Annotated in this window: 62 protein-coding genes and 5 tRNA genes (2 of these 67 cut by a window edge); 39 read left to right on the forward strand and 28 right to left on the reverse strand. The window is 32.6% G+C overall.

Features of this window, described 5'->3' with window-relative positions:
* Together ftsH and rsfS are read right to left on the reverse strand one after the other, a co-directional pair.
* A protein-coding gene (ftsH, locus tag Q0828_RS19530) for an ATP-dependent zinc metalloprotease FtsH (protein WP_298425289.1) crosses the window boundary here: on the reverse strand, window positions 1-950 show its start. 988 nt of this gene lie to the left of the window's left edge; the window shows 950 of its 1,938 coding nt (coding positions 1-950); its start codon is at window positions 948-950; the stop codon falls past the left edge of the window.
* 18 nt (window positions 951-968) lie between these two features.
* Window positions 969-1,340, reverse strand: a complete 372-nt coding sequence (rsfS, locus tag Q0828_RS19535; RefSeq protein WP_298425293.1) for a ribosome silencing factor — start codon at window positions 1,338-1,340, stop codon at window positions 969-971.
* 94 nt (window positions 1,341-1,434) lie between these two features.
* Between rsfS and Q0828_RS19540 the strand changes: the two genes are divergently transcribed.
* Window positions 1,435-2,166, forward strand: a complete 732-nt coding sequence (locus Q0828_RS19540; RefSeq protein WP_298425296.1) for a biotin--[acetyl-CoA-carboxylase] ligase — start codon at window positions 1,435-1,437, stop codon at window positions 2,164-2,166.
* Window positions 2,167-2,289: 123 nt separating this feature from the next.
* Here Q0828_RS19540 and Q0828_RS19545 read toward each other — a convergent pair whose 3' ends face one another.
* Complete coding sequence (locus Q0828_RS19545) at window positions 2,290-2,682, reverse strand: SRPBCC family protein (protein WP_298425299.1); 393 nt, start codon at window positions 2,680-2,682, stop codon at window positions 2,290-2,292.
* Between the two features lie 27 nt (window positions 2,683-2,709).
* Window positions 2,710-3,354, reverse strand: coding sequence for an orotate phosphoribosyltransferase (gene pyrE / locus Q0828_RS19550; protein WP_298425302.1), 645 nt, complete (start codon window positions 3,352-3,354; stop codon window positions 2,710-2,712).
* A gap of 7 nt (window positions 3,355-3,361) precedes the next feature.
* Here pyrE and Q0828_RS19555 point away from each other — a divergent pair, with 7 nt between their 5' ends.
* Window positions 3,362-3,943: an NUDIX domain-containing protein gene (locus tag Q0828_RS19555; RefSeq protein ID WP_298425305.1), complete on the forward strand. Its 582-nt coding sequence runs from the start codon at window positions 3,362-3,364 to the stop codon at window positions 3,941-3,943.
* A gap of 32 nt (window positions 3,944-3,975) precedes the next feature.
* Here Q0828_RS19555 and Q0828_RS19560 read toward each other — a convergent pair whose 3' ends face one another.
* Window positions 3,976-5,727, reverse strand: a complete 1,752-nt coding sequence (locus tag Q0828_RS19560) for a M14 family metallopeptidase (protein ID WP_298425307.1) — start codon at window positions 5,725-5,727, stop codon at window positions 3,976-3,978.
* 184 nt (window positions 5,728-5,911) lie between these two features.
* Here Q0828_RS19560 and Q0828_RS19565 point away from each other — a divergent pair, with 184 nt between their 5' ends.
* From Q0828_RS19565 to Q0828_RS19575, 3 genes are all read left to right on the forward strand, one after another.
* Window positions 5,912-7,552, forward strand: coding sequence for a SulP family inorganic anion transporter (locus Q0828_RS19565; RefSeq protein ID WP_298425309.1), 1,641 nt, complete (start codon window positions 5,912-5,914; stop codon window positions 7,550-7,552).
* A gap of 88 nt (window positions 7,553-7,640) precedes the next feature.
* Window positions 7,641-9,854 (forward strand): response regulator, encoded by a 2,214-nt coding sequence (locus Q0828_RS19570; protein WP_298425312.1) that lies wholly within the window; start codon window positions 7,641-7,643, stop codon window positions 9,852-9,854.
* The gene (locus tag Q0828_RS19575) at window positions 9,844-12,024 is read left to right on the forward strand and encodes an ATP-binding protein (RefSeq protein WP_298425315.1); all 2,181 of its coding nucleotides are present in this window, start codon (window positions 9,844-9,846) and stop codon (window positions 12,022-12,024) included. The genes Q0828_RS19570 and Q0828_RS19575 overlap by 11 nt, the downstream gene beginning before the upstream one ends.
* Before the next feature lie 68 nt (window positions 12,025-12,092).
* Here Q0828_RS19575 and coaD read toward each other — a convergent pair whose 3' ends face one another.
* Both coaD and Q0828_RS19585 read right to left on the reverse strand, forming a co-directional pair.
* Window positions 12,093-12,548 (reverse strand): pantetheine-phosphate adenylyltransferase, encoded by a 456-nt coding sequence (gene coaD / locus Q0828_RS19580; RefSeq protein WP_298425317.1) that lies wholly within the window; start codon window positions 12,546-12,548, stop codon window positions 12,093-12,095.
* A 35-nt stretch (window positions 12,549-12,583) separates the two neighbouring features.
* A complete protein-coding gene (locus tag Q0828_RS19585) occupies window positions 12,584-13,564 on the reverse strand; it encodes a D-alanine--D-alanine ligase (protein ID WP_298425320.1) in 981 nt (326 codons plus the stop codon).
* Between the two features lie 123 nt (window positions 13,565-13,687).
* Here Q0828_RS19585 and Q0828_RS19590 point away from each other — a divergent pair, with 123 nt between their 5' ends.
* Complete coding sequence (locus Q0828_RS19590; protein WP_298425323.1) at window positions 13,688-14,272, forward strand: PASTA domain-containing protein; 585 nt, start codon at window positions 13,688-13,690, stop codon at window positions 14,270-14,272.
* Window positions 14,272-15,312 (forward strand): RluA family pseudouridine synthase, encoded by a 1,041-nt coding sequence (locus tag Q0828_RS19595; protein WP_298425325.1) that lies wholly within the window; start codon window positions 14,272-14,274, stop codon window positions 15,310-15,312. Before Q0828_RS19590 ends, Q0828_RS19595 begins: the two co-directional genes overlap by 1 nt.
* A gap of 29 nt (window positions 15,313-15,341) precedes the next feature.
* On the opposite strand, the gene Q0828_RS19600 is transcribed toward Q0828_RS19595, so the two are convergent.
* From Q0828_RS19600 to Q0828_RS19625, 6 genes are all read right to left on the reverse strand, one after another.
* Window positions 15,342-15,905: a helix-turn-helix domain-containing protein gene (locus tag Q0828_RS19600; RefSeq protein WP_298425328.1), complete on the reverse strand. Its 564-nt coding sequence runs from the start codon at window positions 15,903-15,905 to the stop codon at window positions 15,342-15,344.
* A gap of 104 nt (window positions 15,906-16,009) precedes the next feature.
* Window positions 16,010-16,186, reverse strand: coding sequence for a hypothetical protein (locus Q0828_RS19605; protein ID WP_298425331.1), 177 nt, complete (start codon window positions 16,184-16,186; stop codon window positions 16,010-16,012).
* Window positions 16,187-16,305: 119 nt separating this feature from the next.
* On the reverse strand, window positions 16,306-16,749 hold the full coding sequence (locus Q0828_RS19610) for a hypothetical protein (protein WP_298425334.1): 444 nt from the start codon (window positions 16,747-16,749) through the stop codon (window positions 16,306-16,308).
* 35 nt (window positions 16,750-16,784) lie between these two features.
* The gene (locus Q0828_RS19615; RefSeq protein WP_298425337.1) at window positions 16,785-17,336 is read right to left on the reverse strand and encodes a hypothetical protein; all 552 of its coding nucleotides are present in this window, start codon (window positions 17,334-17,336) and stop codon (window positions 16,785-16,787) included.
* Between the two features lie 50 nt (window positions 17,337-17,386).
* The gene (locus tag Q0828_RS19620) at window positions 17,387-17,749 is read right to left on the reverse strand and encodes a helix-turn-helix domain-containing protein (protein WP_366523619.1); all 363 of its coding nucleotides are present in this window, start codon (window positions 17,747-17,749) and stop codon (window positions 17,387-17,389) included.
* Window positions 17,750-17,932: 183 nt separating this feature from the next.
* Entirely contained in the window at window positions 17,933-21,214 is a 3,282-nt protein-coding gene (locus tag Q0828_RS19625) for a T9SS type B sorting domain-containing protein (protein ID WP_298425340.1), read from the reverse strand.
* Between the two features lie 216 nt (window positions 21,215-21,430).
* Here Q0828_RS19625 and Q0828_RS19630 point away from each other — a divergent pair, with 216 nt between their 5' ends.
* The 4 genes from Q0828_RS19630 to Q0828_RS19645 all read left to right on the forward strand — a co-directional run bounded on the left by Q0828_RS19630 (window position 21,431) and on the right by Q0828_RS19645 (window position 24,504).
* Window positions 21,431-22,084: a glyoxalase gene (locus Q0828_RS19630; protein WP_298425345.1), complete on the forward strand. Its 654-nt coding sequence runs from the start codon at window positions 21,431-21,433 to the stop codon at window positions 22,082-22,084.
* Window positions 22,085-22,117: 33 nt separating this feature from the next.
* A complete protein-coding gene (yaaA, locus tag Q0828_RS19635) occupies window positions 22,118-22,876 on the forward strand; it encodes a peroxide stress protein YaaA (RefSeq protein ID WP_298425347.1) in 759 nt (252 codons plus the stop codon).
* 4 nt (window positions 22,877-22,880) lie between these two features.
* Window positions 22,881-23,609: a hypothetical protein gene (locus tag Q0828_RS19640; protein ID WP_298425349.1), complete on the forward strand. Its 729-nt coding sequence runs from the start codon at window positions 22,881-22,883 to the stop codon at window positions 23,607-23,609.
* Between the two features lie 136 nt (window positions 23,610-23,745).
* The gene (locus tag Q0828_RS19645) at window positions 23,746-24,504 is read left to right on the forward strand and encodes a uracil-DNA glycosylase family protein (RefSeq protein ID WP_298425352.1); all 759 of its coding nucleotides are present in this window, start codon (window positions 23,746-23,748) and stop codon (window positions 24,502-24,504) included.
* 59 nt (window positions 24,505-24,563) lie between these two features.
* On the opposite strand, the gene rlmF is transcribed toward Q0828_RS19645, so the two are convergent.
* The 14 genes from rlmF to Q0828_RS19715 all read right to left on the reverse strand — a co-directional run bounded on the left by rlmF (window position 24,564) and on the right by Q0828_RS19715 (window position 36,861).
* On the reverse strand, window positions 24,564-25,487 hold the full coding sequence (gene rlmF / locus Q0828_RS19650) for a 23S rRNA (adenine(1618)-N(6))-methyltransferase RlmF (protein ID WP_298425355.1): 924 nt from the start codon (window positions 25,485-25,487) through the stop codon (window positions 24,564-24,566).
* On the reverse strand, window positions 25,457-27,256 hold the full coding sequence (locus Q0828_RS19655; RefSeq protein ID WP_298425359.1) for a DUF885 family protein: 1,800 nt from the start codon (window positions 27,254-27,256) through the stop codon (window positions 25,457-25,459). Before Q0828_RS19655 ends, rlmF begins: the two co-directional genes overlap by 31 nt.
* A gap of 45 nt (window positions 27,257-27,301) precedes the next feature.
* Complete coding sequence (gene trpA / locus Q0828_RS19660) at window positions 27,302-28,063, reverse strand: tryptophan synthase subunit alpha (RefSeq protein WP_298425362.1); 762 nt, start codon at window positions 28,061-28,063, stop codon at window positions 27,302-27,304.
* An 82-nt stretch (window positions 28,064-28,145) separates the two neighbouring features.
* Window positions 28,146-29,327 carry a tryptophan synthase subunit beta gene (trpB, locus tag Q0828_RS19665; protein WP_298425365.1) on the reverse strand — a complete coding sequence of 394 codons (1,182 nt, stop codon included), beginning with the start codon at window positions 29,325-29,327 and terminating at the stop codon, window positions 28,146-28,148.
* Window positions 29,324-29,875, reverse strand: a complete 552-nt coding sequence (locus Q0828_RS19670) for a hypothetical protein (RefSeq protein ID WP_298425368.1) — start codon at window positions 29,873-29,875, stop codon at window positions 29,324-29,326. The genes trpB and Q0828_RS19670 overlap by 4 nt, the downstream gene beginning before the upstream one ends.
* A complete protein-coding gene (locus tag Q0828_RS19675; RefSeq protein WP_298425370.1) occupies window positions 29,875-30,570 on the reverse strand; it encodes a phosphoribosylanthranilate isomerase in 696 nt (231 codons plus the stop codon). Before Q0828_RS19675 ends, Q0828_RS19670 begins: the two co-directional genes overlap by 1 nt.
* 141 nt (window positions 30,571-30,711) lie before the next feature.
* Window positions 30,712-30,891 (reverse strand): GIY-YIG nuclease family protein, encoded by a 180-nt coding sequence (locus Q0828_RS19680; RefSeq protein ID WP_366523616.1) that lies wholly within the window; start codon window positions 30,889-30,891, stop codon window positions 30,712-30,714.
* Between the two features lie 174 nt (window positions 30,892-31,065).
* Window positions 31,066-31,848 carry an indole-3-glycerol phosphate synthase TrpC gene (gene trpC, locus Q0828_RS19685; protein ID WP_298425373.1) on the reverse strand — a complete coding sequence of 261 codons (783 nt, stop codon included), beginning with the start codon at window positions 31,846-31,848 and terminating at the stop codon, window positions 31,066-31,068.
* A gap of 108 nt (window positions 31,849-31,956) precedes the next feature.
* Complete coding sequence (trpD, locus tag Q0828_RS19690; protein WP_298425376.1) at window positions 31,957-32,949, reverse strand: anthranilate phosphoribosyltransferase; 993 nt, start codon at window positions 32,947-32,949, stop codon at window positions 31,957-31,959.
* A 75-nt stretch (window positions 32,950-33,024) separates the two neighbouring features.
* The gene (locus Q0828_RS19695) at window positions 33,025-33,591 is read right to left on the reverse strand and encodes an aminodeoxychorismate/anthranilate synthase component II (protein WP_298425379.1); all 567 of its coding nucleotides are present in this window, start codon (window positions 33,589-33,591) and stop codon (window positions 33,025-33,027) included.
* Between the two features lie 108 nt (window positions 33,592-33,699).
* Window positions 33,700-35,094 carry an anthranilate synthase component I family protein gene (locus tag Q0828_RS19700; protein WP_298425382.1) on the reverse strand — a complete coding sequence of 465 codons (1,395 nt, stop codon included), beginning with the start codon at window positions 35,092-35,094 and terminating at the stop codon, window positions 33,700-33,702.
* Between the two features lie 194 nt (window positions 35,095-35,288).
* Window positions 35,289-35,855, reverse strand: a complete 567-nt coding sequence (locus tag Q0828_RS19705; RefSeq protein WP_298425384.1) for a YceI family protein — start codon at window positions 35,853-35,855, stop codon at window positions 35,289-35,291.
* 51 nt (window positions 35,856-35,906) lie between these two features.
* Window positions 35,907-36,362 carry a MarR family transcriptional regulator gene (locus Q0828_RS19710; RefSeq protein ID WP_366523617.1) on the reverse strand — a complete coding sequence of 152 codons (456 nt, stop codon included), beginning with the start codon at window positions 36,360-36,362 and terminating at the stop codon, window positions 35,907-35,909.
* 82 nt (window positions 36,363-36,444) lie between these two features.
* Window positions 36,445-36,861, reverse strand: a complete 417-nt coding sequence (locus Q0828_RS19715; protein ID WP_298425387.1) for a hypothetical protein — start codon at window positions 36,859-36,861, stop codon at window positions 36,445-36,447.
* Between the two features lie 98 nt (window positions 36,862-36,959).
* Here Q0828_RS19715 and Q0828_RS19720 point away from each other — a divergent pair, with 98 nt between their 5' ends.
* The 6 genes from Q0828_RS19720 (at window position 36,960) to Q0828_RS19745 (ending at window position 41,783) form a co-directional block, all read left to right on the forward strand.
* Window positions 36,960-38,333, forward strand: coding sequence for a DUF1800 domain-containing protein (locus Q0828_RS19720; protein WP_298425390.1), 1,374 nt, complete (start codon window positions 36,960-36,962; stop codon window positions 38,331-38,333).
* Between the two features lie 50 nt (window positions 38,334-38,383).
* Window positions 38,384-39,574, forward strand: a complete 1,191-nt coding sequence (locus Q0828_RS19725) for a DUF1501 domain-containing protein (RefSeq protein WP_298425393.1) — start codon at window positions 38,384-38,386, stop codon at window positions 39,572-39,574.
* 62 nt (window positions 39,575-39,636) lie between these two features.
* Window positions 39,637-40,191: a redoxin domain-containing protein gene (locus Q0828_RS19730; RefSeq protein ID WP_298425396.1), complete on the forward strand. Its 555-nt coding sequence runs from the start codon at window positions 39,637-39,639 to the stop codon at window positions 40,189-40,191.
* A gap of 9 nt (window positions 40,192-40,200) precedes the next feature.
* Window positions 40,201-40,875, forward strand: coding sequence for a thioredoxin family protein (locus Q0828_RS19735; RefSeq protein WP_298425400.1), 675 nt, complete (start codon window positions 40,201-40,203; stop codon window positions 40,873-40,875).
* 188 nt (window positions 40,876-41,063) lie between these two features.
* Window positions 41,064-41,375, forward strand: a complete 312-nt coding sequence (locus Q0828_RS19740) for a rhodanese-like domain-containing protein (protein ID WP_298425403.1) — start codon at window positions 41,064-41,066, stop codon at window positions 41,373-41,375.
* 9 nt (window positions 41,376-41,384) lie between these two features.
* Window positions 41,385-41,783, forward strand: coding sequence for a rhodanese-like domain-containing protein (locus Q0828_RS19745; RefSeq protein ID WP_298425406.1), 399 nt, complete (start codon window positions 41,385-41,387; stop codon window positions 41,781-41,783).
* 5 nt (window positions 41,784-41,788) lie between these two features.
* On the opposite strand, the gene Q0828_RS19750 is transcribed toward Q0828_RS19745, so the two are convergent.
* Window positions 41,789-42,649, reverse strand: coding sequence for a redoxin domain-containing protein (locus tag Q0828_RS19750; RefSeq protein WP_298425409.1), 861 nt, complete (start codon window positions 42,647-42,649; stop codon window positions 41,789-41,791).
* A gap of 160 nt (window positions 42,650-42,809) precedes the next feature.
* On the opposite strand from Q0828_RS19750, the gene Q0828_RS19755 reads away from it, so the two are divergent.
* From Q0828_RS19755 to rplL, 22 genes are all read left to right on the forward strand, one after another.
* Window positions 42,810-44,090: a DUF2851 family protein gene (locus Q0828_RS19755; protein ID WP_298425413.1), complete on the forward strand. Its 1,281-nt coding sequence runs from the start codon at window positions 42,810-42,812 to the stop codon at window positions 44,088-44,090.
* An 89-nt stretch (window positions 44,091-44,179) separates the two neighbouring features.
* Window positions 44,180-44,407: a PspC domain-containing protein gene (locus Q0828_RS19760; protein ID WP_298425417.1), complete on the forward strand. Its 228-nt coding sequence runs from the start codon at window positions 44,180-44,182 to the stop codon at window positions 44,405-44,407.
* A 2-nt stretch (window positions 44,408-44,409) separates the two neighbouring features.
* Complete coding sequence (locus Q0828_RS19765; protein WP_298425420.1) at window positions 44,410-45,417, forward strand: potassium channel protein; 1,008 nt, start codon at window positions 44,410-44,412, stop codon at window positions 45,415-45,417.
* 115 nt (window positions 45,418-45,532) lie between these two features.
* A complete protein-coding gene (locus Q0828_RS19770) occupies window positions 45,533-47,122 on the forward strand; it encodes an alanine/glycine:cation symporter family protein (RefSeq protein ID WP_298425423.1) in 1,590 nt (529 codons plus the stop codon).
* 73 nt (window positions 47,123-47,195) lie between these two features.
* On the forward strand, window positions 47,196-48,074 hold the full coding sequence (locus tag Q0828_RS19775; RefSeq protein ID WP_298425426.1) for a helix-hairpin-helix domain-containing protein: 879 nt from the start codon (window positions 47,196-47,198) through the stop codon (window positions 48,072-48,074).
* Window positions 48,075-48,096: 22 nt separating this feature from the next.
* Window positions 48,097-49,263 (forward strand): acyl-CoA dehydrogenase family protein, encoded by a 1,167-nt coding sequence (locus Q0828_RS19780; protein WP_298425429.1) that lies wholly within the window; start codon window positions 48,097-48,099, stop codon window positions 49,261-49,263.
* A 388-nt stretch (window positions 49,264-49,651) separates the two neighbouring features.
* Window positions 49,652-51,037 (forward strand): alpha-amylase, encoded by a 1,386-nt coding sequence (locus tag Q0828_RS19785; protein ID WP_298425432.1) that lies wholly within the window; start codon window positions 49,652-49,654, stop codon window positions 51,035-51,037.
* A gap of 303 nt (window positions 51,038-51,340) precedes the next feature.
* Entirely contained in the window at window positions 51,341-51,535 is a 195-nt protein-coding gene (gene rpsU, locus Q0828_RS19790; RefSeq protein ID WP_046758270.1) for a 30S ribosomal protein S21, read from the forward strand.
* A gap of 193 nt (window positions 51,536-51,728) precedes the next feature.
* Window positions 51,729-52,616, forward strand: coding sequence for a tyrosine-type recombinase/integrase (locus Q0828_RS19795; RefSeq protein WP_298425441.1), 888 nt, complete (start codon window positions 51,729-51,731; stop codon window positions 52,614-52,616).
* Window positions 52,617-52,662: 46 nt separating this feature from the next.
* Window positions 52,663-52,962: a ribosome-associated translation inhibitor RaiA gene (gene raiA, locus Q0828_RS19800; protein WP_298425490.1), complete on the forward strand. Its 300-nt coding sequence runs from the start codon at window positions 52,663-52,665 to the stop codon at window positions 52,960-52,962.
* A gap of 94 nt (window positions 52,963-53,056) precedes the next feature.
* Window positions 53,057-53,130 (forward strand) — tRNA-Thr (locus Q0828_RS19805).
* Between the two features lie 79 nt (window positions 53,131-53,209).
* Window positions 53,210-53,291, forward strand: a tRNA-Tyr gene (locus Q0828_RS19810).
* Between the two features lie 11 nt (window positions 53,292-53,302).
* Window positions 53,303-53,375: transfer RNA gene (locus tag Q0828_RS19815), tRNA-Gly, on the forward strand.
* 13 nt (window positions 53,376-53,388) lie between these two features.
* Window positions 53,389-53,460 (forward strand) — tRNA-Thr (locus Q0828_RS19820).
* A 59-nt stretch (window positions 53,461-53,519) separates the two neighbouring features.
* Window positions 53,520-54,704: an elongation factor Tu gene (gene tuf / locus Q0828_RS19825; protein WP_298425444.1), complete on the forward strand. Its 1,185-nt coding sequence runs from the start codon at window positions 53,520-53,522 to the stop codon at window positions 54,702-54,704.
* Window positions 54,705-54,774: 70 nt separating this feature from the next.
* Window positions 54,775-54,847, forward strand: a tRNA-Trp gene (locus Q0828_RS19830).
* 16 nt (window positions 54,848-54,863) lie between these two features.
* A complete protein-coding gene (secE, locus tag Q0828_RS19835; RefSeq protein WP_298425446.1) occupies window positions 54,864-55,064 on the forward strand; it encodes a preprotein translocase subunit SecE in 201 nt (66 codons plus the stop codon).
* 28 nt (window positions 55,065-55,092) lie between these two features.
* Window positions 55,093-55,644 carry a transcription termination/antitermination protein NusG gene (gene nusG / locus Q0828_RS19840; protein ID WP_298425449.1) on the forward strand — a complete coding sequence of 184 codons (552 nt, stop codon included), beginning with the start codon at window positions 55,093-55,095 and terminating at the stop codon, window positions 55,642-55,644.
* A 73-nt stretch (window positions 55,645-55,717) separates the two neighbouring features.
* Window positions 55,718-56,155 carry a 50S ribosomal protein L11 gene (rplK, locus tag Q0828_RS19845; protein WP_298425452.1) on the forward strand — a complete coding sequence of 146 codons (438 nt, stop codon included), beginning with the start codon at window positions 55,718-55,720 and terminating at the stop codon, window positions 56,153-56,155.
* A 13-nt stretch (window positions 56,156-56,168) separates the two neighbouring features.
* Entirely contained in the window at window positions 56,169-56,858 is a 690-nt protein-coding gene (rplA, locus tag Q0828_RS19850) for a 50S ribosomal protein L1 (RefSeq protein WP_298425455.1), read from the forward strand.
* A gap of 25 nt (window positions 56,859-56,883) precedes the next feature.
* A complete protein-coding gene (gene rplJ / locus Q0828_RS19855; protein ID WP_298425458.1) occupies window positions 56,884-57,405 on the forward strand; it encodes a 50S ribosomal protein L10 in 522 nt (173 codons plus the stop codon).
* Between the two features lie 64 nt (window positions 57,406-57,469).
* Window positions 57,470-57,671: the 5' portion of a 50S ribosomal protein L7/L12 gene (gene rplL, locus Q0828_RS19860; protein ID WP_298425461.1), read on the forward strand. 173 nt of this gene lie beyond the right edge of the window; 202 of the gene's 375 nt are visible here — the first part of the coding sequence; its start codon is at window positions 57,470-57,472; its stop codon lies off the right edge, out of view.

Consider the following 57,671-nt stretch of genomic DNA (forward strand, 5'->3'; position numbering starts at 1 on the left):
TTTTCACGTTCATCGTTAGAACCTGTGAAATTATTTTTTCCACGTGCACGTCCAATCGCGTCAATTTCATCAATAAATATAATTGCAGGTGATTTCTCTTTTGCTTGTTTGAACAAGTCACGAACTCTAGAAGCTCCAACACCTACAAACATTTCTACGAAGTCTGAACCTGATAGTGAGAAGAAAGGCACTTTTGCTTCTCCAGCGACTGCTTTTGCTAATAAAGTTTTACCTGTTCCTGGAGGTCCTACTAATAAGGCTCCTTTTGGAATTTTTCCTCCTAAAGAGGTATATTTCTCTGGATTTTTAAGGAAATCTACAATTTCTTGTACTTCTTCTTTTGCACCTTCTAATCCTGCAACATCTTTAAACGATGTTTTCATATCTGTTTTTTCGTCAAATAGCTTCGCTTTCGATTTCCCGATGTTGAAAATCTGTCCACCGCCGCCAGCGCCACCGCCGCCAGACATTCTTCGCATGATAAAAATCCAAACTCCAATGATGAGTATAAATGGTAAAATGCTAACTAATATGCTTGTAAAGCTGCTGCTTTCTTGATCGGAAGCAATTTCAAAATCAAGACTTTTCGCTACTTTGACTTCATTAAGATAATCTTCAAAATTTTCTAAGTTTAGATATTTTATCGTAAAATCAGGTGATTCACCCATAAAGGATAAACCTGTTTTTTTCTTTACAAAATCTTTGAAAATGTCTTTTTCTGCAGCGCCTTCTTTTAAATAAATTCTAGCAACTTTAGTATTTGTAACTACCTCAATTTTTTCAATATCATTGTATTGAACTAATTCTTTAAACTTTGTAAAAGTTACTTTGTCGTCAGAACCAGAATCATTTGAAAATATTAAGAAAATAAGGAAGAGCCCAACCATTCCATAAATCCAATATGGACTGAATTTGGGTTTTTTATCAATGTTCTTGTTGTTGTTTGCCATTAAATGAAAATGTAATTTTTAATAATTTGCTTGAATAGTAGTAATCTTGGCATCTCCCCAAAGTCCTTCTATATCATAAAATTCACGGATGTGTTTTTGAAATACATGAACGACTACATTCACATAATCCATTAATACCCATTCTGCGTTATCAGCACCTTCAATGTGCCATGGTTTGTCTTTCAATTCCTTACTCACCATTTTTTGAACAGAACCTACAATGGCATTTACTTGTGTATTAGATGTACCATTACATATTATAAAGTAGTCACAAACTGTATTTTCTATTTCGCGTAAGTCTAAGATAGTAATATCATTTCCTTTAACTTCTTCTATCCCTTTTACGATGCCCGTGATCAATTGATCCGTGCTAACCTCAGTTTTCGTCATTCAATTATTTATATTTTGTACAAAAGTATTACTTTTAAATGTTATTTATAACACCATTAACATAAAGAATACTTAAAGAATTTTTAAATATACAATGAAAATAATCAAACTTGATGCCATTGATTCCACAAATACTTATTTACGTCAGTTAAGCAACACTGAATTATTGGAAGATTTCACCATTGTAGTAGCTGCTTCACAGACAGCAGGTAAGGGACAAATGGGAACAACTTGGAGCTCTGAAAAAGGCAAAAACCTTACGTTTAGTGTATTTAAAAAGATTTCGTGTTTAGATACTGATGAAGGTTTTTACATAAGTATGGCTACTTCTTTGGCTATTTATAATGCGTTAACATATTTTCAGATTCCTAAATTAGCGATTAAATGGCCTAACGACATTTTGTCAGAGAGTCAGAAGATTTGTGGAATTTTAATTGAAAGTGTCATACAAAATAGCAAAATGACAGCAGCAATTATCGGAATTGGAATAAATGTGAACCAAACAAAGTTTGAAAATGGCTTAAATGCTTCTTCGTTAAAAAAGATTACAGGAATTCATTTTGATTTAGATGAAGTGATGTTTCAACTGACAAATCAATTAAAAAAGTACTCTCGCTTGATTACAGATCGATCTTTTGACCTATTGAAAACAGAATATGAATCGTTGTTATTTCGAAAAGACAAACCTTCTACTTTCAGAAAGTTAAATGGTGATTTATTAATGGGATTTATTCAAGGAGTTGGCGAAGATGGAAAACTAAATGTGTTATTAGAGGATGAAATAGTAACAGCATTTGACTTGAAAGAAATTAAGCTTTTGTATTAATTTTGACCTTTCTTTGATGCTTAATTAGTAGATCATTATCATTAGACATAGCCAGAATGAAAATAAAAAAGTTGAACAAAGATATCTTCATTCAACTTTATAAAAATTATATATTTTAAAGGTTTACAATTTCCCCATATTTTCAGCAAGCGTATTGATAAATTTCCCGATAGGTCCTTTTATCATCATTGCCATCATTGGATTAAAATCACCTTCAAAAGCTAATTGTGCTTCACTTTTCCCAGCTTCTAATTCCTCAATATTTCCTGTAAGCGTAAAAGGTAATTTATCAGATGCAGCTCCTAATACAACTGTATTTGGAGGTGTGCTTTCTTTTAATTTTAATACGATTTCAGGCATTCCTTTTAGCGCAAAAAGGAATTTTCCTTCGGCTAATACTTCAAATTTGCTAATACTTTCTGGCATTAATTTTTCAAAGTTCTCTACATTCGTCAAAAAATCGTAAAGCTCTTGCGGCGATTTCGCTACGGTAACTTTTGGGCTTTCTAAATTCATCTATTATTTTTTATTTGGGTATTCTAATCAATTTGCGTTCCATTTTGAAGGGTCTTTTCGCCAATTTTCTAACGTTTCCAATTCTGAAGACGTAATATAATTTGTGTCTAAGGCTTGCTCAAGTAAGTTTTCATAGTTACTCAATGTGTTCAATTGTACATTGGCATTTTCAAAATTTTCCTTAGCAATATCAAAATTATACGAAAAAATAGCCACCATTCCTTTTACATTAACTTCTGCTTCTTTTAATGCTTTTACGGCATTTAAGCTACTCTTTCCTGTACTGATCAAATCTTCTACAACCACTACATTTTGACCTTTTTGAATAAAACCTTCAATTTGGTTTTGTCTTCCGTGCTTTTTTGCTTCCGGTCTAACATATACAAACGGAAGACCTAAATATTCAGCCACTAGAATTCCAATTCCAATAGCGCCAGTAGCTACACCAGCAATTACATCAGGTTTTCCATACTCTTTTTCAATATGTTTTGCGAATTGTTCTCTTAGGTAGTTTCTAATAGGAGGAAACGATAGTGTTATCCTGTTATCACAATATATTGGAGATTTCCAACCAGAAGCCCAAGTAAAAGGTTCTTGTGGTTGTAATTTAATTGCGTTAATTTGCAATAATAATTCGGCAGTCTTTTTAGCTGTATTTTTATCAAAAATCATAATGCAAATGTATAAAGTTTTTATCAATGAAAAGCTTATTATTCTATCAAATGAAATAAATAAGCATGAAATTTCCGACACTTTTTTATTGAAAGACGTTGATTTTGAGTGGATTATTGGGAAAATTGCTGCCGGAAAATTAGATAAAGCGATCCTTTATCACGATAACGGTGATGAGTTATTACCACTTTTATATACAAAATTGCCTTTGGTTGAAGCCGCAGGCGGATTGGTGAAAAATACAAATGATGATGTACTTTTTATTTTTAGAAATGGAAAATGGGACTTACCTAAAGGAAAAACTGAAAAAGGCGAAGACATTAAAGAAACTGCTATTCGTGAAGTAGAAGAAGAGACAGGCGTAAAAGGTTTGGTAATTACAGATTTTATCACAAAAACGTATCATGTTTTTAAACGTAATGGTGAATATCGTTTAAAATTAACACATTGGTATTATATGCGAACTGCGTATGAAGGTGAATTATTTCCACAATTAGAAGAAGATATTCTTGAAGTTGTATGGAAAAATGAAGCAGAAACTACAGCGGCACTTCAAAATTCTTATGAAAATATAAAGTTGTTATTTTGACTTCAATTTCGCTCAATTTTCAAACTAATACATTATCGCAAAATTCTGAAAATAGGATAACGCAGGTGTGCTTCTTCATAATGATTGGATTGTTTGTAAAGCCAACGTAATTGTTTAGATGCACTATTTGCAAAAGTAGTATCAGTTGCTTGCTTTTCGGCAAGTTCTTCACGTAAACGTTGATTAACGTTTAATATTTTTTGTATTTCATCTTCAAAAACATAGGCTGAAAACCCTTCTTTTTGCTGTAAAATAGTATCGAAAAAATTCCAATTGAAAAACGAATCAACAGCTTCAGGCTCTAAAGTTTCTAGGAGATAACGAAATGCTATCTGATTTGTATACACAATAAAATCACCTTGGGTAAAACCAATTTTTTGTTGAGTTTTCTTCACTTCAGTATTATAATGTGTATAATGTCCTTCAAACGGATTTTTATAGGTTTTATAATTTTTAATATGATATGTTTCCACTCGGATAATCGTATCTTTTTTGAGTTGTGACATTTCAACCTTATTCAATTTTAAAAGCTCAATAACAGGATGCCAACCTTTTGGAATTACATATGCTTTTGGAATTACAACTTCTTTTTTAGGTTTGAAATAATTTGAATAGTTTACTTCTTTTGTAAATGGTTTTGTGTCATCATACTTTAAGCGTTGCTGTCCTGTAACGTCACTTTTAATAAAATTCCCCTCAAAACCTTTAAATTTTAAAACAGTTTTTTTGCTTTTATTTAATTCCCATTGTACAGGATAAGTTTTTGCATTTACAAAAGAGGTATGTGTCTTTGCACGAATAGACTTAATATTTGCATGATGTTTCGTTTCAATATTTTGAATTAGTGCATCCATTAAAGCATATGTTCCTTCTACACGTTGTTTATATGGTTTTAGCATATGTGTTTCCACCATTAAACCAAGTGTATTAAACAATGTTGTGTATCCTGTAGAATAACGTGGAGAATCCATAAATTGAGAAAAACCGGCTTCTGGTGTTCTGCCAAAAACATTTACATACGGTGTAATATCCCAATTGTTTTCTTGTAATGTTTCTTCTAAATCGGGCATCATGGTTTCGTGTAAAAACGTACCTGCTTCATGTCCTAACTTATTATGTTGTGTAAATAAATGTGTCAAAGTATATTGATAATCTGCACCATTACTTACATGATTGTCTACAAAAACATCAGGTTGTACTTTATGAAAAATTTCAGCAAATGCTTTTGCGTTTCGCGTGTCAGATTTAATAAAATCACGATTTAAATCATAGTTCTGGGCATTTCCCCGAAAGCCATAAGCTTCAGGACCATTTTGATTGGCTCTCGTATCAGAATTTCGATTTAAACTTCCTCCAACATTATACACAGGAATTGTAGCAATCACTACATTTTTTGGAGCTTTTTTTGTTCCGTTTGCCAAATCTCTAAATAGCATCATAGTGGCGTCAATTCCATCACTTTCACCAGGGTGAATTCCATTATTGACTAATAAAATTGTTTTCTCTTTTCGAATCGCATCAAAATCAAAATTTTCATCAGAATTGTAAGTAGCTAAATGTAATGGTTCGCCAGCATCTGTTTTTCCAATAGTTTCCAAATGAATTTGATCGTAACTGTCTGCTAAATTTTCATAATACGCAATTACCTCAGGATATGTAGGTGTTTGTGTTCCTCCAGATTTTTCAAATTGTGTTGTAAAATCAATATCACTTTTAGCATTTTTTTGTTCAGAAGTACAGGCAAAAAATAATAAGAAGATAAAAAGATAGCTTAGTTTTTTCATGAAAATAGATTTTGACTTGTCAAACTTAGTCAAAAAAATCAGATGTTGTTTTTTTAAAATAATCATTAACATACTAACAATTCATCTTTATACTTTATGGGAAACTTTAAAAAAACTTGTAAGAAGAAATAATAACTGTATTTTTGCCGCTTCTTAAAACACGAGAAAATTAGAGCAAAGAATTATGACTGAGTTTATTAGAAAGCGTGCGGCGAATGCCAAAAATGATATTTTAAGTGGATTAACAGTTGCGTTGGCATTAGTGCCAGAAGCAGTTGCATTTGCCTTTGTAGCAGATGTTCCGCCAATGGTTGGATTGTACGGAGCCTTTATGATGGGACTGATTACTGCTATTTTTGGAGGACGACCAGGAATGATTTCTGGAGCTACAGGAGCAATGGCAGTTGTTATGGTTGCTTTAGTGAAAAAAGGAAATGAATTCGGATTAGAAGGAGGACTTGGAGAGCAAGGTTTACAGTTCTTATTTATTACCTTGTTAATGGTTGGAGTTATTCAGGCTTTAGCTGGAGTTTTTAAACTTGGAAAATTTGTTCGCTTAATTCCACACCCAGTAATGATGGGATTCGTAAATGGTTTGGCTATTGTAATTTTTATGTCACAGTTGGCTATGTTTCCGCAAATTGCACCAGATGGTGTTTCTATTTGGTCAGATGCAGGTGCTTGGTTTTCAGCATTATTTAGTAATGCGAAATTTTGGTTAATGTTCGGTCTAGTTGGATTGACAATGTTAATTATGTGGGGATTGCCAAAATTGACAAAGAAATTACCAGAAGCGTTAATCGCGATTATTGTGGTTTCTGCTATTGTGATTTTAGGAAATGTAGATGTTGCCACAGTAAAATCATTTATTGTTGAAGGAAGTGAAGGAGCTGCTGATGGGCTAAAAGGAGGATTACCAGTATTTCAATCAGATATATTTACAGCTAAGTTATGGAGTATAGATGCATTATTGATGATGGCGCCGTATGCGTTCATTTTAGCAGCTATCGGATTGATAGAATCCTTAATGACATTAAACTTAATTGATGAATTAACAGAAACTCGTGGAAATAGTAACCGTGAATGTTTAGCGCAAGGTGGCGCAAACTTTTTAAACGGACTTTTCGGTGGAATGGGAGGTTGTGCTATGATTGGACAATCAATTATTAATATCAAAGGTGGTGGACGTGGAAGACTATCAGGAATTGTAGCTGCATTAGCATTATTGTGTTTTATCTTATTTGCTTCAGGCCTTATAGAACAAGTGCCAATTGCTGCATTAGTTGGAGTGATGTTTATGGTAGTTATTGGAACTTTTGCTTGGAGTAGTTTTAGAATCTTAAATAAAATTCCTGTAAGTGATGCTATTGTTTTAATTGCAGTTTCTTTAATTACAGTTTGGCAAGATTTAGCTATTGCTGTAATAGCAGGTGTTATTATCTCTGCATTAGTGTTTTCATGGGAAAATGCAAAACGTATTCGTGCGCGTAAGAAAGAATTGGAAGACGGAACAAAGGTATACGAGATTTTTGGACCATTATTTTTTGGAAGTATTCAGGCGTTCAATAGTAAGTTTGATATAAAAAATGATCCTGATAAAGTAGTAATTGATTTTATGGAATCAAGAGTTTCTGATCATTCTGCTTTGGAAGCAATTTTCAATTTAATAAAGAAATACGAAACAGCAGGAAAACAGTTGCATGTAAAGCATTTAAGTGAAGATTGTAAGGCTTTAATGGTTAAAGCTTCTCCTAAGCTAGCAAATGTAATTGAAGATGCAATTGACGATCCACGGTATTATGTAGTAATGGATCCTGAGAACTAATTTTTTAACAGTAGCCCTTGAAAAAAAGTTAGAAAGCTACACTAATTTTTGTATCTTTTTCGGCAGATTTTTAGCCTACTCGCAAACTATGGGTGCCATACGTGTGTTTTTATTATTTTCTGTCTTTGTTTCTATAGCTCATGGACAAATAAATCGTACCGTAGATAAAGATAGTATCAGTTCTTTGCACAGTATTGCTAAAGAATTATCTTCCCAACGAAAGTTTAATGATGCCTTAGTGAAAGGTCAGACGGCCTTAAAACATGCTAGTTTTATAGAAAACGATAGTCTTATAGCAGAAAGCTATCGAACTCTAGGAATTATTTATATCCGAATGGATTATGGCAAACTTGCCATTGAAAACTACTGGAATTCAATTTCATATTACGAACGATCAGACAATCAAAAAGGCTTGATGAAAATTTATAATAACATTGGTTATTATTTATTCAAACAAAAAAAATACGAAGAGGCAGAAAAACAATTACGTCAAAGTTTAGCACTTTCAGAAAATTTTACGGAAGATTTGAGTTCTATTTATCCAAAATATAATATTGGACAATTATATTTAGAACGAAAAAAGTATAGAAAAGCCAATGACTGTTTCGATAAGGTAATTGTATACTGTGATACAAGTATTAACTATAGTACATCGTCTAAAATATTACCTACAGCTTATTATTTTAAAGGGCAAGCATTATTTGGTCAGAAAAAAGTAAAAGAAGCTATAATAGCGTATAGTAAGCTTGTAAAACTATGTGATGAAGATGATCCAAATTATTATGAATTATTGTCTTTAGCATATGAAAATTTACTCAAAATATACAAGATACAAGGGAATAAAACAGGTGAATTAGAAGTGTTGGAAAAGCACATTCACTTTTATGAATTACATAAGTTAAAACAAAAAGATAAAACCTTTGAAGAAATTCTTCTTAAGTACGGAATTGACGAGTATGAAAGTCGTTTAGAAGTTATAGAAGAAGATCGAAAACTTAAAGAAGATTATATTAATTGGTATGATAAGCTGATTTATGTGTTAATTGTAAGTTTATTTATATTATTACTATTTACAGGGTTTTTCTATTTGAATCAACGTTGGCGAATACGAACAAATGCATTGTTAAGTGGTCAAAATAGACAGTTATTTGAAGCTAAAAAACAAATAGAAAATGTGTCTAAAATACGATCTAATTTCTTTTCGCTAATTAGTCATGAATTGCGTACACCTTTATATGCAATTATAGGAATGACAAATTTGTTATTGCTTGAAAAGCCTGAAAAATACCAAGAAAGATATCTAAAATCATTAAAATTTTCAGGAGAACACTTGTTGGCAATTATCAATAATATTCTGCAAATGAATAAAATTGAAGCTAGTAAGATGAATACAGTTGAAGAAATAGTTGATCTAAAGAAAAGTATTCAAAATGTAATTACTTCTGTGAGCTTTCTTGTAAAAGAAAATAAAAACAACATAGAAATTCAATTTGATGAGGAAATTCCAGATCAATTGTTAGGTGATAGCTTAAAAATATCTCAAGTTTTATTCAATTTATTAGATAATGCAGTTCGTTATACCTACGATGGCAATGTAACACTTGCTATTATCAAAGTTGGTGAAACTAGCGAAACAGTACGATTGAAATTTTTAATAAAAGATGATGGTTTAGGAATTCCACAACAGAAGAAACATATTATTTTCGAAAACTTAGAAAAAGGAGTTGTACTTAGTGAAGACAATGGTTATTTAGACTTAGGGCTAGGATTAACAACTGTAAATAATTTACTAAAAGTATTAAAATCTAAGCTGCACTTAAAAAGTGTATTAAATGAAGGTTCTGAATTTTACTTCGAATTAGAACTGATCAAAGGAGAGGACGAAGAAACGGAAGAAACATCATTTGATATAAAAAGTTATGACTTTGAAGGATTAAATATCTTAATTGTTGATGACAATGCAGTAAACGGTTTACTAACTCAAAAAATATTAGAACGTCGCCAAATAAAAACCAAAGTAGTGCATAGTGGTTTTTCAGCATTAGACATATTAGATAAACAAGAATTTGATTTAATTCTGATGGATATGTTTATGCCAAAACTAAATGGTATTGAAACGATTGAGAAAATTCGTGAAAACAACAATCATATTCCTATCATTTTATTAACTGCAATGGAAATTTCTGAAGCGTATGCAAAAGTTGTAAATACAGAGATAAGTGGTGTAATTAGCAAACCATTTGATCCAGAAATATTATACGATAAAATTGATAATGTAATACAGTCTTTCAATGAAGAATAATTGGAAATTACATATCGTCTTATGCATATTTGCCTGTTTACAAGCTGTGGCGCAACCTGTAGATAAAGATAGCATCCGAAAGCTAAATGAAAATGCTTTTGACTTAACTCGTAAGTTCAGTTTTGGGAAATCACTTTCGTATAGTTACCTAGCAATTCAATATTCAATTAATAATGATGATGATGAATCGTTAGCAAGTTCATACAATACTTTAGGTATTACTTATAATCGAATGCATTATTACAACAAAGCACAAAAGTATTATGAAAAAGCGCTAGAAATTCATGAAGCATATGAGAATAAAAAGCAGATAGTATTACTAAATCATTATTTGGCGCGAATTTCTATAGATAGAAAAAATTATGGGAAAGCAAATGAATATTTAGATTTAGCATACAAAATAGCAAAAGAAACAGGTGATCCTGAAAACGAACTTGTGCTAGATTGGGTTCAAATTGATTTATACCAACTAGAAGGTGAATATACCAAAGTTGTCAAGCATGTAGATGGAATGTATGAACGCATCAAAATAGCTTCTAACAAAGCGTTCTACATTGCACGTAAGAATTACTTAGGCTTTGTGTTAGGAGATGCATACTATCACTTAAAAGACTATGAAAAAGCTGAAAAATATCTAGAAAAACATACGAAAGACGAATATGTGCATAGTAATGATTTGGCTGTGTCATTCATGCAATTATCAGATATATATAAATCTAAAGGTGAAATTGACAAATTCAAAGAAGCACAAGAAAAATATCAAGAAAACTTAAAAAAGAAATTAAATACAGATCATCAACGACTCAAAGAAGAGTTGCTAATGAATTATAGTTTGAATAAAGATAAGCTCAAGCTAGATGTTTTAGAACAAAAAAATAAACGACAAAATGCCATTGTAAATCGTTCTAAAATCTTTGTAATCATTATCGTTATTCTATTGTTAGTTTGTATCGCTTTAGTAGTGTTATTAATAAAAACGATCTACAAAAAAATAAAAAGTAACAAGTTATTACGGATCAAACATAATAAGCTGGAAGAAGCAAAATTGAAAGCTGAAATGACGTCTAAAACGAAGTCTAACTTCTTCTCAATGATGAGTCATGAATTGCGAACGCCTTTATATGCTGTAACAGGAATTACACACTTACTATTAGAAGAAAATCCAAAACCATCTCAAAAGCAATACTTAAAGTCATTAAAGTTTTCAGGAGATCACTTATTATCACTTGTAAACAACATTCTTCAAGCAAATAAATTAGAAGATAATACAATTACAATTGGAGCGTCTACATTCAATTTAAAAACAAATATTGATAATATTCTTAAATCATTTGATCTATTAATTAAAGAGCGCGAAAACGAATTACACATTGCGTACGACAAAGAAATTCCAGAATTATTAGTTGGCGATAGTTTAAAAATATCTCAAATATTGATCAACCTAATTAGTAATGCGATAAAGTTTACAAAAGGTGGCGCCATTCGATTAAGTGTTGAAAAAGTAGAAGAAAACTTAGAAGATGTATTACTACATTTCTGTGTACAAGATACAGGAATTGGAATTCCAAAAGAAAAGCAAGAAAAAGTATTTGAAATGTTTTCGCAAAATTATGATGCGATAAATGAAGAATATCAAGGTTCTGGTTTGGGATTATCTATTGTGAAAAAACTCTTGGAAGTCTACAATAGTGATATTCATTTGGAAAGTGAAGAAAATAAAGGGACAACGTTTACGTTTGATATTCGTTTCCCAAAAACAACAGAAGCTGTAAATACGATTGGTGATTTCGATTTAGATGGCGTTAATTTCAGTCAGTTAAAAATGTTAGTAGTTGATGATAATCGAATCAATCAAATGCTGACAAAGAAAATTTTATCTACAAAAAACATTACAACGGATATTGTAGCCAGTGGAGCAGAAGCAATTGAAGCTGTAAAGGAGAGTAATTACGATGTGATATTAATGGATATTCACATGCCTGAAATGGACGGTTATCAAGCTACAAAAGCAATTCGTAAATTTAACAAAGAAGTGCCAATTATTGCATTTACAGCCGTTTCTTTAGATGATAGCTTCCATAAAATTATAGATTCAGGAATGAACGATATGATTCTGAAACCATTTGTAGCATCACAATTATTTACATTGATTCATAAACATATGAAGTGATTTGAAAGTATTGAATGCTGAATTTTGAATGTAAAAGTTTTTCTTCCTAATTTCTAACCCCAGAAAACCTAGCCAACACGTACACTATCAGGAACCAACAAAGTGTAATCTCCATTATTACGAATAACTTCACGTACAATAGAAGAAGAAATATACGAAGTGCTAGCAGCTGTCAACAAGAAAATAGTTTCTATAGGAGCCAAATCACGATTGGTATGTGCAATCGCTTTTTCAAACTCAAAATCAGCAGGATTTCGAAGTCCACGTAATATAAAATCAATATTATTTTTTTCGCAAAAATGAACAGTTAAACCTTCATATGTAACAACTTTTACCTTTGGTTCGTCTTTAAATACGTCTTCAATAAACTGTTTGCGTTGTTCTAAACTGAACATATATTTTTTAGCGGAATTAACACCAATCGCTACCGTTATTTCATCAAATAATTTCACGCCACGTTTAATAATGTCATAATGTCCTAAGGTAATTGGATCAAAGGATCCAGGAAAAAGTGCTCTCTTCATTTCTGTAAAATTTCTTGATAATTTGTAGTAAGGTACTATTTTTTAGATAAAGCTAACTCAATGGCATTTCCAAATAATTCTGGCAATGAAATTCCAGCAACTTTGGCTTGTTGTGGCAAAATACTTTCTTCGGTCATTCCAGGAACGGTATTTACTTCTAAAAGATGCGGTACTCCATTTTTAAAAATAAATTCACTTCTAGAAAAGCCTTCCATTTTTAAAATTTCATAAATTTCTTTGGCAATTTTATTCACTTGAGCTTCCATTTCCGGAGAAATACGTGCTGGAGTAATTTCTTGTGATTTCCCCAAATACTTGGCTTCGTAATCAAAAAAATCGTTCTCAGAAACAATTTCTGTAATAGGTAATACAGTAATTTCCCCTTTATAATTAATCACACCAACAGAAACTTCTACACCATCTAAAAAAGATTCAATAATAACTTCGTCATCTTCTTTTAGTGCTATTGCAATAGCATTTGGTAATGCTGAAATTTCATGCACCTTAGAAATCCCAAAACTACTACCAGCTTTATTTGCTTTTACAAAGCATGGTAAGCCAACTTTGGCAACAATCGTTTGTACATCAAAAGGATCGCCAGCATTCAGATAATAAGAAGTAGCACACTTAATTCCATAAGGTTTTAAGGTAGATAACAAATCACGTTTATTAAAAGTCAATGCAGCTTGGTACATACCACAACTCGTATGTGGAATGTCTAACAATTCTAAATACCCTTGAATATAACCATCTTCACCAGGCGTTCCATGAATAGCATTAAACACACAGTCAAAGATTATTTTTATATCATCTATAGTAACGGAAAAATCGTTTCGATCAATTGGAAATTCTTTTTCGTCAGTTGTAACACAAACCCATTTATCTTTAAAAATATGAACTTTATATGTGTTATAAATTTCTTTAGATAAATGTTTGTAGACTACATTTCCAGTTTTTAGTGAGATGGCGTATTCACTGGAATATCCGCCCATTATAATGGCTATATTTTTCTTCATTTGGATAAGAAATAACTCAAATAAACGTTATTCTAACGAAAGTAAATCTATTTGTGGACAAATCAAAGTAGAATATTAGGAATAATAGTATGTATATTTGTCACATAAAAACCGTTTTAGTACATGAAATTTTTAAAATTTTTAATATCAAAAGTATTTTTAAAGCAAGTAGGAATTGCTTTAGGAGTACTTATTGTCATTATTTTTATAGCGATGCGATGGTTGAGCTATTCAACAAATCAAGGTGATTTTAAAACTGTTCCAGATTTGAGTAAACTTTCGTTTGATGAAGCAAAAGCAAAATTGGCTGAAAATGACCTAAATTACATGTTGCAAGATACCTCAAACTACAATCCAGATTATCCTGCATTTTCTGTTATTGAGCAAAGTCCGGTAGCAGGTGAAAAAGTAAAAGAAAACAGAAAAATATATCTAAAAATAAATCCTTCTAAATACCGTGAAATTACCATTCCATATGTAATTCAAATCACAAAAAGAACCGCAGAATCAACATTAAATGCAGTTGGTTTTAGTGTGGAAAAAGTGACATACAAAGACAATATTGGAAAAGATATGGTATTAGGGATACAATACAAAGGAAAACCAATAAAGCCCGGACAAACACTTCCAAAAACTTCTAAAGTTGAATTGATATTAGGAAACGGAAAACGTCCAGGAGGAAGTTCCAATGATGAAAATGAAGAATAATGCAGGAACATAACTTTCCACAACCACAAGAAGAGTCAGACGAATTATACGAACATTATTCGTTTACTGCCGAAAAAGGACAACAACCTTTACGAGTTGATAAATATTTAATGAATTTCATTGAAGGCGCTACGCGAAATAAAATTCAACAAGCAGCCAAAGATGGAAACATCTATGTAAATGATAAGCCTGTAAAATCGAATTACAAAGTAAAAGGAAATGATGTTATTAAGGTTCTATTTGCGCATCCACCTTATGAAAACTTATTAGTTGGTGAAGATATACCAATTGATGTTGTATACGAAGATGATGATGTGTTGGTTGTAAACAAACCAGCAGGAATGGTAGTGCATCCAGGACATGGAAACTATTCAGGAACGCTAATTAACGCATTGATTTATCATTTTGATAATCTTCCAAAAAATTCAAATGAACGTCCCGGATTGGTGCATCGAATTGATAAAGATACCAGTGGTTTATTGGTTGTAGCCAAAACAGAAGAAGCAATGACACATTTGGCAAAGCAGTTTTTTAATAAAACTTCTGAACGTATTTATTACGCCTTAGTATGGGGAAATGTGGAAGAAGATGAAGGAACGATCGAAGGAAATATAGGACGTCATCCTAAAAATAGATTGCAAAACACGGTTTTCTTTGGCGATGATGCTGAGAAAGGAAAAGCAGCTGTAACACATTATAAAGTATTAGAACGCTTAGGATATGTGACCTTAGTTTCATGTCAGTTAGAAACAGGTCGTACACATCAAATTCGTGTACATATGAAACATATTGGTCATACTTTATTTAATGATGAGCGTTATGGAGGCGAACGTATTTTAAAAGGAACAACCTTTACGAAGTACAAACAATTTGTAGACAACTGTTTTAAAATATTACCTCGACAAGCACTACATGCAAAAACGCTTGGATTCATTCATCCAAGAACAGGTGAGAAGATGAGTTTTAATTCCGAAGTTCCAACAGATATTGCAGAATGCGTAGAAAAGTGGCGTAATTATGCCAAACATGCAGAAATGTAGGCACAATTACGCATTTTATTTTTTATAAATTACCTAACAAATTTAATTAGACTAGGGAAATTAGTTGTCTTACCATAATTTGTTCTTATTGCAGCAATGACTGCAAGTACCATATTTATAATATACAATCCGAAGAAGGCAATAAACAGGATTTTAAATTTTGAGAAATTTATAAGAGTAGTAAATACGACTCCGCAAATAAGGCATGCATAAGTAATAATAGACCAAGTAATTTGAAAGTTCAACAGATCTATTCCAGCTTTTTTTAAACCTACGATTTTATCTTTATTCGTAATCCATAGGATTAATGGTATGATAATATTTCCAGTAGGGATAATTAAAAAAGATAATGTAGAGAGATACAAAAAGGTTAAAAATCGATTGTCTGTTTTTTGACCGTAATTTAAAATATCTTCTACGTTCAAATTTAAGGCTTCACAAATTAGTAGCGTTGTTTTTCCACGTGGTTCACTTTCACCACTTTCAATGCGTTGAATTGTTCTTAAATTGATTTTTGCTGTTTCGGATAACTCTTCTTGAGTAAGTCCTTTTGTTTTACGTGCTTCTTTTATTTTAACTCCAATTTCATTCATAATTTATAGTTTTATTTTTGAACAAAATTATAGGAGATGTGTTCGTGTTGATAACGGTTTTCATGCGGCATTTATATGACATTTGTGTCAAAATACTGAATTTACTAGCTTTTCTCATTATTCATTTGTTGCTTACTTAATTCATATGAACTATATAAAAGACTTATTCCACAAATAAAACCAGTAATAGTAGAAGTGATAGATTGACCATTTATAATCATGTAAATAGAAGCAGCAATAGATAAAATTCCAATGATTAATATAATATACTTTGATTTCATAATGTTAGATTTCATGGTTTAATACCAGATAAGTATCAAAAATGACCGTATTGTTACGATAGAAGTCTAACGAATTGAAAATAAGTGAATAAGTAGTGTGTGAATTAAGCCTGGCTAGATTACTTTTTTGTATCAAACAACAATGATTTCTTCTTAAAATTGAGGCGCATTTGATTGTATTTTTTCTTTTTGATTACGTTTAAATCCTTCTTTGTAATCTCAAAACTAATTTGTGTCATCCAACGATTAGAAACATTAGAATAATCTGAATCAATTTCATAATTGTCAGACTTTACAGTTACTTCTTCTTCGGTTAAAAAAGTTAAACTAGCTCCTTTCAATGTTTTAATCTTAGTAGTACCTAAAATCGTTACATTTAAAAAAAGATAACCATTTAAATCTTGAATTCCTCCCCAAATTCCACCATGTTGAGACGTTGCAATCTGTTCCCCAGGGACATTTTCCATTTTGTTCTCCGTATAGGTGTCAACATGTGTACGTTCCATAGCACGAACATTTCCCATAAGTGCCAACACTTTATCAATAGATTTGAATAGTTTCATGTGTTTATTTTTATGCGGCGCAAGATATAATTATTCTAGGAAAGTTGAATCAATTCATTGAAAATATTGAAGTGATGCTTTTCAGTTCTTAATTCGATGGTTAATTTGTTGTTTTTTAATGTAATTGTGTAAATTTCATTCGTTTCAAAAAGCATTTCTAAAGTATTCAAAACTTTAGAAAAATAAGGTAAATATTCACCATTTGTTTTCATTACGTATGCTGGATGTTGTTTAAGTTTTAAATAAGAAGGTTTCATTATATCTATAAACTTTCTCTTTCGAATAAAGAACATAGCATTCTTAGCGTTTACAGCATGACAAGTCCATTCAGCAATAGTTAAAAGGTTTTGATATTTTGAAGAGAGCAGCAGGTTTCCACCTGAAAAGGTGGATTTTTTATAGAATAAATTCCAAGATTTTAAAGTTTCTATTTTGCCTTCAATTAAATAACTCCAAGCATTATACCGACCTCTTACCTTTCCTTCTTTTCCTGCAATAAAGCGTTCGAAAACTTGGCAAAACTTTTTGTTTTCGATATAAAAAGGAGAATCTAACTCTTCTGGTACTGCATTGGATTTTATTTTCATTTAGTAACTTTACTTGATATGACTATCTGTAAAATAAATTGTTAGACTAATTATGAATGATCTTTCTCAATCAAAATATTTCCAAATGTTTTGATTTGATCAATAATAGGTAGCACTTTATGTCCATACGATGTGAGCGAATATTCTACTCTAGGCGGAATTTCTTTATATGCTTTGCGATGTAAAATACCAAAGGCAACTAGATTTTTCAACTCTTGAATTAGCATTTTTTCACTAATCATAGGAATCAATCGTTTCATTTCTCCAAAGCGTCTTTTTTCTGTTCCAATTTCATTAATAATTAGAAGCCTCCATTTACCTCCAATAACTTTTAAACCTCCTGCGACTGAACATAAAGAATTATTTTCGTTTCTTCTGTGAATTGGAATTCGTAAATAGTTAAAATAGTTTATAAAAAAAGGTTATTTAAGGAATTAACAATGTTGATTGTTTAAGTAGCCTTTTTTAAATTGATTATAATTGTAAAATAGTACATATTCTTTCTATGTTTTCAAATGAATCATAAACAATCTTGTATTATCATACAAAAGACAACTTTTTAAAATGCTATTTTCTCTTTTTAAAGAGTATTATTTTTATCTTTTTAAGCTAAAATTTCCTCTGTATTGTTTGCCATTTTGACGTTCGACTAAAAACCAATAATCAGCAGAAGGCATTGGATTACCTTTGTAAGTTCCATTCCAACCGATGTTGTCTGGTTTTAGAATTTTGATGAGTTTCCCATAACGATCAAAAATATAGATTCTATTAAGTGGCTCTTTTGATGAATTTAATAATTGCCAAGTATCATTATATCCATCACTGTTAGGTGTAAAGAAGTTAGGGTAATAGAGTAGATATACTTCTTCCGTGACTATTCCACATCCATTTTTGTCTCTTACATGTACTAAATAATCATCAATTAATAGATTAGAAAATATATTTTCATCTTGATAATTTATTCCATCAATGGAATATTCATAATCACCACTTCCTTCTACTAGAACTGTAATTGTATTGTTGTTCTGTGTCCAATCTGTTTTTTCTATCTCAACAATTGTAGCAATTGTAGATTCTAATACCGTTATTGTTTTAAAGCTTTCACATCTGATTCCGCCTTGCGTATTGGCAACAGTTAGTTCATACGTTCCTGCTTGATGTATTGTAATTATCTGTGTAGTATCTCCTGTAGACCATATATATTCGTCAAATCCTGGATCTGCAATAATTTCTAAGGATTCATCTTTACATATTGACCATACATCACTCATTGTTAAAACTGGTTTAGGTACTACATTTACTGCAAAAGAAGTTATTGTGTAACATTCTGGATGATCATTGTTTTCTAACCTCGTATAAATAATTTGAGGATTTGCTGTGTTTTCAAAAAGTGAATTTAGGTTATTCATCCCACTTTCTGCATCTGATTGTGATGAGTGATATGTGATTGTATTTTCAGAAGCTGACTGACCGTTCAAAATAGTAATATTCTGACTAGACAAGTCAACAAAAACGATTCCATCATTCTCTTCTTCATCACATAAAAATAAGTCATCAGGTTGAGTTGCTATTGGAAAAAATGCAATTCCAATTTGAAATGATGTAGTATTGTAACAATCTGTATTGTTTCTATTTTGTATTCGAGCATAAATTGTCTTTGCACCAGCATTTAATGTATAATTAGTTGGAAGTGAATTATTATTATTTTCTGCGTCCGTCATATTTTCAAAATAGAATACTTCAAAATCGCTATTTGATTGTCCATTTAATACTTGAGAGGTATAATTTGAAAATATAAATATTGCTTCTCCATCGTTAGAAACATCATCACAGACAATATCATCCGCTACAGGAAAAGCTGTTGGTGTTTCATAAACAATAAAATCTATTGTAGTTTCATCAAAACAGATTGTATTTAGTAGATTTTCAACTTTAACAGTGATGGTTTGTGAAGCCGTTGTAAATGGATTTGGAAGTGGACTCATTAATGTGTTTCCATTTTCATCAGTATACGTAACATTCATTCCTGTTTGTCCGTTTAAAACCAAAGCTTCAATTGTTGATGTATTAAAAGTCGCCAAGCCATCTGAATCATCATCACAGGACGATAGCGGAGTAACAAAATTAGCAACTGCAGCTGCATTTACTGTAAAAACAATAGCTGTTTCGTCGTAACAAGCTCCATCAATGTCTAAGGAAGTGTTATTTGTAACTCTTGCTGTAATGGTTTGCGAAGCAGACATAAAAGGATTTGGTAATGGACTTGGTAAAGGGTTTCCATTTCCATCAAAATACGTCACATTTACGTTCGTTTGCCCGTTTAAAAGTGTAGTTTCTATAGTTGAAGTATCAAACTCAAACATGTTATCTCCGTCTGCATCACATTGTTCAGGAATTACCACTGTATTAGCTGTCGGAATTGTTTCAACATGTAAAGTTATATGATGTCCTAAACCTAAACAATCATTATTGAGTGCGCTATCTACACGAATGTAAATGTTTTGCGTTGTTGGATATCCAATATTTCTGTAGTTTGATATATCTGTGATTGGATTAAGCTCTGTTAACGCATCTGCTTGATTGCGATAGTAAGTTATTATCAATTGTTGTCCCGATGGGAATAATGTTTGAATTTCTGAACTTACCACGGTAAAGTCAAAAGCAGTTATTCCATCAGTTGTTGTTCCGTTGATAGCATCATCACATTCATGAAAATTTCTAGTGAATGTATTTGGAATTTGCGTAGTAGAAACAATTAAATTTAGTTGACTTGTTTTATAACAGCCATTGGCATTTTCTATTCTTGCCCAAACACTATCTGTACTTGATATTTGATTGCTATATGTTGTAGATACAGTTATTGGATTTGCATTCGCTTCAGCTTCAGTTTGTGATTCATGAAATGTAATGGTTTCATTTAAATAATTTGTTGATATTTCTGAATTAGCTTCTGTCAAATTGAACACACTAAATCCATCTAAATTATCATCACATTGTCTGAGTTCCACAATTGGAGCTACAGTTGGAACATCATTAATGATAACTTGTACCGTATCTGTTGAAATATTTGATCCAGAAGTTACTGTAACAGATACGTTATAAGTTCCAGGCATTGTGTATGTATGCGTTGGAGATTCTAGAGTTGAAGTAGTACCATCTCCAAAATCCCAAGATGTTGCGCTAAATGATTCATTTGAATTTAGTTGAAATGTAGTTACATCTCCTAAGCAGGTATTATCATATAATATCCTTGTGCTAATAATTCCATTTACAGTTATATAAAATCGAGCATTAGGTTTAGGGATCGTTAAATCACCTGAAGGTAAATAAGTGTTGATGCCATTAAAACCACCACCACATCCATGATACCAAGAAATATCATTATCCGTTGCTGTACCTGCAAAAAAAGCTGAAGGTGTTGCAATCTCATTAGGATTATCAACTTTTTTCACCTCAACTAATATTCTATTTGTTCCTGGAGGAATAATAACTGGCTGATCAAAAATGATTGTAATTAACGCAGGTGGCCCAGAACTAACTACGTATGGTATTGTTTGAAGCTGACTGCTACCTAAAAGGGTAGTTTCATTAAACGAATCTGGGAAATTATCATCAATTCCATATATATTGAAACTTGCCAATGCGCCATTATAAGACCTAGCAATACCAAAATTTCCTGACGAAATTACAAATTCATCAGTTGCTGAAATCCCAAAGTCAGCTAAATAGAATGTTCTTCCAAAATATTCTGTGTCGCTACAAGAAAACATTCCTGTATTTATTAACTCGTCTCCTATATTATGAGATAGCGTTATTTGTCCAAAAACTGAAGTATTAAAAACTAGTAAAAACGAGAGTAGTATATAAATTTTTTTCATTCTGAAAATTGGTGTGCAAAAGCAAATATACAATCATTTTAAAATAATAACATGTTACTTTTTGTAGGCTTTTGAAGATATTGCTTGTAGAATACAATTTCATTTTTTAAAAAAGAATAACACTAATAAATAAATTATAAAAAAACCTTATTACTACATAAACGATAACTCTTTAAAAGATGATTCAATCATTTTTGAAAACAGTAAATTTATAGTATGAAAATTAGCGAATTAACCCTTTTTACAACAAAATTAGAAGCACAAAAACAGTTTTACGCACAAGTGTTAGAATTACCTTTACTGTTTTCTGATGAAGAAAAGTTTACCGTAAAAATAGGTGTTTCTTTACTTACCTTTGTGAAAACAATAACTTCAAATCCAGCACATTTTGCCGTAAATATCTCATCAAATAAAATTCAAGAAGCCTTAAGTTGGATTCAAAACAGAATTCAAATCCTTTTATGTGAAGGTGAAAATATTGCCGATTTTTCTAATTGGAATGCAGAAGCATTGTACTTTTATGATCAAGATCAAAATATAGTAGAATTTATTGCACGAAAAGATTTAGAAATTATCAATACATATCCTTTTTCTTCTTCTGATTTTTTGAATATTAGTGAAATTGGAATTGTATCAAATAATAACAAAACGATATATGATGAATTACAAGCAATTCATCCAATCCCTATATATGATGGGAATTTAGAGCGTTTCTGCGCTTTAGGGAATACAGAAGGTTTATTCATTTTGGTCAACAATACTAAGAAAAATTGGTTTCCAACACAAGAAGAAGCATTTGTAGCTGATTTTAAACTCAAAGGAGACTACAATTTTGCATTTACAAATGGTAAAATAATCGTAGAAAAATAGTACATTTAACAACATAAAAACGAAAGAGAAAAAATGAAGATTGTCATATCACCAGCAAAATCATTAGATTTAGATAGCAAAATTCCAACACAAAAACATACCGAAGCTAGTTTCTTAAAAGAAGCAGAGCGTTTAAGTAAAGTATTAAAAAAGAAGTCACCTAAAAGTTTAGGAAAGTTAATGCATATTTCCGATGCTTTGGCAGAATTAAACTGGCAACGCAATCAAGATTGGAGTTTGCCATTTACTGCAGAAAATGCGCGTCCGAGTATTTATACATTCAGCGGAGCTGTTTTTCAAGGACTAAATGCTTACTCTTTACCAGAAGAAAAAATAGACGTATTACAAAACTCGTTACGGATCTTATCTGGACAATATGGATTGCTAAAACCATTAGATTTAATGCAGCCATATCGTTTAGAAATGGGCACAAAACTACCCGTAGGAAAAAACAAAAACTTATACGAATTCTGGAAAAAGAAAATTACTACACAACTAAATGACGAACTGGAAGAAGATGAATTGTTTGTAAACTTAGCTAGCAACGAATATTACAAAGCCGTTGATACAAAAACATTGAAAGTTCCTGTAATTACACCTGTTTTTAAAGATTTAAAGAATGGCGAATACAAAACCATTATGACGTACGCTAAACTTGCTAGAGGTTACATGACACGTTATATTATAGATACAAACGCTAAAACTATTGACGATTTAAAAGGATTCAATTATGAAGGATATGGATTTAGCGAAGAAATGTCTAACGGCAATGAATTAGTTTTTACCAGATAAATATATGTTAAGCTACTATACACCAGTATTAATTCTTCAAATCTATTGCTTGTATCATGCATACAAAAACGGCAAGGATTACTTTTGGTATCTTATGATATTCATACTTCCTGTTATTGGAGCTATTATGTATTTGTTTACACAAGTATTTAATAAAAATGATCTAGAGAAGATTTCTGAAGAAATAGTAACGGCAATAGTTCCTTCTAAAAAAGTAAAAGATGCTGAAAAACAATTGGCGTTTGCTGATACGTTTCAGAATAGAGTAGCGCTCGCGGATGCACATTTTGAAAATGGAGATTATGAAAACGCAAACATTCAGTATGAAGCAGCGTTAAAAGGGAATTTTCAGAATGATTTCTATGTTATCAAACAAATGATGGGCGCTATGAGTCAATCACAAAACTATGCAGAAGTAATTCGGTTAGCCGAAAAAATCAAAGACAATTACGAATTTGAAAAATCGCATGCACAGTTTATTTACGGATTAGCACTTGATAAATTAGGTCGAATAGAAGAAGCAGAAAAAAACCTAAAACCAATCGATCAACGGTATTCAAATTATGAAGAACGTTTAGTGTTGGCAAAGTTTTATGCTAGAAATGATAAGCGCTCAGAAGCCAAAGAAATTTTGGATGAAATCATTACAGAATCTGAACACATGACGAAACCCAATCGACGTTTATATCGTCAAGTCATTACAAATGTTAGAAAATATCGCGAAGAACTTTAAAGTAATCTGAAGATTTGAAAATATATTAATTTGAAAATGTAATTAGTGTAAGTTCACCATAAGAAATCAGAATATAAACTTTTGTCACTTTGAGTGCAATCGTGAAGTTAGAAAAGTAACTTTCAATCTATAATAAATGTTCCTCCACAAACATCCATATAAACCTTTTATCCAATCGGATACTGAAAAACTCATTGTAGGAACGTTACCGCCACCACGATTTTCCACGGGTGACTTACTCGAAAAAGATGTTGATTTTTGTTATGGGAGTTATTACAATTCACTTTGGTTGTTTATAGATAAAATTCATAATCTCAATCTGCGTTATGACAATTCTCAAGAAGCGATTGACGAACGAAAACAATTCTTAATTCAGTATAAAATTGGCGTTTGCGACATTGTAGATAGTTGCAAACGTGAAAAAATTGATGCTTCTGATTTAGGTATGCAACACATTCAATTACGTGATGTTGTTGGTTATTTGAAGAAATTTCCAAGTATTCATACCATCCTCTTTACAGGTGGAAACTCCAAAAACGGTCCTGAATATTTCTTCCGTAAACATTTAAAAAACTACAATCTCAAACTAGAAATTGTATCTGACGTTGTTCCTAGAATCCATCAATTTGATTTAAGCTTGGCGAAAGAAAAGCATCATGCTGAACTTGATTCAGTATCTCATCCAGAATTATCACATCGAGCGTGTCACATCGAGCGCAGTCGAGATGCTATTGAAATACAATCAAGAATAATAAAAACCGTCTCACTAACCTCAGCTTCTGGTGCAGCCAATCGAGCAGTCGGAAGCATTCCATTATACCGAAAACTAAAAAGCGAAAACCCAAAGTTTACCACATTTGATTTTCGCGTTTTGCAGTATAAAGAGTTTTTTTAGTGAAACCTGATTTTATCTATATTCTATGATCTAACAGCGTAGCGATCTTTTATTTTTTTCTATACAAAACTCCAAGCCACAATCCGACTCACTTTATTTCCTTGTCCCATCGGAATGGTTTTAACGGTTTTTGCATTCACACGTTTTAAGGCATCATAAATTGCAGGAAGATTGTCTTTTTTAGAAACCAGCGTTGTAAACCATGAACATTGTTTAGCAAACTGTTTACTTTCTTTAATCATATTTTTAATGAACATCTTCTCACCGCCTTTACACCACAATTCATTGCTTTGTCCCCCAAAATTGAGTTTTGTTTTTATATTTTTTGAACCTTTTAAATTCTGTAGCTTTCGAGTAGTTCCAGCCAGTGCTTCTTTGGCAGACTTATGAAAAGGAGGATTGCAAAGTGTCATGGTTATTTGATCGTTTTGCTGAATAATTCCTTTAAAAATTTGCTTTGGATTTTTTTGTTGACGAAGCTCAATTCGATCTTTTAAAACAGGATTCTTAGTAATAATTTTCTGAGCATTTTCAATAGAAACGGTGTCAATATCAGAAGCAATAAATGCCCAATCGTATTCTTGAGTTCCAATAATTGGATAGACCAAATTTGCGCCTGTTCCTATATCTAAACAAGTAATCTGTTTTCCTTTCGAGATTGTATTTTGATTAGATTCAAACAGTAAAGTTGCTAAATGATGAATATAATCTGCTCTTCCTGGAATTGGCGGACACAAATAGTTTTCTGGAATATCCCAAAAATTTATGTTGTAATAATGCTTCAATAACGCTTTGTTAAGCATTTTGACAGCAGCAGGATCAAAAAAGTTAATAGATTCATCTCCGAATTTGTTTAACTGTACAAACAGCTTTAATTCAGGACACGCTTTTATAAGTACATCAAAATCATAACGTCCCTGATGTTTGTTCAGCGGATGTAATTTAGATTGCTCTATTTTTTGTTGCTTTTTGCTTGAATCCATACATTAATTTTATCTTCTAGCAATTGCAAAGGAATACAACCTGTGCTCAATACTTGATTGTGAAATTTACGAATATCAAATGCATCACCTAATTCCTTTTCCGCTTTAGCGCGCAACTCACGAATTTTTAATTGTCCAATTTTATAAGATAAAGCTTGTCCTGGATTTGCCATATAACGTTCAATCTCAGAAATAATACTTGCCTCACTTTCAGCTTCATTATTCAACGAATATTCAATAGCTTGTTCGCGTGTCCAACCTTTTGCGTGTAACCCTGTGTCAACAACCAAACGAATGGCGCGATGCATTTCCATTCCAAGCATTCCAAAATATTGATAAGGATCTGTGTATAAACCTAATTCTTTTCCTAGAGATTCTGTATATAAAGCCCAACCTTCTCCATATGCACTATACCAAAGTGTTTTTCTAAAAGCAGGTAAATCGTTATTTTCTTGTGTCAACGAAATTTGATAATGATGCCCTGGAATTGCTTCATGTAAAAACAACGCTTCGTCAGAAAAGACATTGTATTTTGTAGCATCAGGAATTGGTGTATAAAAAATCCCTGGACGTGTTCCGTCTAATGAACCTGGATTGTATTCTGCACTCGCAGAAGCTTCTCTAAAGGCTTCCGTACGACGAACTTCAAAAGGTGTTTTTGGCTTTAAATCGAATAATTTTTCGAGTTGAGGTTTCATTCGATCATGAATCGCGTTGAAATTATCAATAATTTGTTCCGCTTCTGTATATGGCATTAATTCTTTGTTTTCTCTCACAAAATTGAAAAATGCTTTGATATCTCCTTTAAAACCTACTTGTGTTTTTACTTTTTCCATTTCAGCTAAAATTCGCGCTACTTCTTTTAATCCTAAGGCATGAATTTCATCAGCTGTCATGTTCGTTGTTGTGTAATTTCTAATAGAATGATTATAGTAAGCTTCTCCATAGGGAAGTGCAGAAATTCCGCTAGTTTTTCTTCCGGCCTTTAAGTAATCTCCTTTTAAAAATGTGTATAAATCATTAAATGATGGAATTAATTTTTCAGTCAAGATTTTAGTGTAAGCATCTGTTAATTGCTTTTTATCTTCTTCTGAAAAATCTGTAGGTAAGTTTTTAATAGGTGTATAGAATAAATGATTTTCAACTTCATTAGAAGCTAATATTTCAAATTGCGGAATAACCTTTTTGATTAAAGATATTGGCAATACAAATTCTTCCTGAATTCCTTCTTGCATGCGTTCCTTAGCCGTTTGTAACCATGTGTTATAACCTTCCAAACGCTTTAGCCAATTGTTATAATCGTTCACAGTTTTAAACGGTTGCGCACTAGCTCCACTTGCCAATTGACCAACAACTAAATTTAGTGTCCACATTTGATTTAGCGGTAATAAACGATCATTTTTAAAACTCAATTGTCTTAAATTCATATCGCAATCCCAATTCAAAATTGCTTTGCTCAATTGTTCACTCTCAGAAAGTGACGCATCATCAAAATTTGTAAGCTCTTGCTTGAATGTAGCATAATGCGTTTTCATTTTTTCTTGATGCGTATCAGACAAGAAATTTGGAAACTGATCATTGTATGTGTTGATTCCAGCAAATGTTGCGTTCAACGGATTTAATTCGAGTCCTTTTTGATAATAATTATCTAAAAATTCAGCAAAATTTTGTGTTGTTTTTGGAGTTTCGGGAGTGTTAGTTTTCTTTTCATCTTCACAAGAGATTAATGATAATATGAAGATTGAGAAGATATAAATATGTTTTTTCATTTTATGATTTTGATTAACGAATGGCTAAAAGTACTACTTTTTAGATTATCGAATATTTGAAACAAAATCAGCAATTGTTTTTGTACCGTTTTTTGTTAAGTGTTTGATAAATGCACTTCCAATAATGGCACCTTTAGCTTTGTCAGTTGCTTGATTGAAGGTTTCTCTATTAGAAATTCCAAAACCAACTATTTGCGGGTTTTTTAAATTCATAGTGCTAATTCTATCAAAGTAATCGGCTTGCGCGTTCCCGAAACTATTTTTAGCACCTGTGGTTCCTGCCGAACTTACCATATAGATAAATCCGTTAGAAATACTATCAATAAATTTAATGCGTTCTTCAGAAGTTTGTGGAGTGATCAAAAACACATTGATTAATCCATACTTTTCAAAAATTGCTTGATATTCATCGTGATATACATCCACAGGCATATCTGGAATAATCAATCCATCAATACCAACTTCTTTACATTTTGCACAAAACGCTTCAATTCCATATTGCATCATAGGATTTAAATAGCCCATTATAATCAACGGAATAGAAACGGTTTCACGAATGTTTTCTATTTGAGTAAATAAAATTTCACTTGTCATTCCGTTTTCCAACGCTTTTGTAGAACTCGCTTGAATTGTTGGTCCATCAGCTAATGGATCGCTAAAAGGCAAGCCAATTTCGATCATATCGACACCATTTTTTTCCAACTCTTGAATCACGCCAACAGTATCATCTAAACTTGGATATCCTGCCGTGAAATATATTGAGAGTAACTTTTTGTCTTCTTGTAATTTTTGGTTTATTCTATTCATGTTTAATAGTATTGGGTATTGAGCTTTTAGTATTGAGATGTAGTTTTGCCTTGTCTCACATCTCATTACTAATATCTCACTACTATAATTTAAAATAATCAATATATGTATTCAAATCCTTGTCTCCACGACCTGATAAATTCAAGATTACAATTTCATTCTCTTTGAATTTTCTTTGTTCAAAAACTGCTAGAGCATGTGAGGTTTCAATTGCAGGAATGATTCCTTCTAATTGCGATAATTCTAATCCAGCTGTCATGGCTTCATCATCTGTGATAGAAATAAATTCGGCACGTTTACTAGCATATAAATGTGCGTGCATTGGTCCAACACCAGGATAATCTAGTCCAGCAGAAATTGAATAGGGCTCTGTAATTTGTCCGTCTTTGGTTTGCATTAATAAGGTTCTACTTCCGTGAATAATTCCATCTTCACCTAATGCTGAGGTTGCAGCGCTTTCACCAGAGTGAATTCCTTTCCCAGCAGCTTCCACAGCAATTAAATTGACACGTTCGTCATCTAAATACTGATAAAAAGCGCCAGCAGCATTGCTTCCACCACCAACACAAGCAATTACATGATCAGGATACGAACGACCTTCTTTTTCTTGTAATTGCCATTCCATTTCTTCAGAAATAACTGCTTGAAAACGTGCCACCATATCTGGATACGGATGTGGACCAACTACTGAACCAATGATGTAATGTGTATTTACAGGATTGCTAATCCAATCGCGAATGGCTTCGTTTGTAGCATCTTTCAAGGTTCTACTTCCAGATAGTGCTGCACGAACTTCTGCACCTAACATTTTCATACGTGCTACATTTGGCGCCTGGCGTGCAATGTCAATTTCGCCCATATATACAATACATTCCATGCCCATTAATGCACAAACGGTTGCAGTTGCAACACCGTGTTGTCCAGCGCCAGTTTCAGCAATAATTCTAGTTTTCCCCAAACGTTTCGCCATCAATATTTGTCCGATGGTATTGTTAACTTTGTGCGCGCCTGTATGGTTTAAATCTTCACGTTTTAGGTAAATTTTTGTATTGTATCTTTCAGATAAACGTTTGGCATAAAATAGAGGTGAAGGACGACCAACATAATCTTTCAGCAATTGTTTGAATTCTTTTTGAAAAGAATCTTCATACATAATCTCCAAATACTTTTGGCGTAATTCTTCTACATTCGGATATAACATTTCAGGAATGTACGCGCCGCCAAATGTGCCATAATATCCTTTTTCATTAACGTGATAACTCATGATTTTATATATTTTTTAAATGTGTTGCTGTAATTATCTTGGTACATGATTTTCGTAATTTGTTTAAATTTCTCTTTGATTGGATCTTGAAGAATACCTTGTGCATTAAAGTGATTTATGGTAGCGTTTTTGTTTGAAACTTTTTCAATATATCCAATAGAGAAATATTGATGCTTTTCACGTTCACATTCTACAATGACGCATTCTTCTTGTTTCTTTAAACTTTTAAAAGTGGTTTTAAATGAAGTAATATCAATGGTATTATAACTTTTTGTTATTTTTTTTAATATTTCTGGACATTCGTTCTTTAAAATCATTTCAAAATATTTGTCAGTTTTATTGCGTCTGATCTCTAAAATTGTATTGACAGGAATGCAATTTAAACCTGAGAAAAAGAATTCATCAATGGTTGCAATTACAATAAAAGTGTCAGAATGTGCGAGTATATAACCTGTAATATCTGTAAAGTTTTCATTGTTGAATCCTCTACGAATTTTTACATAATTTTTGTTCTTTATGTATTTTGCTATTGTTTTTTTAATACTCATTATATAACGTCTTTAAAACTTTTTAAATCTTCAATGTTTTTCAAACCTGGAACGATTTCAAATTTACTATTTACATCTAAAGCATAACAATGATTGGAAGCTTTACTTTTCAAAAAATCATTCAATTTTGTGATGGTTTCCAAGCTAATTCCACCGCTTAAAAAGAAAGGTTTTGTAGATGGGTAGTTTTCCAATACTTTCCAATCAAACGTAACGCCATTTCCGCCAGGTAATTTTCCTTTCGTATCAAATAAAAAATAGTCAACACAAGATTCGTACAGTTTCAAAGTGTCAAAATCAAATTCATCTTTTATGGAGAATACTTTGATGATTTCCACAGACGAGTTTCGTTCGTTGAAATCATCATGCTGAACTTGATTCAGCATCTCATCAGTTGCATCTCGACTGCGCTTGATGTGACACTTTTCCTTTAACTCTTGACAAAATTCAGGACTTTCATTTCCATGTAATTGTACAGTTTGTAAATCGTATAGTTTTATTTTATGTAGAATTTCTTCAATGGAAGCATTTACAAATACGCCAGTTTTTTTGATTCCTTTTGGAATTTCTGGAATAATTGTATCAAAAAAACGTGATGATTTTTCGTAGAATATAAAACCCAAATAATCAGGTTGTAAGTTACTTACAGCCATCATATTGTCTTCGTATTTCATTCCGCATATTTTGAGTTTCATAGTAAAACTTGTTTTACATTCCCGAGAAATCGGGAATTTGTTTTTTTTCATTTCTTGTGCGATGCTGAATCAAATTCAGCATGACGTTCTGTAGCAATTTACGTCATCCTGAACTTGATTCAGGATCGCATAGCCTTTGTTTTATAGATTAATTGTTTCCAATGATGGATTCAATTTCTTTATTAATTCGATTTTCCAATCTCTTTTCCAGTTTTTTAATTGTTTCTCTCTAGCAATCGCTTGATTTATGTCTAAAAATTCTTCGTAATACACTAAATCAGTTACGTTATATTTTTTTTGTGAATTCAGAACCTTTTCCATCAATATGTGAAATTATTCTATTTTTTTAATCTGCTGTAATGCCAATGTAGAAAGTAGTTCTGTATGTATTCGTGAGTATGTATATATAACTTTTTTTCATTTCTTGTGCGATGCTGAATCAATACTGAATCTAGTTCAGCACATGGTTCAGCATGACGACGTTTTGATTAACTTTCAGCTCAATTGATTAACAAACTCCAACGCACTTTTGCCTGGGTTTTCAGTTTTCATAAAGTTTTCACCAATTAAAAAACCTTGATAGCCAAAAGGTTTCAAATCCTTGATCGCTTCTATAGAACTAATGCCACTTTCAGACACTTTTACAAAATCATCAGGAATATGCGTCGATAGTTCTTTGCTGATATCCGTACTTACTTCAAAAGTCTTTAAGTTTCTATTATTCACACCTAACATATCTAAAGAAGGCATGATTGATTTTTGTAATTCTTCCAAGTTGTGAACTTCTAACAAAACATCTAAACCTAAACTTTTTGCTGTTTCTGAAAGCGTTTTGATTTCTTCTCTTTTCAATACTGCCGCAATTAATAAAATGACATCTGCGCCGTGTGCTTTTGCTTCTAGAATTTGATATTCGTCAATGATGAATTCTTTTCTGAGAATTGGTAATTGCGCACTCGCTCTTGCTAATAATACATCATCTAACGAACCGCCAAAGTATTTTCCATCGGTTAAGACAGACATTCCACAAACACCAGCATGTTCATATCCTTTTGCAACATCTTCCACACTCGCATTTTGATTGATTACACTTTTGGAAGGAGAACGCCTTTTAAATTCTGCGATGATTCCTGTATTGCTTTCACGCAAAGCATTTGCTAATGAAGCAGTTTCACGTTCAAATAATACAGAAGCTTCCAATTGTGTTGTTGGAATGATACTTTTTTTAAGTGCAACTTCTTTGTATTTGTCTGCTATTATTTTATCTAAAATAGTCATATTTATTTTCCGCGAAAGCGGTAATATATTTGGTTATTATTCTCGCAAAAGCGGGAAACTTATTATTCTTATTGTGAGATGCTGAATCAAGTTCAGCATGACGCTATACTAGTGACTCAATTCCTGTAATTTCTTTAAAACTCCTAACGCTTTTCCAGATTGTAAGGATTCTTTGGCAATTTCGAAACCTTCTTTGGCTTGTAAACCTTTTACGGTAGCGATCGCCATTCCTGCATTGGCGCAAACCACATTATTTTGTGGATCTGTTCCTTTTCCTTCTAAGATGTTTGTGAAAATTTCAGCCGCCGAAGCTACAGAATCGCCACCATAAATTGATGCTTGTGTGTGTTGTGGAACGCCAAAATCTTCAGGAGTTAGCATTTCTTCTGAATTGTTTCTGATTGCTTTTGTGGCACCTGTTAATGATATTTCATCATATCCATCTAATGCGTGCAAAATGGTATAGTTTTTATCAGTATTTTGATATAAGTAGCCATACATTCTTGCCAATTCTAAGTTGAAAACACCAACCATTTGATTTTTCGGAAACGACGGATTTACCATTGGACCTAACATATTGAAGAAGGTTTTTACACCTAAAGCTCTACGAATTGGCGCCACATTTTTCATAGCTGGATGAAATAAAGGCGCGTGCAAAACACAAATTCCAGCTTTGTCAATTGATTTTTCTAGAAAGTCTGTATCGTTTGTAAATTTTATACCTAAATGTTCCATGACATTGGATGAACCACTTACGGATGAAACACCATAGTTTCCGTGTTTGGCAACTTTTACGTCAGCGCCCGCTGTAATGAACGAAGCTAAAGTTGAAATGTTGAACGTATCTTTTCCATCGCCGCCAGTTCCGCATAAATCAATTGCGTTATACGCAGATAAATCTACAGGAATACATAATTCTAACAGCGCATCTCTAAAGCCTTTGAGTTCTTCAATGGTTACACTTCGCATCATGAAAACAGTTAGGAAAGAAGCAATTTGACTCGGATTGTACATGTCTTTTGAAATGTTGACAATCACCTGTTTGGCTTCTGCTTCTGAGATGCTTTCGTGATTGATAAGTCTATTTAATAATTTTTTCATGTTGTTTTTTTATAGTATTGAGAAGTGAGTACTTAGTATTGAGAAATCTCTATACTCATTTCTAATATCTCATATCTAATTTCTTACCCAGTTTTCTAAGATTTGTTTTCCATGAGGTGTTAATACAGATTCTGGATGATATTGTACGCCACGTACATCATATTCTTTGTGACGAAGCGACATGATTTGTCCGTTTTCATCAAAAGAGGTTGCTTCTAAGTTTTCTGGTAATGGACTGGCAACAATCCAAGAATGATAACGTCCGACATCAAAAGATTTTGGCAAACCGTCAAATAATGATTCGTCTGTTACAGATAGTTCTACTTTGGTGGCAACTCCATGATATACTTCCGCCAAGTTGGATAACGAACCGCCAAATACTTCTCCAATAGCTTGTTGTCCTAAACACACACCTAAAATGCTTTTGGTTGCGGCATATTTTGCAATAATTGGTTTCAATAAACCTGCTTCATCAGGAATTCCTGGTCCTGGCGAGAGAATGATTTTTTCGTATGCATCTACTTCTTCTAACGAAAGTTGATCGTTTCTCTTTACGGTAACATCACAATCTAAATCTTCTAAATAGTGAACAAGATTGTATGTGAAACTATCGTAATTATCTATGACTAGTATTTTTTTCATTGTTGTCTTTTTTAGTATTGAGATTTATCAATTTTAGTTTCAAATTGTTCTCGACTGCGCTCGAACTGACATTATCATTTAAAATTTTACATTCAACATTTATAATTCCTAAATCGTTTCAGCAATTTCCAATGCCGTGTTTAATGCTCTTAATTTGTTATATACTTCTTGATTTTCGTTTTCTTCTGATGATTTTGCTACAATTCCTGCGCCTGCTTGGTAATGTAGTTTATGGTTTTTGCTTAAAAATGTTCTGATCATAATCGCATGATTGAAGTTTCCGTCAAAGTCCATAAAACCAATGGCGCCGCCATAAAAGTCACGATTAGAGGTTTCATATTTTTCAATAAGTTGCATTGCTTTGTGTTTTGGCGCACCGCTTAGTGTTCCTGCTGGAAATGTATCTGCAACAACTTGCATGGTTAATGCATTTTTATGCTTTTGTGCTGTTACTTTTGATACTAAATGAATTACATGTGAAAAGAATTGTAATTCTTTATAAGTTTCTACTTTTACTTGGTTTCCATTTCTGCTTAAATCGTTTCGTGCTAAATCGACTAACATGACATGTTCTGCATTTTCCTTTGGATCGTCAAATAGTTCTTTGGCAGATTGTGCATCTTCTTCATCATTTCCAGTACGTTTAAAGGTTCCGGCAATTGGATGAATTTCTGTATGATTGTCTTGAACAACGAGTTGTGCTTCTGGCGAAGAACCAAAGATTTTGAAATCACCATAATCGAAATAGAATAAGTATGGAGAAGGATTGATGCTTCTTAGCGCACGATATACATTGAATTCGTCACCTTTAAATTTTTGGATAAATCTTCTTGATAAAACTAACTGAAATACATCTCCACGGTAACAATGTTTTTTGGCTAAAGCCACATTTTGTTTAAACTGTTCGTCGTTTAAATTAGAAGTACGCTCTCCATCAATTTTAAAATTGTAAGTTGTAAAGTTTTTGGAGCTCAATAAATGCTCAATAGTAGCAATGTTATCTTCTTTCTCATAACAATGAGAAAAAATATACGCTTCATTTTTGAAATGATTGAACGCAATGATGTTTTGATACACTGCATAATACATGTCTGGAATATTAAGCGATTGTTCTTTTTTAGAAATTTCTACATCTTCAAAATAACGAACAGCATCATATGCAATGTAACCGAACAATCCGTTATTGATAAACTTGAAATCGTTTTTATCGGTTTTAAACTGTTGAGAAAATTCATGAATTAATGCAGGTACATCAGTAGTTTCATCAATTGCAATGACATTTTTTTCTCCATTTGGATATTCGCGCGTAAGCGTTTCATTTTCTACCTTAATACTCGCAATTGGATTGCAACATACATACGAAAAACTGTTTCCACTTGCGTGATAATCACTACTTTCTAGCAATAGACTATTTGGGTATTTATCTCTAATTTTGAGATATACACTTACTGGCGTTATCGTGTCTGCCAGAATTTTTTTGTAGGTCGTTTTTAAAGAATACATAGTTCAGTTTGTTTCAAAAAAAAAGACTTGTCGTGATTGACAAGTCTTTTTCTATATCTATTATTAGTAAATAAGGACTTCGCTCACGATTTTTGAGTTCGTAAGTTCCACCACCAAGTATTTACTAAATTTGTGTTCATTTTTGTTTTTACTGTAACAAATATATGAATGAATTCTAAAAAGAAAAAAGTTTTTTAGAATTTTAATTTTACAACTAAATCAAAGTCATCGTAAATAGCTTTGTCTTTTAATCCGTCAATGAAAGAAGCTGAACCATATTTGATTCCATATTTAGTACGGTCTACTTTTAATTTTGCAACTCCAGATTTTTCTTTTAACGTAATATCAAAGGCAATAGGTGATGTTTTTCCTTTAATAGTTAAGTTAGCGTTAACTCTATAGGTGTTTGTAGCAGTTTCTACTACTTCTTTAAACTTTAATAATGCTTCTGGAAACTTTGCTGTACCAAAGAAATCTTCAGACTTTAAATGTCCATCTAATTTCCCTTTGTACTCTCCACTAAGATCTGTAGTGTTAATAGATGTCATGTTAATAGTGAACATACCACCAACTAACTTTCCGTCTTTAAAGTTTAAGGTTCCATTTTTGAAATCAATAGTTCCTTCGTGTTGTCCTGTTACTTTGTAGCCTGTCCATTTAATTGAGCTTTCTTTTGTGTCAATTTTTTTGTCTTGTGCAAAAGTTGTTGTTACGGTAGCTACTAAAAAGATCGCTACTAATGATAAAATACGTGTTTTCATTTTTTTGTTTTTATATCTATTTTAAATTTTAGGGCAATTTTACAAGGATTGCTAACCTCTTAATTTTTCTAATAAAGTATTTAAGATTTCTGTTTCTTCTGTAGTTAGTGGTTGTATCGTTTTTTCTTCTAATTCATTAAGTTTTGGATCAATTGTGTTTAATAAATCCAATCCATTTTTTGTGATGATGATTTCTACTTTTCTACGATTTTCAGGACAAATAGTTCGTTCTACTAACCCTTTTACAATTAACTTATCAATAAGGCGTGTTGTATTACTATTCTTATGAACCATGCGTTCTTGAATGGTAGCTAGGTTGGCTGGTTTTCCTTTTTGACCTCTTAAAATACGCAACACATTAAATTGTTGCGAAGAAATATCATACTGTTTGAAAAAGTCTAAGAATTTCTGAGATAATAAATTATTCGTAATCATGAAATTCAATGCTGTTCGCTTTGCCAAAGGCAACACAGCATCACTTTTTAATATATCATTTAATTTAATCATTGTATGTACAATATTTGTCTATACAAATGTAGTGATATTTTGAAAATAGAAAAGAAGAGTAGTGTTAAAATTTCATTAAAAGTTATTTTAGAATTTCAACTTTTCCGTTTTTATGTGTTTCAAAAAGGTATGTAAAGCCATCTGGATATCCAATATGCCATCGATCAGCTAGAAAATAAAAATTGAGATTATCACCAATAAGTTTCTTCTTATGGTATCTTTTTTTAGGATGTATTCGCTTAATATGTAAGCTGTCATTTTGTTGTGGTTGATACTCAAAATCGAATCTGTTTTTTGAATTTAGTTCTTTTAAAATATACTCTGGAAGTAATTCGTCAAGTTGCACCGAAGGTTCCATTAGCATTCCATCCATAGCAATATCGTTAAGTCCAGATACACGTTCGAGTGTCCAAACATAATATATATCTTTTCTATGTTTATTCGCTTCTAAGTTTTCTGCACAACTGCAAAATCGAATAACGGATATGGGTTTACACATGCTGTTTTAGATTAAAAATAAATGAATTCTAATTGAACTTAAAAATACCAAATTAAACTTTTCTAACGTTCTAAAGTCATACTTACAAATAATTTGTTATGACTTCAAAAGAAATAATTCACTTATATAATAGAACAGGTTTTGGAATTTCGTATCTAGAAATGAAGGCATTGCAAAGTGAATCAAGAGTTTCAGTTGTAAATGAAGTTTTTAGAAACTCAGCGACTTTTACACCATTACAGGTTGATATTTCGGAATTGCGGTCTAAGATGAAAGGATTAAATATGAAAGATCGTAAAAAGGTGCGATCACTTGTGAAAGACAGTACAAAGAAAGTTCATGAATTGAATATTGCTTGGATTTACAGATTGGGTGCTACAAAAAAGTTGTTGCGTGAAAAGATGACACTCTTTTGGGCAAATCATTTTGTGTGTCATGATAAAAACATTCTTCATATACAACAATACAATAATACACTTCGCAAGCATGCGCTAGGTAATTTTAAAGATTTTGTCATAGCAATTGCTAAAGAAGCTTCTATGATTAAATATTTAAACACAAAACAAAATCGTAAGAAGAAACCAAATGAGAATTTTGCACGTGAATTAATGGAATTGTTTACGCTTGGACGCGATCAATATGCTGAAAAAGATATTAAAGAAGCTGCACGCGCATTTACAGGCTGGAATCATGATATAAGAGGTGAATTTCGTTTTCGTAGATTTCAACATGATTATGAAGAAAAAACATTTTTTGGTGAAACAGGAACTTTTGGAGGTGAAGAAATTATTGAAATCATCCTTAAAAAGAAACAATGTGCCACATTTATTTGTGAAAAAATATACAAGTATTTCGTAAATGATCAAATTGATGCTTCACATGTAGCAGAAATGGCAACTATGTTTTATAAAGATTATGATATTGAAAATTTGATGCGATTTGTATTCTTATCAGATTGGTTTTATGATGAAAAAAACATAGGAACCAAGATAAAATCACCCATGGAATTTTTAGTAGGAATTCATAGAGTTGTGCCAATGCGGTTTGAAAAAGAACGCGAATTAGTGTATCTGCAAAAGTTACTAGGGCAGCATTTATTGTTTCCGCCAAATGTAGCAGGTTGGAAAGGTGGACGCAATTGGATTAATCCAAATACGATGATGTTACGATTGAATTTACCTTCTGTATTACTCGCAAACGGAATTATTGCGTTGGATGAAAAAGGCGCGTTTGAAGATGATTTTCAACGTTTCAATACACGAAAAAATAGACAACGAAAACTGAAGGTAAAAGCAGATTGGGAAACATTTACAACACAGCAAAAAAATGTTACTCCAGAACAATTACAAAATGCTCTATTGGTTAGTCCCATAAATAAAGGAACGGAAGAGTATTTAGAGAAATTAAAGGAACAAAATTTAAAGGAATCGTGTATTCAATTGATGTCACTACCAGAATATCAATTGTGTTAAACGTATACTAATGAGATTCCCATTTTTATGGGAATATAAAACAAGTTTGTATGAAACGAAGAGATTTTTTAAAACGGACATCATTGGCAAGTACGGCATTGTTGTTGCCAAAATTTTTATCAGGATTCAACTTGATTGATGAAGCGATTGCTACAGGAAAAAAATTAGTGATTATTCAGCTTTCAGGCGGAAATGATGGCTTAAATACGATTGTTCCATTTCGAAATGATGTCTATTATCAAAAACGTCCGTCATTAGCACATCAAAAAAGTAATTTAATCGGAATTACAGATGAAATAGGTTTCCATGAAAGTCTAATTGCGCATAGCAACTTATATAATAACGGAGAATTGTGTATTATTAACAATGTAGGCTATCCAAATCCGAATCGTTCACACTTTCGTTCTACTGATATTTGGCATACGGCAAGTGATGCAGACCAGTATTTACAATCAGGTTGGATTGGCAGGTATTTAGATGCTTCCAAAAGTAAATCGTTGGATGCCATAGAAGTTGATGATACCTTGTCTTTATTAATGAAAGGAAGCAAAACGGACGGAATTGCCACGAAAAACCCAAATATTTTTTATAGAACCACACAAGCACCGTATTTCAAAAAAGTAGTTTCACATCATGATGATGCACACTTGAATGAACATAATTTGGGCTATTTATACAAAACAATGGTAACGGCTTCGTCTTCTGCAAAGTACATTTATGAAACTTCAAAAACTTATACTTCAAAAACTACGTATCCTAATAATGAGTTTTCAAAACAACTGAAACAAGTGGCACAGTTTATCAATTCAGGATTACAAACAAAAGTATATTATGCGTCACTTGGCGGATTTGATACACATGCGAATCAGGCAAATAAACAAAAACGATTATTGAAAGTATATGATGAAGCTATGGAAGCTTTTATCAAAGATTTAAAACAAGAAGATTCATTTAAAGACACATTAATCTTAACTTTTTCTGAATTTGGACGTCGTGTACAACAAAATGCAGCAAATGGAACTGATCATGGAACGGCAAATCAAGTCTTCTTAATAGGAAGTCAATTGAAAAAACAAGGTTTTTACAACCCGATGGCAAATTTGTCAAATTTAGATTCTATTGGAGATTTGAAATACGATATTGATTTCAGAGAGATTTATACATCTGTTTTAAACAACTGGCTGGATATTGATGCGAAGAAAGTGATGCACAAATCATTTAAAGGTTTAAATATTGTTTAAATTTTGTTAAACAAACATACATCAAATCTAGTTTTCGTATTTTTAGGCTGAAAACCATCAACATGTTACAAAAGAGTATTTTTATTAGTATTTGTATATTGTTTTTTTCGTGTAAAAGCGAAACCAAACAAACAAACGTTGCTTCCGTAGATACAACTTCAAAAGTAGAGGCAAAACTAAATGCAGAAGCAAAAACAACAACGACTGAAATTCCAGTTTTAAATTTTGAACAATTTGAAAAATATCTTCAAATTGATGATGATAATATTCATGTCGTAAACTTTTGGGCAACCTGGTGTGCACCTTGTGTAAAAGAATTGCCATATTTTGAGGCTGTAAATGCAGCATACAAAGGCAAAAATGTAAAAGTATTATTAGTAAGTTTAGATTTTAATCTCAAGAAATTAAATGTATTCTTAGCAAAAAACGAATTAAAATCTGAAAAAGTGTTGTTAGATGATCCCGATCAAAATGCCTGGATTTCGAAAGTGTCCAAAGATTGGTCTGGTGCTATTCCTGCAACGGTAATTTACGGAAAAGGAAAACGAAAATTCTATGAGCATTCGTTTACTCAAGCAGAATTAGAAAGTGAACTCAGAAATTTTATAAACCAATAAACCCGCAAAATGAAAACATTAAAATTAGCAGTATTAGCCATACTTTTTATTACTTTTTCATGTAAGGATAAAAAGAAAGAAGATACTACAAATGCAAAAGCAAAAACAATTGCAGAAAATGTAGAAAAACCTAAAAAGGAAGTCAATAATGGATACCAAGTTGGAGATATCGTTAAAGATTTTTCGTTGAAAAATGTTGATGGAGAAATGATCTCTATGGGCAATTTTAAAGATGCTAAAGGATTCATTCTTACGTTTACATGTAATACATGTCCATATTCTGTAGCGTATGAAGATAGATTAATTGAGTTGGATAAAAAATACGCAAGCAAAGGATATCCTGTAATTGCAATTAACCCGAACAGTCCAGAAGCAAGACCAGACGATAGTTATGAAAAAATGCAGGTACGTGCTAAAGAAAAAGGATTTACATTTCCGTACATGTTAGATGAAGGGCAAAAAGTATATCCACAATTTGGGGCTACAAGAACGCCGCATATGTATGTAATTGCTAAAACACCAAAAGGACATCAAGTTAAGTATATTGGCGCTATTGACGATAATTATAAGGATGCTGAAGCAGTTTCAAAACGTTATGTAGAAGATGCAGTGAATGCTTTGTTAGAAGGAAAAGAAGTTGAAGTAAAAACAACGAAAGCAATTGGATGTTCAATTAAAGTGTAGTTACTCACTTTAACAAAAATTCAATTTGATGATTTGAAAATTGAATGTATTGTTTTTAAAAAATATAAAGGCACAACTTTTGCCTTGAAAAAACCGAAGTTAAAGACTTCGGTTTTTTTATGGAGGAAAATATTCTGAAAAAGTTTAACTTTGAAAATAAAACCGCAAACAACTATTTACAATAAGCTATGGCAGATTTAACGCAACAAGAATGGCAAGAACAACTTGCAAAAGATACAAACGCAGTAATCATAGACGTTCGTACACAAGATGAAGTGGACGAAGGATACATTCCAAACGCAAAACATATTGATATCTTCTTAGGACAAGGATTTATGGATGAAATTCAAAAATTAGACAATTCTAAAAACTACTATGTGTATTGCAGATCAGGAGGAAGAAGTGGACAAGCATGCGCTGTGATGAATAGTTTAGGTTTTGAAAACACCTATAATTTAATGGGTGGATTCTCAGAATGGGAAGGTGATAAGACAAACTAATTCTATTTTATGCAATTCAAAAAACTAACTTTCGGACTACTGATGCTATCTTCTATACTTTCTTTTTTCGGTTGTAGTAATTCTCCAAAAGAGAACAATGTATCTGTAACAGAACTTCACAGTTTGTTAGCAGATGAAAACATCACGGTTTTAGATGTTAGAACTCCAAAAGAAATTGCACAAGGTAAAATTACCACAAATGCATTGGAAGCTGATTTTTTTGAAGATAACTTTATAGAAGAAGCTACTTCTAAAATATCCAAAGACCAAACAATATATGTGTATTGTAAAGGTGGAAGAAGAAGTGCAAAAGCTGTGGTGAAACTTCGAGAATTGGGCTATTCAAAAGTATACAATGTGGAAGGCGGAATTAACGCTTGGAAAGCAAAAGATTACGAAATAGAATAACAAAATTAAATATTTGCATCAATCACTTTGAGCAATTCAGCTGGTTCAGGTCGAACTCTGTAATTATCAGCCTGATTGATGTAAATTATTTTTTCTTTAGAGTCTGTAATAATAACTGTTGGTAACACGACATCTTTCTTAAAACCGAAAACCTGAAAACCAAACGGTAAACCATTCTTTGCAAAAATTGCTAACTCTTTAGCAACTTTTCCATCAACATCTACCAAAAATTGAAAATCTAACGAATGTTTTTTAGTTAGTTTTTTAGTAAAATCATGTGGTTGCGAACTCACAAAAACAGTATTGATATTTCTATCGGTTAGTTCTTCATGTTTAGAAATCATTTCTTTAATCTGCGCCATGCAAAACGGACACCAATTTCCTCGGTAAAAAATAAAAATACTTGGCGTGCCTGCAAAAAGATCAGAAGTAACTGTTTTACCATTACTATCTTCAAAAGAAAGTTTTGGCAACTGTTGTTCAACTTTCAAAATAGAATTTTCTTGTGCATCTCTATCTTGAAAATATGAATACCAAACTAAATATAAAACCCAGCCAAATGTTAGTGCAAGATTTAAAATAGTACACATTAAGTGCATTTTTTCATATAAGTTTCCAACAATAAAACTCAATATACAACCCAGAAATACCAAAAATGTATATGCTTTTAAAATACTATCGGTACGCGGTAAAGGTTTTATGAAAACACGTGCAAAGAAAAATACAATACTAGCAGCTGTAATAAAATGAGCAACATGTTGAATCATTATTTCTGAACGGAATAAATGAAGTATACCATCTATGGTTGCGACTAAAGCAAGCGCAGGAAAAATAACAATAAAAATAGACTTACTTAGGGAGTTCATGTAAAAAAGTGTGCTAATTTCGATTAGATATCAGAAATATTTGTACTTTACAATGTATAAAATAAAATGTAAAAAAGTATATTTTTACACTATTAATCTTACAAAGAATACTAAATCTCTTTTCCCCATTGAAATTATTAAAAACTTAATAATTATCTATATGACTGTGAAAGAGGATTTTCTGTATTATTTATGGAAATTTAGCAAGCTTCAGCTACAAAAATTACAAACGACAGATGGCGACACTATTCAAATCGTCAATTTAGGAATACACAATACACATGCAGGACCTGATTTTTTCAATGCACGAATTCGTATCGGAAATCAACTCTGGGCAGGAAACGTGGAAATGCATGTAAATGCTTCGGATTGGTTTGTGCATCATCATGAAAAAGACAAAAACTATGACAATGTAATTTTACATGTCGTTTGGAATCATGATATTGAAATTCATCGCAAAGACAATTCCGTCATTCCAACATTATTACTTAAAAAGTATGCAGCATTAGCACAAGTTAACAACTATATAAACTTAGTAAATACACCAAAAAAGTGGATCAATTGCGAAACTGATTTTCCTGTGTTAAAAGAATTTCAATTTAGTAATTGGATTGAACGTTTATATGTAGAACGCTTGGCGCGAAAAGCCTCAGAAATAGAACAACTAGTCGTAAAAATGAAACATGATTGGGAAGCTATTTTATTTCAATTATTAGCGAAAGGTTTTGGGTTAAAATTGAATAGCGAAGCCTTTTTCGAAGCATCGCAAACAATTGACTTTTCCATCATTCGAAAACTAAGCAGTAATCAAATTACCTTAGAAGCGTTTCTATTTGGAAGCTTTGGATTGCTTTCGCAAGAAGTAACTCAGGAAGTATATCATACAAACTTGCAAAATGAATTTGAATACATTGCAAATAAATTTAATTACAAAAGAAGCAAACATCTTCAAATACAATTTTTTAGAACACGACCTGCAAATTTTCCAACCATTCGTGTTTCGCAATTAGCGATGCTGTATCATCAAGAAACATCTTTATTTTCAAAACTTATAAAGTCTACTTCAATTTCCGAAATGTATACTATTTTACAAGTTGCAACTTCAGAATTTTGGGAAACACATTATACTTTTGAAAAAAGTTCACCGAGTCGAAAAAAAATAGTATCAAAAAAATTCATAGATGTATTACTCATCAACGCAATTATTCCTTTAAAATATAGTTATGAAAAATATTTAGGAAAATCACCTATTGAATCAATACTAGCATTCCTAAAAACAGTAGAACCAGAAAAAAACACCATCATTCAAAAATTTGCAGAAAAAGAAATCATAATAGAAAACGCTTTGCAAACACAGGCATTATTAGAATTAAAGAAAAACTATTGCGATAAGCAAAAATGCTTGGAATGTGCTGTTGGAAATTCATTAGTACAATCGTGATATCTTTTTGAAAAGAAATAAGAAGTGTTTGTACAAAAAACTTTATCTTGCAATAGATGTGTAAAACACATTATGACAAATAAAAAGCAATGAAATTCATATACAAGCTACGGTATTTTTTCGAAAAACATGGTTTCGGTGCGTTGTCCCGATTGGCAGAACGTTTAGGAATGCGTGCAAAAAATGTGCGTTTATTTTTCATATATGTCACATTTGCAACATTAGGTGTTAGTTTTGGATTATACCTAACATTGGCTTTTGTATTGCGATTAAAAGACTTAATTTACACCAAACGAACTTCTGTATTTGACTTATAATTATGTATAGATTTTTCAAGTCAAAATTCTACCTTGCTTTATCACTACTTATCTTTGTGTTTTCAGTAGGCGTTTTTGGATTTCGTATGATTTCTAACGCCAATTGGATTGATGCTATTTACATGACAGTAATTACCGTAACAACTGTTGGTTTTAAAGAAGTTGTTCCGTTAGACGAATCTGGGAAATTATTCACAGTATTCTTAATTATCATAAGTGTATTTGTATTTGCATATGCAATTTCTGTAATTACTGAATATATATTAAGTAGAAGTACACTTAAAAATATTATACAACGCAAGACCTTAAAAAAAATCAGACGCATGGAAAATCATATCATTATTTGTGGATTTGGAAGAAATGGAAAACAAGCTGCTGAAAAATTGAATGCGCACAACCAAGAATTTGTCATAATAGAAAAAGATAGAGCAATCATTGAGCGTTATGAAGATTCTGAAACATACTTTGTAGAAGGAAATGCAAGTGAAGATGAAGTATTACAAAAAGCAGGAATAGAACAAGCAAAATGTTTAATAACTGCATTGCCAAGTGATGCTGATAACTTATTTGTGGTGCTTTCTGCGCGTCAAATAAATAAAAAATTACTTATCATAAGCAGAGCTTCTCAGGAAACATCGTATAAAAAATTAAAACTGGCTGGAGCTGATAATGTAATCATGCCTGATAAAATAGGTGGAGAACATATGGCTTCGTTGGTAGTAGTTCCAGATTTGGTAGAATTCATTGATAACCTTTCTATTAGTGGAGACAATACCACAAATGTGGAAGAAATAAAAATGGAAGATTTAGCAAGTTCAGGAAAGGAAATAACACTAAAAGAATTGGATCTTCGGAAACAAACAGGTTGTACCGTAATTGGTTACAAAACACCTGCAGGTGAATACATCATTAATCCAGAAGCAGAACTCAAACTAGCTAAAGAATCCAAAATAATTGTCTTAGGTCGTCCTGAACAAATAGAATTATTAAACCAGAAATATAATCTGTAGAAAGCGTTGAAAAATCTTATTTAACGCGCTAAAACTTGATTAAGCAATTTTTTTTTAGCATCTTGCTTGCTTATAAAATTGGACAATATAAATATTAACTAACTGAGAACATATCATGAAGAAATATCTTCTATCATTAATTACAATCTTATTACCCATACTAACTTTTGGACAAGAAGTCGCCGAAAAAGGACTTGATCAGCAAATTGACGAATGGTTTGGTTGGCTTACAGGTTGGTTTGTGAGTTTTATTTTTTATCAAATACCATTTACAGATGACATCAAAGTTTTTTGGGTACTATTTCCATTAATCATTGGAGCCTTATACTTTACAATTTACTTTAAGTTTATCAACTTTAGAGGTTTCTTAACTTCTATAAACATTGTAAGAGGGAAGTATGATGATATTGACCATCATAGTGCAGCTGATACTGAGTTAGCAATGGATGGAGATATTGCAGATACAATCAGAGATGAAAGTAAAGAAGGAGAAGTTTCGCATTTCCAAGCATTAACAGCAGCTTTGTCTGCAACAGTTGGTTTAGGAAATATTGCAGGTGTTGCCATTGCCGTATCTATAGGTGGAGCAGGAGCAACATTTTGGATGATTATTGCTGGATTACTAGGAATGGCTTCAAAATTTGTTGAATGTACACTTGGTGTAAAATATAGAGACATTGGAGAAGATGGAACTGTATATGGTGGACCAATGTATTACTTAACAAAAGGACTAAAAGCAAAAGGTCTAGAAGGCTTAGGAAAAGTATTAGCAGTATTATTTGCAATCTTCGTAATTGGAGGTTCGTTTGGTGGTGGAAATATGTTCCAAGTAAATCAAGCATTTCAATTAGTAGAAAACATTACAGGTGGAGAAGCATCAATCTTACATGGTAAAGGATGGTTATTCGGTTTAGTAATGTCTGTATTAGTTGGTATTGTAATTATTGGTGGAATTAAGAAAATTGCCAAAGTAACTGATAAAATTGTACCATTCATGGTTGTAATATATGTTGCAGCTTCTTTATTTGTAATCTTTGCAAACATAAGTATGGTAGGTGATGCATTTGCTCAAATATTTAACGGAGCATTTAGCCCAGAAGGAATTGCCGGTGGTGCTATTGGAGTATTAATTCAGGGATTCAGACGTGCAGCATTTTCAAATGAAGCAGGTATTGGTTCTTCATCAATTGCGCATTCAGCAGTAAAAACAAAATATGCAGCAAGTGAAGGAATGGTTGCTTTATTAGAGCCATTTATTGATACAGTTGTCGTATGTACAATGACAGCATTAGTATTAATCATTACAGGAGCATTAGCTGCTGGAGGTGGACCTTCAAACGATGCAGAAGCAATCTTAATGACTTCAGGAGCATTTGGTAGTGTAATTAGCTGGTTCCCGTATGTATTAACGGTTGCAGTTGTATTATTTGCATTTAGTACAATGATTTCATGGTCTTATTACGGTTTCCAAGGTTGGGCATATCTATTTGGAAGAAGTAAAAGAGCTGAATACACATATAAAATTGTATTCTGTATTTTCGTAATCATTGGTGCAGCGGCAAGTTTAGGTTCTGTAATTGGTTTCTCAGATGCAATGATTTTTGCAATGATGGTTCCAAACATGATTGGACTTGTATTATTAGCGCCAAGAGTAAAAGAAGAATTAACGAAATACATGAACGCAATTAAAGGAAAAGAATCTTAATAGATACTTATCACGTATTAGAATAATAAACCCACAAATACTCATGTGACGATTAATTTAAAAAATCGAAAACATGAAAAACATCAAATCCCACTTCAAATTTGCAAAAGCAGAGCGAAGTGGGATTTTGTGTATAATATTCCTAATCTTCATAGTACAAGGAATTTACTTTTACACAAATCCCACAAAAACGCCTGTTCACTTTGCTGATACAGAAATAATAGCGTATCAAAAACATATTGATTCGCTGAAACAAATAGCAATACTAGAACAGAAACCAAAAATATTTCCATTCAATCCAAACTTTATTTCCGACTACAAAGGATATACATTAGGTATGTCAACTACAGAAATTGATCGACTACATAAGTTTCGTGAAACAAACAAATATGTCAATTCTGCCAAAGAGTTTCAAACGGTCACAAAAATTTCTGATTCTTTACTAAGTGAAATACAATCGTACTTTAAATTCCCTGAATGGGTAACTCGTAAAAAGAAGAAAAAGCGAGTATATACACCAAATGCCTATGTGAAGAAGGAAGAAGTTGTGCTGGAAAAAATAAATCTTAATAAAGCAACTATAGAAGAACTTCGAAAAGTATATGGAATTGGGGAAAAGTTATCTGCTCGAATTGTAAAGTACAGGGCTAAACTAGGTGGATTTGTTACAGAATCACAATTAAGTGATGTATATGGCTTAAAGCCAGAAGTAATTCAGAAGGTCTGGAAACGATTCTACCTAGAAAAACCAACGATCGTTAAAATGAATATCAATACCTGTTCATTACAAGACTTACTGAAAATTCCATACATAAACTATGAGTTGGCAGATGAAATCATAAATGAACGAACACTTAGAGAAGGATTCAAAACTTTTGAAGAATTGACAAAAATTCGCAACTTTCCAAACAAGAAAATCGATATAATTGAATTATATTTGTTAATTCAATAAAAAAACAAAAAAATTGCCATATATGGAAAGTATGTACTTTAATGAAGAGCATCAACTTTTTAGAGAAAGTCTAAGAGATTTTTTAAAGAAAGAAGTCGTTCCTCACATTGACAAATGGGAGAAAACAGGAACAATAGAACGCTTCATTTGGGAGAAATTTGGTGAAATGGGATTCTTCGGAATTGCCTACCCTGAAGCTTACGGCGGAATGGACTTAGACCTCTTTTATACAGTAATACTTTTAGAAGAGCTACAACGTATCAACTCTGGAGGATTTGCAGCAGCAATTTGGGCGCATGCATATTTAGCAATGACGCATGTAAATAAAGAAGGAAGTCACGAAATAAAAGAAAGATATCTAACACCAAGTATTACAGGAGAAAAAATTGGATGTCTATGTATTACAGAACCTTTTGGCGGTTCTGATGTAGCTGGAATGCGTACAACTGCCGTTAAAAAAGGTGATAAATTTGTGATAAATGGTTCAAAAACATTTATCACAAATGGATTATATAGTGATTACCTAGTGGTAGCTGCAAAGACAAATCCTGAATTAGGAAACAAAGGAATCAGCATTTTTATCATGGATAGAGATACGCCTGGAATCTCAGCAACAAAACTTGATAAACTAGGTTGGAGAGCTTCTGATACTGGCGAAATAGCTTTTGATAATGTTGAAATTCCATTAGAAAACCTAATGGGAGAAGAAAACATGGGTTTTCCGTACATCATGCAGCATTTTGCGTTGGAACGATTAATCATGGGAATCAATGCGCATGCTAGAGCAGAATACGCTATAGAATACACGTTGCAATACATGTCAGAAAGACAAGCCTTTGGAAGAACTATTGACAAATTTCAAGCCTTACGTCATACAATGGCCGATTTAGCAGCAGAAACAGAAGTGTGTAAAACGTTCAATTATGCAGTAGCTTTTAGGTTAGATAAAAAAGAATATGTTGTAAAAGAAGCAACGATGTCTAAGTTGCAATCTACTAAAATGGCAGACAACGTTATCTATCAATGTTTACAAATGTTAGGAGGATACGGTTATATGGAAGAATATCCATTAGCTCGTATGTTACGAGACAGCCGTTTAGGACCTATCGGAGGCGGAACTTCTGAAATCTTACGTGAGATTATCGCAAAAATGATCATAGATAAAAAAGACTATAAGCCAGCAACATAAGTTGTTTTAAATCATTTTTTGTGAAAATTCTCAATTTTCATTGCAAAAATGATCATAGATAAAAAAGACTATAAGCCAGCGACATAAGTTGTTTTGCTTCAAAGTTTCTCGAATAGTAATTTTTCCCAAGTATAACAATTGTTTTTTTATTAAAAATTTTTAAAGCCTTGGAAGAAACTTAAGAAAACAAAAATTAAAAATCTCATATAAAAAAGACCACTTTAGCGAGTGGTCTTTTTGTTTTATCACTACAAGTAGAACTCATTACAATTACGGTAAAACCATACAAATCATAAACTTATTAACACGAAAACGTTTTCGTGAAACGAGTCGTTATAGTTCTCTAAAATAAAAAACTACATTGGAAAAGAACTTTAACTAAAACATAATGAAAACAAGTAAAATTTTATATTTCTCATTGATGAGTTTATTTTTTATAAGCTGTTCAAATGATGAAGTATTTCAAGAAAAAGAACAAAACGCTACAGAAGCAAAAGAGTCTGTAATAACTGCAAAAAATATATCAAACCTAAAACCAATTGGCACAGGAGTAATGATGCAAGCATTCTATTGGGATGTTCCAGCAGGAGGAACTTGGTGGAATGTAGTGAAAGGAAAAGTTGCTGATTGGAGTAATGCAGGAATTGACGCAATCTGGTTGCCGCCAGCGTCCAAGGCGCAAAACGGACCATTTTCTATGGGGTATGATCCTTTCGATTACTTCGATTTTGGAGAATACAATCAAATGGGAAGTGTGGAAACACGATTTGGTTCTATTACCGAATTACAAAGTTTAGTAAATACTGCACATAATAACGGGTTGAGTGTAATTGCAGATATCGTACTAAATCATAACAGTGGAGGAAACAGTGAGTACAATCCATTCAAAGGAACAAATACCTATACAGATTATCAGCCAATGTCAGGAATGTTTAATAGAAGTTACTATGACTTCCATCCAAATGATGTGCAAGCTAATGATGAAGGTGTATTTGGAGGATTTGCAGACTTATCACATACAAAAAGTTATGTACAGAACTGGCTTTGGAAAAACCCCAATTCGGTAGCTAAATATTATAAAAATGTAATAGGTTTTGATGGTTGGCGTTTTGATTATGTAAAAGGATTTGCTCCTTGGGTTGTAAAAGAATGGAAAAACTCCGTTGGTGGATTCTCAGTAGGAGAATATTGGGACGGAAATGCAGGAACATTAGACTGGTGGTCTGGGCAAGCAGAAGTGAGTGCTTTCGATTTTGCGTGTTACTACAGAATGCGAGATGCATTTCAAGGAAACAACCTAAACAGGTTAAATGATGATATGTTATGGAAACGAAATGCTTCCAAAGCAGTAACTTTTGTGGCAAATCATGATACGGACGAAATTATCAATAATAAAATACTTGCCTATGCGTATATTCTAACGCATGAAGGATATCCAACCATATTTTACAAAGACTATGAAGAATGGCTTAATAAAGAACGACTAAACAATCTCATCTGGATTCATAATAACTTAGCAAGTGGAAACACATCTATTCTATATGCAGACAATGACGAATATGTAGCGCGAAGAAATGGATACAACAGTGCAGGTTTAGTAGTGTATATCAATAATTCGAACAGTTGGCAGGAGCGTTGGGTGGAAACCAATTGGTCAAATACACGTATCAAAGACTATACAGGGCATTCAAATTGGGAGCCAGTAACACAAGGAGGGAAATGGGTTAAAATTCAAGCGCCACCAAAAAGTTATTCCGTTTGGTCTGTAAAGTAATAAGACGATGGGCTTTGCTGGTTTGGTGTTAGGAAGTTTCTTAATGACCAAATAAATAAACAAAAGGCATAGTTTATAAGTTTAAGAATTTATACTTTGAAATGAAAAGTAGTCAACAGTAAATTGATCTATTAAGGCATTCCGCAAAAAAATGCGGTCGCGCTTTCGGCTATATCTCCCGAGAAAATCGGAAGGATGCCGCCTCTATCGCTAATGCAAAAATAAAGCAACAAAACATTTGAAATTAAAAAATAGTCTGTATATTTGCACCCACAAAATCTAAAAGAGAGGAGGTTAAGGACTATGTTAATTATACCAGTTAAAGAAGGAGAAAATATAGACAGAGCGCTGAAACGTTTCAAAAGAAAATTTGATCGTACAGGAGGAATGCGTCAACTTAGAGCAAGAAAGCATTTCACAAAGCCGTCAGTAGCTCGTAGAGCGCAAATCCAAAAAGCGCAATACATACAGCACCTTAGGGATCAAGAAGAAATCTAAGAGGCTCTCAACAAAATTAAAAAGGTTTCCAATTTGGAAACCTTTTTTTATGCGCAAAATTTAAATCTCGCAAAACTTTTGTAACTTGAGTAATTCGTAAAAGTATTAGGCTTTAGATCTTGGGAATTAGTAAGTAGGCTTCTCAAGAATTTATCAATAGACAAATCAAAGAATCAACAATCAACAACTAGAAATGCTCTTCACTTCTTTCATAGAATATCTAAAACTCGAAAAAAACTATTCAAATCACACAGTTACTGCATACAAAAAAGATCTGTCTGCGTTTGCCGAATTTTGTAAAGAAGAGTATGAAGACGATACCATAGAAAATGTACATTATGTTCAAATTCGAAGTTGGATAGTCTCATTGGTGGAAAGTGGTATTCAAAACGCAACCATAAATCGTAAAATATCCTCTCTCAAAGCATATTACAAATATTTACTCAAAACAAGACAAATAGAAGTAAGCCCATTAATAAAACATAAAGCGTTAAAAACGGCTAAAAAAGTGCAAGTTCCATTCTCTGAAAAAGAAATTAATATAGTGTTAAGTGAAATAGAGTATGAAGATTCTTTTGAAGGAATTCGAAACATAACAATTATAGAGATGTTGTATGCTACAGGAATGCGTAGGGCAGAACTAATCAATTTAAAACAATTTGATATAGATTATGCTGCAAAAACAATTAAAATATTAGGAAAAAGAAATAAAGAAAGAATAGTACCTCTTTTGGAAAAACTTGAAAATCAAATAAAACACTACGATACATATCGACAAAAGATTGATGTACATAAAAAAGATGAATTATTTTTAACGGCTAAAGGAAATAAAATGTACCCGAGTCTTGTTTATCGTATAATAAATGATTATTTTAGTATGGCATCTACGAAAGTAAAAAAGAGCCCACATATGCTAAGGCATACATTTGCTACTCATTTACTAAACCAAGGTGCAGACCTAAATGCTGTAAAAGAATTACTTGGTCATGCTAGCTTAGCTTCTACACAAGTATATACACATAACAGTTTAGCTGAACTAAAAAATGTATATGCAAAAGCGCATCCTAGAAATAAAAAGTAAATTCTTTTCAAAAGAAACCTATAAAATAACCTTTAAAATGTCGCGTATGAAAGTAAACATGCAGTCCGTGAACTTTACGGTAGATCGTAAATTAGTAGATTTCATTCAAAGAAAGATGGATAAACTAGAAAATTATTATGATAAGGTAATAGATGCTGATGTATATCTGAAAGTAGAAAACACAAGTGCAAAAGAAAATAAAATAGCTGAAGTAAGAGTAAATATCCCAGGCGACGATCTTATGGTGAAAAAGCAATGCAGAACATTTGAAGAAGCTATTGATGAAGCAGCTAAAACGCTTCAAAGAGCTTTACTAAAAAGAAAAGAAAAAGTAAGGGCACATTGATCAATAAAAATTTTTCAAAAATTGTTTTGATTAAAAAAAATAATCTTTACATTTGCAGTCCGTTAGAAATAGCGGACTTTTTTTATGAGCAAAAGCCGATGTAGCTCAGCTGGCTAGAGCAGCTGATTTGTAATCAGCAGGTCGTGGGTTCGAGTCCCTCCATCGGCTCAAAAGTAAAGTTTAGAATGAAAATTGAATAACTCGTTCTAAACTGCTCATAAGAACTTTGAAATATTGAATTTTTATTGGGGAGATACTCAAGCGGCCAACGAGGGCAGACTGTAAATCTGCTGACTACGTCTTCGCAGGTTCGAATCCTGCTCTCCCCACTAAATAAAAAGCGAAAGTAGCTCAGTTGGTAGAGCGTCAGCCTTCCAAGCTGAATGTCGCCGGTTCGAACCCGGTCTTTCGCTCTATATGTTTCTTGCCGATGTAGCTCAGGGGTAGAGTGTTTCCTTGGTAAGGAAGAGGTCACGGGTTCAAATCCCGTCATTGGCTCATAAAATGTATAAATTGAACACTAATATATAACTAAGATTAAAAAAAATTATTAAATCATGGCAAAGGAAACTTTTGATCGTTCCAAACCGCACTTAAATATTGGTACTATTGGACACGTAGATCACGGTAAAACTACATTAACAGCTGCTATTACTAAAGTATTAGCTGATGCTGGTCTTTCTGAAGCAAGAGACTTCGATACTATCGATAATGCACCTGAAGAGAAAGAGAGAGGTATTACTATTAATACTGCGCACGTTGAGTATGAAACAGCCAACCGTCACTACGCACACGTTGACTGTCCAGGTCACGCCGATTATGTAAAGAACATGGTAACGGGAGCTGCTCAAATGGATGGTGCTATCTTAGTAGTTGCTGCTACAGATGGTCCAATGCCACAAACTCGTGAGCACATCTTATTAGGACGCCAGGTAGGTATTCCAAGAATTGTAGTATTCTTGAATAAATGTGACATGGTAGATGATGAGGAGTTATTAGAGCTTGTTGATATGGAAGTAAGAGATTTACTTTCTTTCTATGAGTATGATGGTGATAACGGACCAGTTATCCAAGGATCTGCTTTAGGAGCTTTAAATGGAGAGAAGCAATGGGTTGATACAGTTATGGAATTAATGGAAGCTGTTGATAACTGGATTGAAGAGCCGTTAAGAGAAGTTGATAAAGATTTCTTAATGCCAATTGAAGATGTATTCTCAATTACAGGTCGTGGTACTGTTGCAACTGGTCGTATTGAAACTGGTGTGGCTAATACAGGTGATCCAGTTGATATCATTGGAATGGGAGCTGAGAAATTGACTTCTACTATTACAGGAGTTGAAATGTTTCGTAAAATCCTTGATAGAGGTGAAGCTGGAGATAATGTAGGTATCTTATTAAGAGGTATTGAGAAAACTGATATCAAAAGAGGTATGGTAATCTGTAAGCCAGGTTCTGTAACTCCGCACGATAAGTTTAAAGCTGAGGTGTATGTGTTGAAAAAAGAAGAAGGTGGACGTCACACTCCATTTCACAATAACTACCGTCCTCAGTTCTATGTTCGTACAACGGATGTAACAGGAACAATTACTTTACCAGAAGGTGTAGAGATGGTTATGCCAGGAGATAACTTAACTATTACTGTTGAGTTGTTAAACACAATTGCGATGAATGTAGGTTTACGTTTTGCAATCCGTGAAGGTGGTAGAACTGTTGGTGCAGGTCAGGTAACTGAAATTATATAGTTAAAAGTCACTACAAGTAAATAAATACAGAGGTGTCCCGTTTTCGGGACGCCTTTTTATAAAATAGAATACGGGTTTAGCTCAGTTGGTAGAGCACTGGTCTCCAAAACCAGGTGTCGGGAGTTCGAGCCTCTCAACCCGTGCAAATAAAATCACAATATGGCTGGTATAGTAAATTATGTTAAAGAATCTTTCGAGGAGTTAAGAACTAATGTGACTTGGACAAGTTGGTCTGAGGCTCAGCGTTTAACTATCGTAGTGGCTGTCTTCTCTATATTGTTTTCACTAGCAATATGGGGTGTTGATACTGTTTTTGCTGAAGCATTAGGTTATATTTATAAATTAGTTCTAGGACAATAATAATCACTCTCAAAAAGATTACTTAATTATGGCGGATTCTAATGTGAAGAAATGGTATGTTGTGAGAGCTGTCAGTGGACAGGAAAATAAAGTTAAGGCTTATATTGAAAGCGAAATAGTAAGACTTGGTCTGCAGGATTATGTAGAAGAAGTTTTAGTTCCAACGGAAAAGGTAATTCAAATCCGTAATGGGAAAAAAATAAATAAAGAAAGAGTGTACTTTCCAGGGTATATTATGATTAAGGCAAATATTGCTGGTGAAGTAACGCATGTTATAAAATCTGTTACAAATGTAATTGGTTTCTTAGGAGAAGTAAAAGGAGGAGATCCTGTTCCTTTAAGACAATCAGAAGTAAATAGGATGTTAGGAAAGGTAGATGAGTTAGCTGTGAAAACAGATAATGTTGCAATTCCGTTTACGTTAGGAGAAACAGTAAAGGTGATTGATGGTCCTTTCAATGGTTTCAATGGAACTGTAGAGAAAATCAATGAAGAAAAACGTAAGTTAGAAGTAATGGTGAAAATATTCGGAAGAAAAACTCCATTAGAGCTAAGTTACATGCAAGTAGAGAAAATATAATTGTTACATATTATATATTACGTAGGCATTTTTAGCTTCCAATTAAAAATGTTATACACTTAAAAACAAGAAAATGGCAAAAGAATTAAGTAAAGTAGTTAAGCTACAAGTTAGGGGAGGTGCAGCGAATCCGTCGCCACCGGTTGGACCCGCTTTAGGTGCTGCCGGAGTTAATATCATGGAGTTCTGTAAGCAGTTCAATGCGAGAACACAAGATAAACAAGGTAAGGTGGTACCAGTTGTTATTTCTGTATACAAAGACAAATCTTTTGACTTTGTAGTGAAAACAGCGCCAGCAGCAGTTCAGCTAATGGAAGCGGCAAAGATTAAAAAAGGATCAGGAGAGCCAAACCGTAAAAAGGTAGCAAGCGTTACTTGGGATCAAGTAAAAGCAATTGCAGAAGACAAAATGGTGGACTTAAATGCGTTTACACCTGAGTCAGCAATGAGTATGGTTGCAGGAACTGCAAGATCTATGGGATTAACAGTATCTGGAGATAAACCTTTTTAAATCGTAAGAACAAATGGCACGAGTAACAAAAAAGCAAAAAGAAGCTTTAGCTAAAGTTGACAGAAATAAAATGTATTCTGTTACTGAGGCGTCAAGCTTAGTGAAAGAAATAACAAATGTAAAATTTGATGCATCTGTAGACCTTGCTGTTAGATTAGGTGTTGATCCACGTAAAGCTAACCAAATGGTAAGAGGAGTGGTAACATTACCACATGGAACAGGTAAAGATGTGAAAGTTTTAGCATTAGTAACTCCAGATAAAGAAGCAGAAGCTAAAGAAGCAGGAGCTGACTTTGTTGGATTAGATGAGTTCCTTCAAAAAATAAAAGGTGGTTGGACAGATGTTGATGTAATTATCACTATGCCAAGCGTTATGGGTAAATTAGGTCCTTTAGGTCGTATATTAGGACCAAGAGGTTTAATGCCAAACCCAAAGACCGGAACTGTAACAATGGATGTTGCAAAAGCTGTAAAAGAAGTGAAAGCTGGTAAAATTGACTTTAAAGTTGATAAAACTGGAATCGTTCATGCAGCAATAGGAAAATCTTCATTCTCTGCAGATAAAATCGAAGGGAATGCAAATGAATTATTACAAACGTTAGTAAAATTGAAGCCAACTGCGGCTAAAGGTACATACATTAAGAGTATTTATATGTCTAGTACTATGAGCCCAAGTATAGCTGTTGATCCAAAAACAGTTTAATTGGTAGTTAAAATAGATTTTTATCATGACTAAAGAAGAAAAATTAGTAGTAATAGAAGAATTAACTGCACAGTTAGCTGATAATACGAATATTTACTTAACTGACATCTCAGGGTTAAATGCTGAAGCTACTTCAGACTTAAGAAGAGCATGTTTCAAGGGAAATATTAAACTTGCAGTAATCAAAAACACATTGCTTGCTAAAGCAATGGAAGCTTCTGATAAGGATTTCGGTGAACTTCCTCAAGTATTAAAAGGAAACACTTCATTAATGCTTTCAGAAACAGGGAACGCTCCTGCTAAATTAATTAAAGAGTTCAGAAAGAAAAGAAAAGCTGAAAAGCCAATCTTAAAAGGAGCTTTTATTGAAACAGCGGTTTTCGTAGGAGACGATCAATTAGAGGCATTAGTAAATATCAAATCTAGAGAAGAGCTTATTGGAGAAATTATTGGATTATTACAATCTCCAGCTAAGAACGTTGTTTCTGCACTTCAATCTGGAGGAGGGAAAATTGCTGGTATCTTAAAAACATTATCTGAAAGATAATCTAGAAAGTACGCACTTAATAAAACAAATATTTAACAAAACATTATTTTTAAAACGATAGAAAATGGCAGATTTAAAAGAATTCGCAGAACAATTAGTTAACTTAACTGTAAAAGAAGTTAATGAGTTAGCAGATATATTAAAAGACGAGTATGGTATTGAGCCTGCTGCTGCTGCTGCAGTAGTTGCTGCTGGACCTGCTGGTGGAGGAGAAGAAGCTGACGAGCAAACTGAGTTTGACGTAATCTTAAAAGCTCCAGGAGGAT

The sequence above is a fragment of the uncultured Kordia sp. genome, from assembly GCF_947496985.1.
Taxonomy (GTDB): domain Bacteria; phylum Bacteroidota; class Bacteroidia; order Flavobacteriales; family Flavobacteriaceae; genus Kordia.

Coding starts and splice junctions, on each gene's coding strand:
- rsfS (WP_298425293.1), bottom strand. CDS start 1,340: ATGACGAAAACTGAGGTTAGCACGGATCAATTGATCACGGGCATCGTA.
- Q0828_RS19540 (WP_298425296.1), top strand. CDS start 1,435: ATGAAAATAATCAAACTTGATGCCATTGATTCCACAAATACTTATTTA.
- Q0828_RS19545 (WP_298425299.1), bottom strand. CDS start 2,682: ATGAATTTAGAAAGCCCAAAAGTTACCGTAGCGAAATCGCCGCAAGAG.
- pyrE (WP_298425302.1), bottom strand. CDS start 3,354: ATGATTTTTGATAAAAATACAGCTAAAAAGACTGCCGAATTATTATTG.
- Q0828_RS19555 (WP_298425305.1), top strand. CDS start 3,362: ATGTATAAAGTTTTTATCAATGAAAAGCTTATTATTCTATCAAATGAA.
- Q0828_RS19560 (WP_298425307.1), bottom strand. CDS start 5,727: ATGAAAAAACTAAGCTATCTTTTTATCTTCTTATTATTTTTTGCCTGT.
- Q0828_RS19565 (WP_298425309.1), top strand. CDS start 5,912: ATGACTGAGTTTATTAGAAAGCGTGCGGCGAATGCCAAAAATGATATT.
- Q0828_RS19570 (WP_298425312.1), top strand. CDS start 7,641: ATGGGTGCCATACGTGTGTTTTTATTATTTTCTGTCTTTGTTTCTATA.
- Q0828_RS19575 (WP_298425315.1), top strand. CDS start 9,844: ATGAAGAATAATTGGAAATTACATATCGTCTTATGCATATTTGCCTGT.
- coaD (WP_298425317.1), bottom strand. CDS start 12,548: ATGAAGAGAGCACTTTTTCCTGGATCCTTTGATCCAATTACCTTAGGA.
- Q0828_RS19585 (WP_298425320.1), bottom strand. CDS start 13,564: ATGAAGAAAAATATAGCCATTATAATGGGCGGATATTCCAGTGAATAC.
- Q0828_RS19590 (WP_298425323.1), top strand. CDS start 13,688: ATGAAATTTTTAAAATTTTTAATATCAAAAGTATTTTTAAAGCAAGTA.
- Q0828_RS19595 (WP_298425325.1), top strand. CDS start 14,272: ATGCAGGAACATAACTTTCCACAACCACAAGAAGAGTCAGACGAATTA.
- Q0828_RS19600 (WP_298425328.1), bottom strand. CDS start 15,905: ATGAATGAAATTGGAGTTAAAATAAAAGAAGCACGTAAAACAAAAGGA.
- Q0828_RS19605 (WP_298425331.1), bottom strand. CDS start 16,186: ATGAAATCAAAGTATATTATATTAATCATTGGAATTTTATCTATTGCT.
- Q0828_RS19610 (WP_298425334.1), bottom strand. CDS start 16,749: ATGAAACTATTCAAATCTATTGATAAAGTGTTGGCACTTATGGGAAAT.
- Q0828_RS19615 (WP_298425337.1), bottom strand. CDS start 17,336: ATGAAAATAAAATCCAATGCAGTACCAGAAGAGTTAGATTCTCCTTTT.
- Q0828_RS19625 (WP_298425340.1), bottom strand. CDS start 21,214: ATGAAAAAAATTTATATACTACTCTCGTTTTTACTAGTTTTTAATACT.
- Q0828_RS19630 (WP_298425345.1), top strand. CDS start 21,431: ATGAAAATTAGCGAATTAACCCTTTTTACAACAAAATTAGAAGCACAA.
- yaaA (WP_298425347.1), top strand. CDS start 22,118: ATGAAGATTGTCATATCACCAGCAAAATCATTAGATTTAGATAGCAAA.
- Q0828_RS19640 (WP_298425349.1), top strand. CDS start 22,881: ATGTTAAGCTACTATACACCAGTATTAATTCTTCAAATCTATTGCTTG.
- Q0828_RS19645 (WP_298425352.1), top strand. CDS start 23,746: ATGTTCCTCCACAAACATCCATATAAACCTTTTATCCAATCGGATACT.
- rlmF (WP_298425355.1), bottom strand. CDS start 25,487: ATGGATTCAAGCAAAAAGCAACAAAAAATAGAGCAATCTAAATTACAT.
- Q0828_RS19655 (WP_298425359.1), bottom strand. CDS start 27,256: ATGAAAAAACATATTTATATCTTCTCAATCTTCATATTATCATTAATC.
- trpA (WP_298425362.1), bottom strand. CDS start 28,063: ATGAATAGAATAAACCAAAAATTACAAGAAGACAAAAAGTTACTCTCA.
- trpB (WP_298425365.1), bottom strand. CDS start 29,327: ATGAGTTATCACGTTAATGAAAAAGGATATTATGGCACATTTGGCGGC.
- Q0828_RS19670 (WP_298425368.1), bottom strand. CDS start 29,875: ATGAGTATTAAAAAAACAATAGCAAAATACATAAAGAACAAAAATTAT.
- Q0828_RS19675 (WP_298425370.1), bottom strand. CDS start 30,570: ATGAAACTCAAAATATGCGGAATGAAATACGAAGACAATATGATGGCT.
- Q0828_RS19680 (WP_366523616.1), bottom strand. CDS start 30,891: ATGGAAAAGGTTCTGAATTCACAAAAAAAATATAACGTAACTGATTTA.
- trpC (WP_298425373.1), bottom strand. CDS start 31,848: ATGACTATTTTAGATAAAATAATAGCAGACAAATACAAAGAAGTTGCA.
- trpD (WP_298425376.1), bottom strand. CDS start 32,949: ATGAAAAAATTATTAAATAGACTTATCAATCACGAAAGCATCTCAGAA.
- Q0828_RS19695 (WP_298425379.1), bottom strand. CDS start 33,591: ATGAAAAAAATACTAGTCATAGATAATTACGATAGTTTCACATACAAT.
- Q0828_RS19700 (WP_298425382.1), bottom strand. CDS start 35,094: ATGTATTCTTTAAAAACGACCTACAAAAAAATTCTGGCAGACACGATA.
- Q0828_RS19705 (WP_298425384.1), bottom strand. CDS start 35,855: ATGAAAACACGTATTTTATCATTAGTAGCGATCTTTTTAGTAGCTACC.
- Q0828_RS19710 (WP_366523617.1), bottom strand. CDS start 36,362: ATGATTAAATTAAATGATATATTAAAAAGTGATGCTGTGTTGCCTTTG.
- Q0828_RS19715 (WP_298425387.1), bottom strand. CDS start 36,861: ATGTGTAAACCCATATCCGTTATTCGATTTTGCAGTTGTGCAGAAAAC.
- Q0828_RS19720 (WP_298425390.1), top strand. CDS start 36,960: ATGACTTCAAAAGAAATAATTCACTTATATAATAGAACAGGTTTTGGA.
- Q0828_RS19725 (WP_298425393.1), top strand. CDS start 38,384: ATGAAACGAAGAGATTTTTTAAAACGGACATCATTGGCAAGTACGGCA.
- Q0828_RS19730 (WP_298425396.1), top strand. CDS start 39,637: ATGTTACAAAAGAGTATTTTTATTAGTATTTGTATATTGTTTTTTTCG.
- Q0828_RS19735 (WP_298425400.1), top strand. CDS start 40,201: ATGAAAACATTAAAATTAGCAGTATTAGCCATACTTTTTATTACTTTT.
- Q0828_RS19740 (WP_298425403.1), top strand. CDS start 41,064: ATGGCAGATTTAACGCAACAAGAATGGCAAGAACAACTTGCAAAAGAT.
- Q0828_RS19745 (WP_298425406.1), top strand. CDS start 41,385: ATGCAATTCAAAAAACTAACTTTCGGACTACTGATGCTATCTTCTATA.
- Q0828_RS19750 (WP_298425409.1), bottom strand. CDS start 42,649: ATGAACTCCCTAAGTAAGTCTATTTTTATTGTTATTTTTCCTGCGCTT.
- Q0828_RS19755 (WP_298425413.1), top strand. CDS start 42,810: ATGACTGTGAAAGAGGATTTTCTGTATTATTTATGGAAATTTAGCAAG.
- Q0828_RS19760 (WP_298425417.1), top strand. CDS start 44,180: ATGAAATTCATATACAAGCTACGGTATTTTTTCGAAAAACATGGTTTC.
- Q0828_RS19765 (WP_298425420.1), top strand. CDS start 44,410: ATGTATAGATTTTTCAAGTCAAAATTCTACCTTGCTTTATCACTACTT.
- Q0828_RS19770 (WP_298425423.1), top strand. CDS start 45,533: ATGAAGAAATATCTTCTATCATTAATTACAATCTTATTACCCATACTA.
- Q0828_RS19775 (WP_298425426.1), top strand. CDS start 47,196: ATGAAAAACATCAAATCCCACTTCAAATTTGCAAAAGCAGAGCGAAGT.
- Q0828_RS19780 (WP_298425429.1), top strand. CDS start 48,097: ATGGAAAGTATGTACTTTAATGAAGAGCATCAACTTTTTAGAGAAAGT.
- Q0828_RS19785 (WP_298425432.1), top strand. CDS start 49,652: ATGAAAACAAGTAAAATTTTATATTTCTCATTGATGAGTTTATTTTTT.
- rpsU (WP_046758270.1), top strand. CDS start 51,341: ATGTTAATTATACCAGTTAAAGAAGGAGAAAATATAGACAGAGCGCTG.
- Q0828_RS19795 (WP_298425441.1), top strand. CDS start 51,729: ATGCTCTTCACTTCTTTCATAGAATATCTAAAACTCGAAAAAAACTAT.
- raiA (WP_298425490.1), top strand. CDS start 52,663: ATGAAAGTAAACATGCAGTCCGTGAACTTTACGGTAGATCGTAAATTA.
- tuf (WP_298425444.1), top strand. CDS start 53,520: ATGGCAAAGGAAACTTTTGATCGTTCCAAACCGCACTTAAATATTGGT.
- secE (WP_298425446.1), top strand. CDS start 54,864: ATGGCTGGTATAGTAAATTATGTTAAAGAATCTTTCGAGGAGTTAAGA.
- nusG (WP_298425449.1), top strand. CDS start 55,093: ATGGCGGATTCTAATGTGAAGAAATGGTATGTTGTGAGAGCTGTCAGT.
- rplK (WP_298425452.1), top strand. CDS start 55,718: ATGGCAAAAGAATTAAGTAAAGTAGTTAAGCTACAAGTTAGGGGAGGT.
- rplA (WP_298425455.1), top strand. CDS start 56,169: ATGGCACGAGTAACAAAAAAGCAAAAAGAAGCTTTAGCTAAAGTTGAC.
- rplJ (WP_298425458.1), top strand. CDS start 56,884: ATGACTAAAGAAGAAAAATTAGTAGTAATAGAAGAATTAACTGCACAG.